The organism is Alteromonas sp. KUL49, from assembly GCF_006538345.1.
In the GTDB taxonomy this organism is placed as follows: domain Bacteria; phylum Pseudomonadota; class Gammaproteobacteria; order Enterobacterales; family Alteromonadaceae; genus Alteromonas.
The window spans coordinates 57,672-115,342 of the sequence record NZ_BJKL01000011.1 but is presented as its reverse complement, the minus strand read 5'-3'; the positions used below and the strand labels follow the sequence as shown (position 1 = coordinate 115,342).

Below are 57,671 nucleotides of genomic sequence, written 5' to 3'. Positions count from 1 at the left end.
GTGAAGAAGTGTGCCTGGGTGGTGGTATTATTGAGAGATATATTCGCTAATGTTAGACAAGCAGATTGAAGACTATTTGGCCTTAGCAGGCGTTTGTCAGTCAGCAGCATTGGTGCAACAAATTGCACGTCGCGGAAATGTTGAACAAGACGCTTTTGAAGCCAGCCTGTCGAGTATACTGGTGACTGATCCCGAGTCACCCCAGCACGTGTTTGGACAGTTGGCAAACGTTAAGGTGGGCTATAAAACCCTGTTATCACAGCTGTCTGACAAGCAAGGCAATAAAGATACAGAAATAACGCGCTACATTGCGAGCATTCTTGGCTTAGAGCGCAAACTTTCTCGCAAGCCTGATGCGCTTAATGAGTTGGCAGACCGCATATCTCACGTACAACGTCAGTTAGCTCACGTTGATTTTAATAATACTCAGATTGTTGGTGCGTTAGCCAGTATCTACAGTGATATCGTGAGTCCCCTTGCCCCCCGAATTCAAGTCGCTGGAAACCCTGACTATCTCAGTCAGCCTGCAAACCAGCAACGGGTGAGAGCACTACTACTCGCAGGAGTAAGAGCTGCGGTAATGTGGCGTCAAATGGGCGGCCAACGCCGTCAGATCCTATTTCGCAGAAAACAAATTTTAAATAGTGCTGTAAAGGCACTCAGGTTGATAAACTAGTTGAGGAGCAAAAGGTGGAACTGAGCCAGTTAACTGCAATTTCCCCTGTCGACGGTCGTTATGCTGGAAAGAGCGCAGAATTGCGTAGCATTTTTAGTGAATATGGCCTACTTAAATACCGTGTACAAGTGGAAGTACGCTGGTTACAGATGTTGTCTAACAACCCACAAATCGAAGAAGTACCTGCATTCTCTGCAGCTTCGAACGAGCTACTTGACGGTATCGTTGCGAACTTTAGCGTTGATGACGCCATGCGCATCAAAGAAATCGAGCGCACCACTAACCACGATGTAAAAGCGGTTGAATACTTCCTGAAAGAAAAAGTAGAAACAAACAGCGAACTTAGTGCTGTTAACGAATTCATTCACTTTGCTTGCACCTCAGAAGACATTAACAACCTTTCTCACGCGCTTATGCTTACCGAAGCCCGCGACAGTGTTTTGCTTCCTTATTGCAATAAGCTAATCGACGCTATCATTGACCTTGCTCACGCATACAAAACAGTACCAATGATGGCACGTACTCACGGTCAGCCAGCGTCGCCAACGACTATGGGTAAAGAGATGGCTAACGTTGCCATTCGCCTACGTCGTCAGCGCGATCAAATTGCGAAAGTTGAGCTACTAGGAAAGATTAATGGTGCCGTAGGTAACTACAACGCTCACCTGTCAGCTTACCCTAACGTTGATTGGCATGACGTATCTGAGAAGTTTGTGACTTCTTTAGGTATCACGTGGAATTCATTCACTACACAAATCGAACCACACGATTACATCGCAGAGTTGTTCGACGCTGTTGCTCGATTCAACACTATCATTCTTGATTTTGACAGAGACGTATGGGGTTACATTGCCCTTGGTCACTTCAAACAAAAGACAGTTGCCGGTGAAATTGGTTCTTCTACCATGCCACATAAAGTAAACCCGATTGACTTCGAAAACTCTGAAGGCAACATCGGTCTTGCTAACGCTATTTTCGACCACTTAGCGGCAAAGCTACCAGTATCTCGCTGGCAACGTGATTTAACTGACTCAACGGTACTAAGAAATCTAGGTGTCGGTGTTGGTTACGCGGTTATAGCTTATCAAGCTACGCTGAAAGGCATTAGCAAACTACAAGTGAACGAGCAAAGTCTACTTGATGAACTCGACAGCAATTGGGAATTGTTGGCTGAGCCAATCCAAACTGTCATGCGCCGTTACGGTATTGAAAAACCGTACGAAAAGCTTAAAGAGCTTACTCGCGGTAAGAAAGTTAACGCGGAAGTCATTGCTGAGTTCATCGATAACTTAGACATGCCACAAGCGGCTAAAGATGAGTTAAAACAGCTTTCACCATCAAGCTACATTGGCGATGCAATCAGGCTGGTAGAACAGTTATAAATTGACCGCGTCATCGGTATTCTAAAAAGCGTGGAATGTTCCACGCTTTTTTTTGGCCGAAACATGCACAAATCACCACCATCCCTCAACAATCTACTCAAGGTTATCTCTCAGCTATTCCTTATTGCTTTGCTAATTCAAATTCCGTTGGTGATTCAATACGCGGTATCTAAGTTAATATGGGTTCACTTATTTACCCATATTTGTATGACAGGATTAGCAATACACCTGCTCTCTCAAGGATATCTTAAAGACGCCAGACTGCTACTTATCATCGCTTTTTTAACTTATCTTGTTGGCGCTACGCTCTTGTGGAAAGCAGACCTATTTACTCAGCACTTTCTACTGATTGGATGTTTGGTGAGCGGATTTATCTTTAGGAAAACCGAGATAAAACAAAGTATTTGCTGGAGTGCGGCGTACGCAGTGACTTTTATACTATTAGATAGCGTACATTCTAGTTCGCTAGAAAAATGGGAAGCGGGATTGCGCCAAGGGAATAGTATTACGTTAGCCATCGGCTGCATTTGTATAATCACTTACTTACACAAATTCACCGCAAACCGATGGTCAATAATATCCTCCCATTACAAAAATACTCGACAAGTACTGCAAAAAACCGAACCGCTCACTCAGTTAATTCAAGCCCCTAACACTCAACATAGGCAAGATGTACCTTACGCCTGTGTGATGTTTGCAGACATCAAAGGCTATCAAACACTGACATCCTCACTCGACAAAAATACCCTATTTACATTGCTCGATACCTTTTACCAAAGCTTTGATAAGCACACAGAATTATTCAATATACTCCCCGTTAAAACCAACGGCGATGAATACATGGCTGCTAGTGGAATTACAGCAAAACTGACAACGAGAAAAGCCTGTAGCAACGCCATCCTTGAGTTTGCCCTCGCTTCATTTAGACAATTTCAACAAGTCACCAAACTTCATGGGATAGAGTGTGAATTGCGAATAGGAATGTCGGCGGGGCCAGTGAGTGCTGGGCTACCACAACGAGCATTGGCACACTTTGACTTGTGGGGAAGCACAGTGAATCACGCCGCTTCTTTGGAGCAATGCGGCAGAGCAAACCACCTGTGTATATGTGAAGCACTCTACGCGCAGATCGCGCCATCTCATAAACAACAATTTCGTCAGATAGTAGTACAAACTAAAACAGCAAAGGCCATCGCCTACGAATGCTCGCTTGCAGAACATGGGGAATTAACGGCAAAGGATTGATATAATTTGCTCAAATACAGTAATTCAAAGTGCTTAATGACCTCACTCGATCTTCACAGCTTTGCTGGTGTATCTCAATTTCTCAAACACTTTTGGCAACAAAAGCCAGTGGTACTGCGACAACTATTTCCGGCGTTTGAAGACCCCATCGATGAGCATGATCTTGCGGGATTGGCGCAAGAGGACGACATTGACAGTCGTATTATCAAAAACCAAGATGGTATATGGGATGTTGCTCACGGTCCGTTTGATGAATTTGAGCATGTGTGCAAGGGCCAGTGGACCCTTCTAGTCCAAGGTGTTGATAAGTACATCGATGACGTTGGCGCGCTGATTGAGCCCTTTAGGTTTATACCTAATTGGCGTATGGACGACGTGATGGTCAGTTTTGCTACCGCAGGCGCAGGAGTGGGTGCACATCTTGATCAATATGACGTCTTCTTAGTGCAAGGAAAAGGCAGTCGTCGTTGGAGAGTAGGAGAAAAAGGCCTCTATGACGACGTATTTCCCCATCCAGAGCTTCGCCAGATAAGCGGTTTTACACCCATTATCGATGAAGTTCTGCTGCCCGGAGATGTCTTGTACATTCCACCCGGTTGGCCTCATGACGGCGTTGCGCTAGAAGACTGTATTACCTATTCCGTGGGATTTAGAGCACCGGATACCAGCACTCTCGCGAACATTCTGAGCCAAACACTAGCGCAAGAATGTGAACTACCTAGATTTTCTGACCCAGCGCGCCCCTCAGCACCTCAACCTGCCGAGATGTCTCAAGAAGAAATCGACACTTTAAAAACAATGCTCAAAAGTGCTATTGATTCCGATTTATTTACTTCGTCGTTGATAGAAATGCTCAGTGAGCAGGGACTACCAGACTTTATACCAGAGGACGAAATTTCAGTTGACGACATTGAAGCAGCTCTTGTGAATGGTGCTTGTTTTTATCCCTCCCCCGGAAACAGGCCCATCTTACCCACGGGCTCAGTAGAGGGCGTATTTTTCGTCAATGGAGAGACATACTCATACCAACATCAAGACGCAGAAGCAGTGACGGTGTTGCTCAATATGAATAATTTTTCATTATCTCAATTGAACAAAAAACCATCGTTGGCGTTCTTAAAAACCTTAACTACACTTGTTAACAAAGGGTATTGGGACATTCAACACGGGTAGTGAGTAATCATGACGTTTACAACAGAAAGCGTCGATTGGGAACGGAGTCAGAATCGACTTAAAGCACTGAGAGAAAAGGTATTTGTACTGGAATGGCGTTTACCGAGAGAGGCTGAATTTGACGAACACGATCCCAAAGCGTATCACGTGCTCGTTTATGACCCAGACAAAGAGCCAATTGCAACGGCTAGACTTACTCTCCAAGGTGAAATTGGTCGAGTTGCCGTTAAACGTCAACATCGCCACTTAGGTGTGTATAAAGTGTTGTTCAAAGCGCTTATCAAACTGGCGAAAACCAAACAACTGCCCATTGTCAAAGTCAATCTTTCGCTGGACAGCGTGCCCTATCATACCAAACTCGGCTTCGAGCCGGTTGGGCAAGTATTCATGGATGCAGGTATTCCACGCCAGCGCATGGGGTGTTCTACTGAACGCTTCTCACTGCCAGATGTGTCAAAGATGCATTGACAAAAAAGCGCGGGTTTTAGGTGATGACCCGCGCAATGTGAGCTAATCAGCTACTGTTGAACCCATAGGTCGTCAGCGTTTTGTAGCGTATACATACTCTCAGCGCGGTTTTGCAACAGTGCAGCGTATTTGAGCTGCTCTTCGTCAACGGCGTTTGCAGCACGAATGTTTTCGGCTTTCATTTGCCAAGACATTGAGAAGTACTTCATTGCTCCACGAGCGTCTTCTGCATTGCCAATCACGGTAAAGTCGACAGGTAAATCTCCCGAAAGTACCCAATAATAATTGCTCTCATTATCTCGAATTTTCCACAACGCGATGTAGGGTGCCAAATAACGGCTCTCTTCCATCACCACTGCGTCGAATAACACTCCATTTTCTGCAAGGTGCTTGTTCGAGCGCTGTAATTGGAGCTTGATCCATTCAGCGGTTTGTTCTTCAGTTAATCGGTTCTGTTCTGCCATGATATTTCTCTAAGTTTTCTTGTTATTTATTGTTTATACACGCCAGTAAACTTTGTACTGGGTGCTTTGGTTTAAAGCGCTCTATTCTTGCCACTTGGCTTCGACAGGAATATCCGGTGGCCATTACTGCTTCCGCTGGATAACGCTTTAATGCTTGTTCCCAACTCAGGTTATAAATATCGAGCGACTTTTGCTTTTGTTCTGCTTCGTGCCCATAGGTACCCGCCATACCACAACAGCCAACGGCAACAACGTCAACTGATTGGTCTACTTTTGCAAAAATTTGCTGCCATTGCTTTTCAGAGGTAGGCAATGCGGTTTTTTCGGTACAGTGACTCAGTAACGCAAGCGGTGCAGTGTCGCTAGACGGAGCAACATTCTGCCATACGGTATCGCCTAATTCAGAAAGCCATTCATGTACGGCCAATACTTGGAAGTCGCCTCGCTTCTCACCCAGCGCCTTTTTATATTCGTCTCGGTAACAAAGCACCAAAGATGCATCTACGCCCACCATGGGAATATCTAGTGCGGCCACTTCATTCAGAAAGCTCGCTGTGTTTTTCGCCGTGCGAGCAAAGCGCTCTAAAAAACCTTTTACGTGCTCCGGTTTACCGTTAGGTTTAAACGGAAGCAATACTGGCGATATGCCGAGCTTTCGAATCAAGGCAATAAAATCTTCAACGACGCCAGCGTCATAAAAACTTGTGAATGGGTCTTGAACAACGATGACGGTAGACTGCTTTTCTTCTTCAGACAGAGCAGACAATACGTTGTAATCATAGCGTGCTACCTTGCCGGCAACGCGCTTTTCAAGTGACGGAGAAGAAAGTACTGGCGCATCAACATAACCAATAGTCGATTCAATGGCCTTCTGTGCAATTGCAGGTTTTAAAAAGGCATTAAATAACCACGGTGCTTTCGCCATTACCGGTGCCATTCTCTCAATGTTGGCAACAAGTAAATCTTTTGCTGGGCGAAGATAGCGCTGGTAATAAATAGATAAAAAGGTCGCTCTAAATTCAGGAACGTCGACTTTCACTGGGCATTGGCTAGAGCAAGACTTACATGCTAAACAGCCATTCATGGCCTCTAGCACCTCATGAGAAAAATCTTCTTCTTTTTTACGTGAGTTAACAAAACGTTCCCACCACGACGAACTGAACTGCTCTGCACTCAGTGATTTGGTGTCAACACCTTGCTGGCCGAGCAAACGGATCCACTCTCGAATCAATCCCGCTCTGCCCTTTGGGCTGTGACGGCGGTCACGAGTGACCTTGCTCGACGGGCACATAGGCGATGTAGCGTCATAGTTAAAACACAAACCATTGCCGTTACAGTCCATAGCAGGTGCGAATGCTGTTTTAAATGCCACTGGAATAGTACGGTCATAGGTTGCACGCTTGGTGTCAGACACTTTCACCAATTCGTCATTACTTTCTATAGGCGTACAAATCTTGCCCGGATTCATTTTGTTCGAGGGGTCGAAAGCCGCTTTTATCCGTCGAAGCTCGTTAAATAAATCCTCACCAAAAAACGCAGGACCATATTCGCTTCGATAGCCTTTACCGTGCTCGCCCCACATTAGGCCGCCGTACTTGGCAACTAGGGCCACTACTCTGTCAGACAAGCTGTGCATTAATTTTTCTTGTTCGACGTCACATAGGTCTAATGCAGGGCGTACGTGAAGTACACCAGCATCAACATGGCCAAACATGCCATATCGCAATCCTTCACCGTCGAGTAACTCACGAAACTCCATGATAAAGTCGGCAAGATTTTCGGGAGGAACGGCGGTATCTTCGGCAAAGGCAATCGGCTTTTGCGTACCTTCCGTTTTGCCCAACAAACCGACCGCTTTTTTACGCATGGCGTAAATACGACTAATATCCGACTTATCGAAGGTTACCTGATAACCGATAACACCAAACTCTCCATTTTCACTGGCAGCAGTGAGTTCTGCTTCGAGCGCAGCTATTCGTTCCTTGATTTCACTTTCGTCGTTACTGTTGTACTCCACCATGTTTAATCCCAACAAGGTTTTGTTGGGTACATCAGTAATCAAATCAGCAATGGAGTGCCAAATAATGTCGGTTTTCGCTAAGTTCAATACCGTAGAGTCTACGGTTTCTACCGAGGTAGCTTTGGCTGCAACCATGCGTGGTGCATGTCGTAGCGCTGATTCGAAGCTGTCGTACTTAATATTGACTAGCGCTTTGTAGGTGGCGATTGGCGTCAGGGAAAGTTTTGCCTCGGCGACCATGGCTAAGGATCCCTCGGAACCAGTGATCAAACGACTCACATCAATAGTTTCAGACTCGCTATCGTAAGCGTGTTCTAAATCGTAACCGGTGAGGAATCTATTGAGTCTAGGGAACTTCGCCAATATCGCATCACGCTGTTCTACGCACGATGCAAATACTTGCTTTAATATGTTGCCGTAACTGTCATCGGTCTCAGACCGCTGTTTTGCTTCCTCTACACTTAATGGCGTGGTTGAGAGAATATCACCATTAGATAATACCGACGTTAGTCCCAACACATGGTCACTAGTTTTGCCATACACCAAAGAGCCCTGCCCCGACGCATCGGTATTGATCATACCGCCCAAAGTAGCTCGGTTGCTGGTTGATAAATCTGGCGAAAAGAAAAAGCCATGAGGACGAAGTGCATCATTTAATGCATCTTTAACTACACCGGTTTGAACGCGTACCCATTGTTCCTCGACGTTGATTTCGAGGATCTTGTTCATGTGTCGTGAAAGGTCGACCACAATTCCAGCAGTAAGACTTTGTCCATTAGTACCCGTACCACCACCCCTTGCAGAGAACACAACTTGAGGGTGCTTATTTGCCAACGAACCAATACATTGGAGGTCTTCTACACTTTTGGGAAACACAACGGCTTGTGGAAGCTTTTGATACACAGAGTTGTCGGTGGCTACAGCAAGCCTACTGCCGTAACTGTATTCAACATCTCCGGTAAAAGATGACGACGATAATTCGTCTAAGTACGCAATATAATCCCTTGAAAGACCTTGTTCTGGGGCAACACGTGGCAAACTCAATGTAGTAATACCTCTGAGAGTACGAAGGCTCGACAGTATACCTACTCAACTAGCTTGGCTCTATAGCCTATTGTGCTTTCATATGAATTTTTAACCTGTGTTAATCTAAACGGAATTCAATGCACGTCACAAATGTTTACAAACTCTTTGTTGGCTTTTGACCTATTCTCGACCACTATTAAACTTCGGATATTATTAATGCTTAACGGAGGTAGCAAATGAAATATATTCGTCTTACCTTGGGTGGGCTACTTTTTGCGACTGGGATCATTTTTACCATACTTCCCGGGTCAATTTTGTTGGTAGTGGGCGGCCTTATGTTGTTAAGTTACGACTGGCCTCGTGCTCGCCAATGGCTCAAGTTTAATCAAAACCTCATGTCTAAAGGCGCTCGTAAACTCGACCGCTTCTTACTACTTCGCAAAATGCGCTAAACCATACACATGCGATGATAAATAACATACTATGTTTATCATCGTGTAAATTGGTTACTTTGTCTTACTCTCTGTGTTAAAGATTTGTTAGCATGCTAGTGTATTTTTTGCACCTAGTGCACTATAAAAGAGTAACCCCTACCTCGATATAAGTACGCTTAACGTACAGCATGTTCAAACAACAACATTCTACAGGCACCGCCAAACGTAATGCGTTTTACTATGGCGTAAACGGAGAACATTAGATGTTAACTTTGACCGTTAATGGAAAGAATTACGAATTTTCAGGGGACCCAACCACTCCTGTCTTATGGTTTTTGCGCGACGAACTAGATCTGACCGGTCCAAAATTTGGCTGCGGTATGGCGCAGTGCGGCGCATGTACCGTTCACATTGATGGTGTCGCGCAGCGATCTTGCGTGCTTCCAGTCTCTGCAGCTGTGGGCAGAAAAATAACAACGATTGAAGGGCTAAGTGAAGACGGCGATCATCCAGTGCAAAAAGCATGGCTAGACAACAAAGTACCACAGTGTGGTTTTTGCCAATGCGGTCAAATCATGCAGGCAGCCAGTTTACTAGCGTCGAATCCAACACCGACAGATGAAGAAATCGTCGCCACTATGTCGGGCAATATTTGTCGATGCGGAACCTATCCCCGCATTCATAAGGCAATTAAAGCAGCCTCAAAATCAATCGCTGGCGTTGAGTATTACACTCCTGAAAAAGAGGGAGAAAACGCATGAGCCAATATTTCGATATGCAACGCCGAAAATTCTTAAAATCGTCAGCTGCCCTTGGTTCTTTAGTGGTCGGTACATGTTTCTTGGGCGCGGCGCCGCGAGCCCTCGCGGGCGTGCTCACTCCACCATCAGATACCGCCAAAACAGCCAATCTATTCGTCGCCCTTCGCCCTGACGGTATAGTAGAAATTACTTGCCATCGTTCAGAAATGGGGCAACAAATTCGTACAGCCGTAGCGCAAATAGTTGCCGATGAAATGGAAGCGGCATGGGACAAGATCGTTGTTATTCAAGCCAAGGGCGACCCCAAATATGGCGACCAAAATACCGATGGCTCGCGCAGTATTCGATTCAATCTACAGCGACTACGAGAAATGGGCGCTAGCGTGCGCTACATGATGCAACATGCTGCCGCTAAACGCTGGGGCGTAGAGCCTTCATCGTGTAGTGCGGTGCAACACCTTGTTACCCATACCTCGGGTAAAACATTCACCTATGCTGAATTAGTGTCAGATGCCCTAAGTATTACGCCACCTGAAGCAGACGCTTTAACACTGAAAACACGGGAAGAGTGGCGTTACATAAATACTGGAATGGCGCACATTGACCTTCAGGATATCGTGACTGGTAAAGCAACTTTTGCCGCTGATGTAAGAGCGCCGAAAGCCCTTGTCGCCATTATTGAACGCCCGCCTGTGGTTGGTGGAAAAGTTAAATCGGTGGATGATACCGCGACAAGAGCAGTAAAAGGCGTTATTGACGTGGTCAGCATACCTGCACCCACCGGAGCGCCGCAGTTTCAACCTAAGGGCGGTGTTGCTGTAGTGGCCGAGAACACATGGGCTGCAATGCAAGGTCGTCGCGCATTAAAAATTGAATGGGATGATGGCCCAAACGGTGACTACAACTCGGAAAGCTTCAAAGCGCAGTTGCTTGAAACGGTGAATGCACCGCAGGAAATGGTGCGAGAGAAAGGTGATGCGGCCAGTGTGCTTGCCAATGACACGGACAAGTTAGTAGCTGACTATTACATGCCCCATTTAACCCAAGCGCCTATGGAGCCGCCTTGTGCGACTGCTATGTACTACGAGGACCGAGTAGATGTTTGGGCTTCTACTCAGAACCCACAAGCAGACATGGAAACCGTGGGTAAAATGGTGGGTATGGAGAAGGAAAAGATCAATGTTCACGTGACTATGCTTGGTGGTGCATTTGGACGTAAATCAAAGCCCGACTTTTCTGCTGAAGCCGCTTATGTGTCGATGAAAACCGGAAAACCCATTCGTGTTCAATGGACGCGAGAGGACGACATTCAACACGGTTACTATCATGCCGTGTCGGCACAACACATAGAAGCGTCGTTGAATGATCAAGGCGGTATTGAAGCCTATTTGCATCGCACAGCGTTTGCCCCAATTGCATCAACATTTGCTGAAGGTGCCAATGCTCCTTTCAGCTTTGAACTTGATCTTGGATTTACCGACAATCCCATCCTTACGCCTAACTTAAAACTTGAGCGAGGCGAAGCCCCCGCTAAAGCTCGAATTGGCTGGATGCGCTCAGTAACCAATATATTCCATGCCTTTGCGGTGCAGTCTTTTATTGCCGAAGCCGCTCATAAAGCAGGAAAGGACCAAAAAGACTACTTACTCGAAGTCATTGGCCCAGACAGAGTACTCGACGTAACCACCCAGAACGCCAAGTACAACAACTACTGGGGTAATAAGTCGGTTTATCCGTTGGATATTGCCAGATTACGAGGTGCAATCGAGAAAGTTGCCGATATGAGTGGTTGGGGCCGTGAACTTCCTAAAGGCCGAGGATTAGGTATTGCGGCTCACCGTAGCTTCTTGACGTACATTGCTACTGTTGTTGAAGTGGAAGTGAGCGATTCTGGTGAGCTCGATATCATTAAGTCTTGGGTATCTGTAGATGCGGGTACTGTGGTAAACACCGATAGTGTGATCAACCAAACACAAGGTGGTTCAATTTACGGTATTACTACCGCAATCAGTGGTGGCATTACCTTCGACGAGGGCCGTGTTCAACAGAGCAACTTCCACGACTTCCGTGTGCCCAGAATGAGTGATTCACCGCTGGACGTAGAAGTGGAGATCATTCAAAACGGAGAAGCACCAGCGGGTGTGGGTGAACCAGCAACACCTGTTTATGCTCCAGCATTGTGTAATGCTATTTTTGCAGCTTGTGGGAAGCGAATTCGAACGCTCCCCATAGGTGACCAGCTAAAAGCATAAGGTCACAAACGAGAACCAACAGGAAGTGATGGACTTTTTACTAAACGCGGTAAAAAACTCATCACTTCCTTTTTATTGGTTTGTATCGTTACACGATTATTGATTAGTGCACAGGGCCGACATTCTGCTCGATCTTTTGCTGTAGCTCACCGCGTAAACCTAATTCAAATCCCAATTCGGTCACTACAAATAGTGGACCGATGACCAAGCCCATTAAATCGTCAACAAACGCAGGCTTTTTGCCTTCGTAGTAATGCCCGATAAACTGTAACACCCACCCGCCAACAAAAATACCAACGGATACGGCAAGCCATACGAGTGTGCTCTGAATGGCGACTGGTTGTGCCAGCCATAGCATAGCGCCAGTTAAAATCACCATCACGGCGCCAAGACGCAAATCTAGTTTCAAATAAAATAGATTACCGATGAGCCATACAAAAAGTGCGGGAGAAAGCACGGCTTCACCCACTACAGGTAAAGTCACATCAAACATTGGGCGGCTGAGTAAGCATAACACTGCGAACACAATCAATGGGATCCCAAAGTAATGGGTCAGAATGTTCCTGTGGTCTCTGTGGTAACCGGCATATTCACTTAAGTGCTGTTCAAGATTTTTCATTTATTTGCAACCTTAGATTAACAATTAAACACAGAATACTGGCAATAATAGTCACAAACTGTCGTATATACGACATTTGATAAAAAATCGAAAAAAAAGCCCCGCTTGTAAAAGCAGGGCTCTAGTTACCGTAAAAAGTAGGTTAACCGTGCTGTTCAGCTAGGTACAACCAGGTCTCTACTACCGTATCTGGGTTGAGTGACACAGAGTCTATGCCCTCTGCCACTAGCCATGCGGCAAAGTCTTCATGGTCTGAAGGGCCTTGACCACAAATACCTACATACTTACCACGCTTCTTGGCCGCTTGAATAGCCATAGACAGCAGCGCTTTAACGGCTGGGTCACGCTCATCAAACAAGTGCGCAATAAGACCACTGTCGCGGTCAAGACCAAGAGTCAGCTGAGTAAGGTCGTTTGAACCAATTGAGAACCCGTCAAAGATATCGAGGAACTGATCAGCCAACAATGCATTAGAAGGAAGCTCACACATCATGATAACGCGCAGGCCATTTTCGCCTTTTTTGAGTCCCTGCTCTTCAAGCAGCTCAAGCACTTTGCGTCCTTCCTCAAGGGTACGAACAAATGGGATCATGATCTCAACATTGGTGAGCCCCATCTTGTTACGAACACGCTTGATAGCTTCACACTCAAGGGCAAAACAGTCTCTGAAATCTTCAGAGATGTAACGGCTTGCACCGCGGAAGCCCAACATTGGATTTTCTTCGTCTGGCTCGTATTGATAACCACCCACCAAGTTAAAGTACTCGTTTGACTTAAAGTCAGACATACGCACAATCACCTTTTCTGGAGAAAAAGCAGCGCCAATCGTCGAAATACCCTCAACTAATTTCTCGATATAGAACTCGGTAGGAGAGGCATAGCCGGCAATCATGTCGTTGATTTCTTCTTTCAACTCTTCCGGTTGGTCATCAAAATTGAGAAGCGCTTTAGGGTGAACACCAATCATCCGGTTAATGATGAACTCTAAACGCGCAAGCCCGACACCTTTATTAGGTAAGCGAGCAAAATCAAACGCGCGATCTGGGTTACCCACATTCATCATCACTTTCAATGGTAGGTCTGGCATTGAGTCAATGCGAGAGGTCACTACGTCGAACTCTAACTCAGCGCCGTATATATACCCTGTGTCACCTTCTGCGCAAGACACGGTAATCTTGTCGCCAGTTTGAATACTATCAGTGGCGTTACCACAACCCACTACCGCAGGAATACCCAACTCACGGGCAATAATCGCCGCGTGACATGTACGGCCACCACGGTTGGTAACAATCGCAGATGCCTTTTTCATGATAGGTTCCCAGTCTGGGTCTGTCATGTCGGTAACAAGTACATCACCCGCTTGGATTTTGTCCATCTCTTCAATGGAAGCAAGCACTTTGGCCTCACCCGCACCGATTTTGTGACCAATTGCGCGGCCTTCACACACCACGTTGCTCTGGCCCTTGAGTTGGAAGCGCTCGATACTTTGTGAATCTTCCCGACTGCGCACAGTCTCTGGACGCGCTTGAACAATATACAGCTTACCGTCGGCACCGTCTTTCGCCCACTCGATATCCATAGGACGCTGGTAGTGCTTTTCGATAATTTGCGCTTGTTTGGCTAGCTCCATGACTTCGTCATCGGTCAAAGAGAAAACTTTACTCTGTTCAGGTGCAATATCGACGATAGAGACCTGCTTGCCGTGAGATTCGTCTTGCGAATAAATCATTTGAGTAAGTTTACTACCCAAGTTACGACGAACAATAGCCGGTAACCCTTTGTCTAGCGTTGGCTTGTGCACATAAAATTCATCAGGGTTTACTGCCCCCTGAACAACCATTTCACCTAAGCCGTATGAGCTAGTAATAAATACTACGTCTTCAAAGCCAGACTCGGTGTCTATAGTGAACATTACGCCTGAAGACGCAATGTCACTGCGGACCATACGCTGAATGCCCGCAGAAAGCGCTACACCCTTGTGGTCATAACCTTGGTGAACACGATAAGAAATTGCTCTGTCGTTAAACAAAGACGCGAAAACGTGTTTGATGGCGATCAAAACCGCGTCGTAACCTTTCACATTAAGAAACGTTTCTTGCTGACCAGCAAAAGAAGCGTCCGGCATGTCTTCAGCTGTTGCAGAAGAACGGACCGCAAAAGAGGCTTCTTCGCCAGCATCGCCCTGAAGTTGAACGAACGCTGTTTTTATAGCGTCTTCTAGCGCTGGCTGAAACGGCGTGTCGATGATCCATTCGCGGATGTTTTTACCCGCCTCTGCCAATGCATTGACGTCATCAACGTCCAGCGTATCTAGTACATCGTGAATTCTAGCTTCCAAACCGCTTTGGTCTAGAAACTCGTTAAATGCTTCTGCGGTAGTCGCAAAACCACCCGGCACTTGCACACCTGCATTCGCTAAGTTTGAAATCATCTCACCTAACGATGCGTTTTTGCCGCCCACGCGACCCACATCGTGCATGCCCAGTTCTTGATACCAAAGTACGTATTCTTGCACTGCCCTAGCCTCCGGCTTATGTTTAGTAGGGTATAAATAATCACTTTGACGCAGTCCGTCATCCGTGTTCTTTGCTGAAAGTCGTATCACTTTGCAGCGAAATCATCTTAGAATGGGCGAATTCTCAAAGTAAAATATTTATTAAAACTGTAATAAATTTACAACAATGTTAAGGATATGTTGTGCGTACAGCTTTTTACATTTCTGATGGTACTGCCATTACTTCCGAGGTCTTCGGCCACGCCCTGCTTTCTCTGTTTCCTGTTGAGTTTAATCACATCACCATTCCATTTGTCGAAACTGAGGACCAAGCACGGAAAGTTCTTGATCAAATATCTGAAAGTTTTCAAGATACCGGAGAAAGACCGCTCGTTTTTTATACAATTGTGAATGTAGATATTCGCAAGATCGTCGCTAAGTCCGTAGGAATTAACTATAATTTTCTCGACCAGTTTGTTGCTCCGCTCGAAAAAGTACTTGGCATTCCTTCTAAACCAGAGAAACATCGTACCCACAGTATCCATGAAACTACCTACGACATCAGAATAGAGGCGGTTAACTACGCGTTAGCCAACGACGATGGCTCTAATTTAAAAGACTACGAAGAGGCCGACATAATACTAGTAGGGGTTTCTCGATCTGGCAAAACACCTACAAGCCTTTATCTAGCCTTACAATATGGGATTAAAGCGGCTAACTACCCCTTTACCGAGGAAGACATGGGCGACATGCTCAAATTGCCTCCCATACTCCGTAGATTCAAAAACAAGTTATTCGGATTAACGATCCAAGCAGACCGTCTACATCAGATCCGTTCAGAACGCCGAGCGAATAGCCGTTATGCGTCAATACAACAATGTCGAATGGAGCTAAGAGAAGTAGAAAACCTGTACCGCAAAGAAAAAATCCCTTTCTTGAACAGTACGAAATACTCTATTGAAGAAATCTCCGCCAAAATTCTTGCAGAGACAGGCTTGAAGCGTCGCAAGTATTAAGTGTCACAAGACCTTCTAACCTTGAAGAAAAAACCGATGTTCGACACATCGGTTTTTTTCATCTTTAGACAATTGGGCAAAGTAATAATTGTCTATTTCAGGTAAAGCTTACCGCTTTGATAGCCTGCGCATTCCGAATAAAGCGAAAGCAACAACGCCCAACATAGATGGCTCGGGAACAGCAATATTAAGCTGGGGTGCGTTAAATCTATAAAGTACCGCCTCTTCTACTCCCCAAATATAAGCCTCTTTACTGATTCTAGTGTCGAGATTAAGAATATCTTGAACAACTGCCGTTGAACTTGATGAAACCGAGTTACTGAGGCTTGAGCGCGTGGGTGATGTGTTCCATACAAGGCTCGTAAAGGCCGATTGTACGTCGACCAATCGAGCGTCGAAGCTCGCATTAGCTACATCGCTGGCGTTGTAGCCCAACAAGAAGCTACTTATGTCATCACTTACGGCAACATCTAAATTGGTGTCCATGACATTTTCACCGTTGATGGAGCCACCGAAACCAGTGATACCACCACCATCCATAGCCAAAACATAAATCGTGTCTTCACCAGGATCTAGACTAAAATCCAACGTACTGAGTACATCCACTTGGTTATACCAATCAGCATCATTTTGATATAAGAGCTCGCTAACACCCGAGCTACTGCCGGCAAATATGGCGAAATCATTATCTATGGCAATTTGGATTTGAAAATTTCGGATAACCGACGCGTGCGAATACGAGACGGAAAGGATCAGAAAGGTTAGTAAGGTAATAGATTTAACGAATGTTTTGATCATTTGCTTTTTCCTTTAGCAAGGTAAAGTTTCAGTGCTACTTTGCGTAAACTGAGGAGACGACTTAGTCCCCTGCTATAAGAATATTAGTCGACAATGTGGGCTTCGGTGTATTTTTTGTACGCAGCCCACGCCGACAACCCCGCCCATGTGACTTCTAGGCAAAACACCGAGTAATTCTGTTGCAGCCAAAGTGATGGCAAGGTCATAAGTGCAGCAATCATATTGGCGAGCTGGTGTGCCTTGGGCGCATCTTATCGGTACAAAACATAAGGTAAGCTAACGCAAAAATTACCGCAGCAATCCAATTTAGCGCATTCCATAACTGGTCTGGCGATTTGATTACGGCAACAACGGCTATAGCAACAACACCACTCATTAAAACTTGTGCTCGCCGACTCCCAAAAGCCAACGCCCTGAGGGATACACTGGCAAGCATGAGTAGACTGATAATGGCCCAAAAACCATTGATTGCTACCGCTTGCCAAGACTGTATTGCGGACGAACTTACGACTAGCGCCGACGCTGCAAGCAAATTCCCCAAATAGTAAACATCTCTACGCCATTGAGAATACAAACTCAAATAGGCGTGGTTAACTATGTATAAGATGGTGCCGACCCAACCGAGTATTACCATCATTCCACTTCAATATGCATGTTTTTCACACATACCTCTTTACCCACGTGCGGCCCATTTAGCACAAGAACATGGCTCTCTTCGGTCATGTTGCCGTAAAGCCTGTCGGTATTGGAGGGATTTAGAATTTTATCGCTCCAAGTCAGCACCATCACTCGGGTGCCCATTGGAATGGTGTAGAAGACATCATCCTCATACGTAAGAGTACAGGCTTGTGTATTCTTTTGATTGAACCGCCCTAATATAGCTGGGTAACCTTCCGCAGTTTTCACCAAGGCAATATCAACATCAGCAACTTGCGGACTTTGTGAATATCGATACTCACCAGCAAGGGCCAAGCGACGAGATAATGCTTTATTCACTCTGTCTATCAACGCTTTTCCTGTGTCAGTTTTTGACGCGATCACATGCATTCCCAAACGACTGCTGTACTGTTCAGCACCCACGGTAAGAATTAACTCAGAACGATCTGGGAAGTGAGCTTCCAACAATGACTGCATGACCCCCTCAGCCATGGGAAGTACGTCGATGTCGTTACTGAGGAGCGCACCGAGGGCTGCAACATCACTCGGGTAAACAGAACCATTGCTCACCAGGCTATCTATCGCTTCGCCATAGCTATTACCGACTACTTTACCGAATCTTAGTTCGGTATCGTCTAAATCTGGCGTGTTGCCTTCGCTTCCTTGGCGATTATAAAAAAGCGTTAAGGTAGCGAAATATAACGGCTCAGAATAATAAAATTTTGCGGCGCGAGCCTCTGTGTAGAAATACGGATATGCCAACGTAGTGGTATGCAGCGGGAGTAAGGCTTGTGCGTCGGCAAAGGGAATGTATTCCCAGTTAACGCTGAAATCACCATAGTAGGCCAATACTTCAAGGTTTTTCGCTGCTCTACCCGAGGCTTGACCTTCCTCATTAATATACGGCGACCACTTATCAGTGAGTACACTAACCTCTTCACTATGAACTGCTAACGACAGACATATGCACACAAGCATTAAGTACTGCTTCATAGCTTTTCCCTCGCTACATAAACATACGTAATACCCAGCGCCAGCATAGCGAAGAAGCCTAAACCGAATATAAAGTCTGCATCTAAACTGGCGATAAAAGCTAAGATCCAAGATTTATCGGTATCTGTGTAGTCTAATGCAGGTCGAGACATCACTTCTCGACTGTACTGAGACAAAAACACCAGCAACTCAAATACCGCAAACAAACTGATTGAAAATAAGATACGGTCGCTTTTTTGGCTATTAATGGTGCGCTGTTTTGCGTCTGCCTCTGCAATTTTGGTATCACAGATTTCCATCATAGCTTCGCCATTTTCAACCAGTCGGTCATACTCCCATGACTCAAAAATCGCATTCAAGAGTGCGCGCTTTGGACGGGTTAAATACTTGGTTTGCTCGTTCACCGCTATCTGGTGGAGCTTGGTTTGCGTGCGAGTTTCTTGCAAACAATCTCTTGCGTCACCAATTTTTGAACCTGCATATACGCTGTCGATAGCGGCACGAAGCGCTAAATTGCACTTTTCATGGGCAATATAGCAATACTGCGCCAGTGTCATGGTCGAAATGCGAAAATCGTCGTCTTCGCTATCAACTACCACGTAGTTCAGCCATGTCATTGACTCATTACGGGACTTACCTATTTCGTCGGCGTGTTCTGGCACTTCAGTCTCTTTTAACCAATCTTTGATCATGGCTTTAACTTCTTGGATTTTAAGCTGTTCAGTCGTTACCGAAATACAGCGGGACGTCCAATACAAATGCTGCTTTTTGTCTTTTTCAACGGGCACAAAGCTAATGTCGGAGGATTGGGATGACGCAACAAAGGTTTTAATTTGCTCAACCAATTGACCGCGAGTGGCGCGAATAGCCGCCGCAACAATGTGATTCACCTTATCTTCAAATTGCTCAGAGCTAACATAGTCGCTTTGATTAAACGCTAAATAGACTTCTGCGACTGCCACCTGATTGGGAAATACAACGTACTTCACCGTGTAATTTTCGTGCGAAAAGTAAATGTACACAAATGCATTGCTTGCACATCCACATCCAAGCGCTTGTACTGACGTTGTATGTTTTCCTCTTGCTCTAGTGCCTCTTGTTGGAGGTCTGAGTGTGCAACTTGAACATTGCTGAGTTCAGACAATGCGTTTTGAAGGGCCTTGTATTGGCGCGAATGCGGGTCAAGGCCAGTTCGCAGGCGCAAAGGAATATCGAGTGGCGAGAAAGCCACTACTTTGAAGGTACTGTTCATCGTTAAGTCTCCACTACCCTGTGTAGTTAAAGCGTAATTATTCTTTGTTTTCTGCTTTTAATGGATTTGGTCTGCCACCAGTCACTTTATCAGCGCGACCTTCTTCCTTGGCTTTTTCTGCACGGCGTTTTCTAATTTCTTTGGGGTCTGCAATCAGCGGGCGATAAATTTCAATACGATCGCCATCGCGCAAGGTATCGCGCATTTTCACCACTCTTCCCCAAATACCTGCTTTGTTCTTCTTTATGTCAATTTCCGGGTACTCAGCAAGAATGCCTGACGACTCAATAGCTTCTTGTACCGTGGTATTTTCAGCAACGGCAACTTCAATAATGGTTTGCTTTTTAGGCAGTGCGAAGGCAACTTCAATAGTGATCATCGTGCTCATGCGTATACCTCTTTGGCACGCTCAGTAAATGCGGCAACCATACTCGATGCTAAACTGTTGAATACTTTTCCAAACGCCACTTCAACGAGTTTACTACTAAACTCAAACTCTAAACTCAGCTCGATTTTGCAAGCATCCTCGCTCAATGCCGAAAACGTCCAGCCACCTGATAACGAACGAAACGGGCCATTCACCAATTGCATCTCAATTTTATGGCCAGGTAGTAGCTGATTATGGGTAGTAAACCACTGCTGTATTCCTGCCTTTGCCACTAGCAGAGAAGCGCGCATACTCTCACTGCTTTGCTCCAGTATTTTACTGTCGGTACAACCAGGCAGAAACTGGGGATAAGACGCCACGTCATTCACTAAATCAAACATGGCTTGTGCGCTGTGTGCAACCAATGCACTACGTTGAATACTTGGCATTTACTACAATAAGTTAGTGACTAAAGGCGCGTACTATATCATAAGTACTCTCTAATAATTAACAGCTATACATGTAGACGAATAACTTGCCGTATAATAATTGGTAGTCACTAAAGACATTCGCCAATCAATACGTATAATAGCGCCCATGAAAAAGAATAAAGCAAAAAAGAATCCGTCGAATACCATCGCGCTTAACAAAAAAGCGCGTCACGACTACTTCCTTGAAGACAAATTCGAGGCAGGCATGGAACTGCAAGGGTGGGAAATCAAAGCGATCCGCTCAGGCAAGGTGAATATTTCTGATACGTACGTCATTATTCAAAATGGCGAAGCCTTTTTGGTCGGCAGCCGAATCAGTCCGCTTAATCAAGCGTCAACACATGTTATTTGTGCACCTGAACGTGCCAGAAAGCTACTCCTCAACAAGCGTGAATTAGACAGGCTCATTGGCGCACGTGATCGCCAAGGCTACTCGATTGTTGCAACGGCCATGTATTGGAAAAAGTGCTGGGTGAAACTTGAGATTTATCTAGCAAAAGGTAAGCACTCTCACGATAAGCGCGATACGGTGAAAGATCGTGATTGGCAACGCCAAAAAGAACGCGTAATGAAACACAGCGCTTAATTGCGCTGTGCTCTTTTTCGATCAATAAGTTACGCGCCTACATCACGCTTCGTCATTTTTTTGCGGTGTACCATATCGAGTATCAGGCTCCACAATGGCGCGGGTCGGCGTATAGTGGTTAAATCATTACCTAGCCGTCTTAACTGACGTCTCACCATACTCATATTGGCTAAACTCGACAGTGTTTTGTCCTTCCAACCACAATTGGGGATAACCCCAGAATAGGTCCAGTCTTGTTGCCATTTTTTGGCTAAGTCGGGTGTAAACGCCAAAGCACTCGCCATACCCACAAATGCACAGCCTTGTTCCACAACTTCTTGAGCGACAGACGCGCGCTTAATCCCGCCCGTTGTCATTAAAGGAATGTTCGTTTTGGATTCAAGGGTTTTGGCAAACTCTAAAAAGTAGGCTTCGCGAGCCAGTGTGCGATCGTCTCGTGTTTGTCCTTGCATGGCAGGGGCTTCATAGCTACCACCTGATAGCTCAACAATGTCTACACCTAATGCCTCAAGGCGACTGACTACCTCACACGCATCGTTAAAATCAAAACCACCCCGCTGAAAATCAGCAGAGTTAAGCTTAACCATTACAATGAATTTTTTGTCGCACACAGCACGTATTTGACTAACGATGTTGATCAACAAGCGTGCACGATTAATGATGGAGCCGCCCCACTCGTCTTGTCGTTCATTGGTCAATGGTGATAAGAATTGAGTCAGCAAATAACCATGTGCCGCGTGAATTTCGACGCCATCAAAACCAGCTCGTTCAGCTTGTTTCGCCGTTTCCACAAATCGGTTGCACACGTCATGAATGTCTTCGCACGTCATTTCCGTAGGCTCAGCAAACAACTTGGAATGTTTACCCATGTTCAATGGAATGGCAGACGGCGCCAACGCTTTGCCCTTCATGGCCTTGAAGACTTGTCGGCCAGGGTGATTAATTTGCATAACGGCTAAAGCGCCATTGGACTTGATGATTTTTGCCCAGCGCTCAAAGGATTCGATGGGTGTGTGCTTTTCAAGTGCAACACCGCCAGGCCCAGTCATGGCTGCGCTGTCGACCATTACGTTTCCGGTAATGACCATGCCCAGATTACCATGAGCCCAATAGCGATAGAGGGAATAAAGTGCGCTACCGGGAAGTTTCCCCGCACTCGACATACTTTCTTCCATGGCTGACTTTACGAGTCGGTTACGAACGGTAACACCACAGGGTAAGTCGTAAGAAGAATATAAAATTGAATCAGAACACATAATACTTCGCGCGTCGATTTAAGCGGCGACACTTTAATACGTATTGGTAATAAATGCATCAGTTGAAAGCAATTTTTTCATTAAGGGCATTTAACCCGAAAGGGTTTGTGTTATACTCCGCCGAACACCGGGGCTGATTAGGATTCGACAGGATCTAGGACGCTGGAGGTGCATGCAGAGGAGCGGTTGGCCTCTTAAAAAAGCCGCATTTAAATAGTCGCAAACGACGAAACTTACGCACTAGCCGCTTAATAACCGGTATAGGCCCTTCCACCCTAGTCTCTTCCTGCTAGCGGGGATTCGGAAGGTCATCCAAGTAGGATAGCGAGGGAACCTTGTCTAAGGGTGAACCGCGAAACAGTATTAGGCCAGCCTCAAGGAAATCCTGTTTGTCGGAGTTCCAAGAGGTTAAATAAATGACAAACTAAGCATGTAGTACCAAAAGTAGACATTTTCTGGACGCGGGTTCAAATCCCGCCAGCTCCACCACTTCACTGTTATTGCCCATATATTGCCCGCAAAGCCTTACAGGCTGGGCAATTGGGCGGTTCAAAAAGCTCTCATTTTTATCATAGAGTAAATTGTCTGTTAGAAGTATTTTTAGCAAGAGTTTTCTATCTGCTAAACACCCTGTATCCCACAGCTGTACTGGGTTTGCTAACCAGACGAGAGCGGTTCTAAAAGCGCGTTCAAAGTTCGGTTGAGTTTGTTTGCTTTTTTTGGCTTTTTCGCCTGATGATATTGCGCGGATAAAGGTACTGCTGGCCGATCAGCCTCGCAATTTATGTTTATTTACGCTGGGTATTAATTCGGCTTACCGCGCAAATGAGCTTTTATCTTTGACGGTTGGGCAAGTGCGCGCTCTGCGCGCTGGTGATGTGCTGGACATCAAGCAATCAAAGACAAATCAGTATCGCATCGCCGTTCTTAATTCTGTATCTATTACGAGTATCGATAATTGGCTGGTGCATCATCCATCAGGGCATTTAGACCATGCGCCTTTGTTTTTATCTCTGCGCCGCAGAGATACAGCACTTAGCGTTTCTGCGGTGAATAATTTAGTGAAATCGTGGTGCGGTCAGATCAAAGCGGTTGGGAATTTTGGTTCGTACACGCTCCGCAAAACATGGGGCTATCATCAACGCATTCAAAATCGTGCTTCAATCGCACTGCTCATACGTGCTTTCGGCCACCGCAGTGAAGCACAAACATTAGACTATATGTGCATCAGCAGCGATGAAATTAAGCGACTGTATATGGAGGCGGAGTTGTAATAGCAGGTTATGGTCAATAACTAGCATTTTCATGAGTAACTTAAAAATCCATCTAGGATATTTTTATTGCGTTATCTGAAAAATATGAAAGGAAAAGATCTTCTTCTTCTTTATCATTGACAAGTCTAACACATCGCAAGTTTGTTTTTGCTCTAGTGCATGCTACATAAATCAAATTGGCATTCTTTTCTTTCTTGGATAATTCCGCATCTGGCGACAAAGCATTCTTAAAATCATATTCCTTTGTCCAAGAATACTCATCCAAAACAACGAGGACGTTCTCAATTTCTCCTCCCTTCGTTTTATGCATCGTCATGAATGGGAGGTACTCATTTAAATAACAATAATAGTTCAAAATTTCCTTGAAGCTTATTTCATCAGAAAGAAGCCTTTCAAAGAAATTTTCACTATCCAAATCTCGCTCTTTTTCTATAAAATCTTCTTCACTGAACTCTTTAAATAGATCATGTTCCGCAAGCTCTGAATGGGAGTTAAAACGGATAAACGTATTTCCTCCATCCCTATAAATACGCTTAAAACTCTCATGCAAATCATTTGTTCGGTAAAAATCAAGGTTCATCTTAGCTCGAACAAAGAAGCTTTCACTACTTTCTGATCTTTTTAAAAGGCCTAAAGAAATAGCCTTTTCGAGTGTTTTTAGCGCGCCTTCTTCAGAATCCAAAATGTCACGAATGTGCTGCTTAATAAGTTGTTTGTCCTGAATTGTCTTAAGTTGAAACCCGTTTCTTTTCAGACGACCAATAACCTCATTGTAATTCGGTTTTACATCCTCAAAAGCAGAGAAAGGTTGGTATGCATCACAAAGCTCAAAAAGATTTTGGAACTGCCACAATGACAACTTTTTCTCTATTTCGTCCTTTGCGTCAACATACCGGTTGTTAAAGATTTCAAATAAAGTCGGAAATCCTGCATCTCGAGCGATCGACTTATTTGTCAGTTTTAGGGCTGTGTACTCAATAACATCTTCTCTTTGTGCAACCTCGATCAAGTGATCTAACTTCTGCGCATAGTCCTTGTGGTACTGATCGATTTTATTTTCGTATTCGGAAAGTAAAAGCTCATAGTCATGCAACTTTCCTCTATATTCTTCTAGTTTTTCTGCTGAGGCATTTGATCTAGGCTTAGAAGGCTTATTAGGTTTGTGAGGTTTGATAGGGCTATCAGCAAAAAACAACTCAACCTTTCCTTGTCGATCATCGATTTTCTCTAGCTCTTCATTTATTTTCTTTTTAAAAGCAACTTCTTGTTCTAGCCCATCGTAGCGAATTTGATTGGCAAATCGTACTACCTGCTCAGAACATCTAAAGTTGTCCTCTTTTGTAATCTTCCTGACTAGTTTTCTATCTATATATTCATTTACATTCCCAACTCCATCAGAGTAAATCGCCTGCATACTGTCTCCAAATAATCCGAGGACAGTGCCATTCTCAGAAATGTCTTCAATAAACATTTTTATGATATCTGGATTTGTATCTTGATACTCATCAATAAAAATATAATCGTACTTATCAGCAAATATCTTCCTCAAAAGACTAAATTCTCTTACCAGTACGCATGCGATTTCTAGGAGCCCATCGTGACCATATGTTAATTCAGACAAGCTGTTGAATTGAGTTTCATTGTACTCGATAGAAGAATAATCTTTTTGCTTAATGTCTAGCCGTATTTCTTTATTCAACTTGCCAATAAGGTTATTGAGATCAATGTTAAACGTCTCGGGGTCATTGTCATATTCTCGTTTCCCCAGCACTCTAGGTACAGTTTCTTTTTTCAACTGGTATAAACGTTTAGCATATCTTTCATATACTTTTTTGTATTGCTCGTGCTCGAACTTTTTGAACGTTTTTTCGTCTTTATGATCTTCAGGCTTGGTTCTAACAATTGGTTTAACACAGAATAGCTGATCGATAACTTGCTGAATGTTCTTCTTATAATCTCTGATTTGTTGATTCAAAAATGAATGGATCGTCGAAATCGTGTACTGTTCCCCAACCCGATCAATAATTTGCTGGACAGCAAAATTTGTGTGAGTGATGCAGGCAACTTTGGCTTTAGGATATTCTTGAGAGATATATGCCAGAGTTCTTTTTAGCGTTTCAGTTTTACCGCTGCCAGCGCCCCCCTGAAGGACAAAGTTTTCGCCATTTCTTAAGCAATCATAAATAGCTTCAGTAGGAGTTAGTCCTGACATAACCACTCCAATCCATCTTTAATGTATTGTGGTGTTTCCCATGACTCACCCAAGACAAGAGCGTGATAAAGAATAGATGAAGCGAAATCTGATTTTTTTTACAATTATTTCATTGGTTAGAACATAACTATCAACATCACCGTCACCTAATTTATACTTGTTAACTAAACCAGATAACTCACCTTTCTTCTGATTAATTTTGTCTTTGTTTATATGAATAAATGCATCCTCAAAACTTCGAGCATGATACTCTTTCTCTCTAACTTGGTAGCAGCAATTTATTAGAGGGGCGGAAGTTTTTATGTCCCCATTTTTGAGTTTTTTAAACCATTCCTGAAAGCCTTTATTTTCAAGATTGGGAGCAGACAAAAAGTGCTTTAAAGATGCGTTGCTGGTATTTTCACCATCATCTACTTTACATGCTTTATATCGATGACCTTTCTGTCCTTCCGTTAGCTTCGTAGTATCAATGTCTGTAATAATTAACGTTTTTATGCCAATAAAACTTAAGAAATGTTCAAATGCTTTTGCATTGGCTCCTACTTCCAAGACACTAATATTTTGTGCTTTGATATTTGTACGATTCTGAATATCATAATTATCAATGAAATAGGGCAACAGCATTCTTTCAGTTGTCCCTTCAATGAAAATGGCTTTTGATGCGAAGAAAAGTTCTGCGGCATTCAAAGTTATGTACTGCTTCAAAAATTTGAAATCATCTGTATCAGAATATTTTGGCGATAACTCGACCATAAAGTTTTTGGCAAGAACTTGTTTATCCACCTCATCGAGCTGTAAAAAGCGAATACTTTCAAATTCACAACGGCTAACAATATGGGACGAATGAGTGGTAACAAGCGTTTGAAGTTTGCCCTTTTCACTTAACGCCTTGAGTGTCTTATCTGCAAAAACATATTGCATTTGCGGGTGCGTGTGGGCTTCTGGTTCTTCAATAAAAAGAAGATTTATGTCTTTGTTTTCTGATTTAAAATCTTGTTCTCTCAAGTCAATCTGTAATAAAAGATACAATATATTTAGTATCCCTAACCCGTTCATATTCTCGGGTAAATTGTTGTTATCTTCCCCATAGACTACTTGTGAGTTATTCTCCAAAAGAACTTTTGTTTCAATGTCTGACTTTACACTTAAGTCATTTAGATCCAAAACATCTTTTGCTTCTTTTAAGAATGGTTCAAAAATAGGTTGATACTCTGCTGTTAAACTTTCATCAATCAACGCGATTGACTTTTCGACATCTTGGAAGGCCAATCTATTGGCTTTATCAACGTGATGAAAATACTGTCCCGTTATTGTCGATATAGGCTTTCGATTACTGTCCGAACTCGCTACATTTCGTTTGGCGTGGATAATCTGTAAATTAATTAAACCCTTTATATCGGTAAGCTTTTTCTCTACCCGATGGCCTTGGTCATACGAAAAATATGACTTCTTCAAATAAGCAGATAGATTTTTTCGAATATACTTTGCTCGCAATTTCTCATCAACTTCGCTCAAGTCAGCTATCAGCTTTTTTACTATTGATAGAACACTCAAACAAAATAGAAACCTCTGTCTGATCAGGGTCTAAATCTTGTATGAAATCCGCGAGGTTCTCTAGATTATCAGCAACATTGTATTTAATTGTCAAAAGCAGTGATATTTTCAGTGTTTCAAAATCACTATCCTGCCTAATGCCGTCAATTTCTTTTCTAAGAGATGTGTTGAAATCGTTGTACGTGAACGGCTTTTCTTCAAAGAACTTCTCAAAGATCATCAAAAGTGATGTTTTACCTGTGTTGTTTTTTCCAACAAGCAAAGAGACCTTTTCCTCTAGGTCGATTTCAACGTTTTTCAAAAGTCGAAAATTTTTAACTGTTAACTTTGATATGTGCATAGTTAGTCCCTTAATCATCTAGGTGTTTGTATAACCGACTTGATCAACTGCCTCGCTAATACTTCTTTATTTTAAGACGAGCTGTTTAGTTACGTAGGAGTTTCTATTTTTATCAAAACATCGATGCGCGAATTCAACTCCGAAGTGCACCATTCTCCAAATTAAGCTGCCTTGCTTAGTGTCGTTAACAAACATTAGGATAACCATATACAAAAATTACCAGAAGTTGAAGGTGAAAATTTATTCAGCCAACAGTTGCGGTGGAGAGCTCAAATCGGAGAGCTGTTTAAGTCCCAATGATTAAAGTATCTTGTAAAATACCTTCAAATTGCATCAGAAGCTATGCGTGAAGTTAAACTGCTTTTATGGAGTTTTTTTCGGGAGATGTAAGGTTAAATCTTACAATATGGAGAGCAACAGTATTGTAACGAAAAAGATGGCTATCACCATCCATCCATTGTTTCTTGAACCTGAATAGCTCCTGCTAAGTTTTGCAATTTCTCTATTCATTTTCTTGCCCCAATTTCTGGGTAGTTCAAAGACTATAGTTTTTTGGATAACTACGGGATCATCAACTGTGCCACTATGTTCCTTTTGTAGTATAGAAACAATCTCATCAAGGTAGTCTGGGATTTGTTCCAATTTTTCAACTTGTGAACTCACGGTATCTTTTAGAAGCTCGAGAATGTTTTCGGCCTGATCGGGTACTTTTGAAAAATATAGTATTTCTTCATAGTTAGCGACCTTTGAAATATAGTCTCTCAGCAAAAGGCAGGCATGATGGATCTCCTCAACATCTCCTGCTATACCTTGCTCGCCAAAACTTTGAGTTAATTTGCTTAGTAATTTTTCAGCAGGTAAGCCGATATTAGAAGCATCATGTAGCCGATGCTCTACCCAGCCTATAATTTCATCATCATCGACATAATCAGTTTTTCCGATATAAAGGCCATCACGTAAGTCTCTTATTTTTCTAAAATGTGAGGCGTTTAAATGCCTCAAAAGCTCGGCGGCTAGATGAAACTCCCAAGCTGTAGGCTTATCAATTATGAGTCGCCTGACTATAGGAGGATAGTGGGCAAAAGCTGAAAGTAATAGTTCTTGTTGTTCCGATAGCAATTTATCTGACGAATTGCCCAGCTCAGATAACACAAATCTTTCATGCTTCTCTCTCCATGCAAACAAAAGTTCTGCACTATACCGCTTTTCATCTGTATCTATGAGCTTGTGACAATTTCTACAAAGCCAAATTCCGTTGGTAATTTCAGCTCTGTCGTGGTCTGTCATATCGACGCAATAGCGTTTAGATTTGGGTCTTGCACCGTGAATATGAGCCGCCTCTCCAATAACAGTGGCTTTGTCAGATTCTGAGTTAGGAGCAAACGTTAATGTTCTGCAATCGGGATTTGAGCATCTGAATGAAGCTCTTTTGGCTAATATGTCGATTGATTTTGAATTAAAATCAGGTGCTGGCATGAGTGAATATTCCTTTTCTAACAATTTTCAAAAGTTACACCCCTTGTGCCTATATTTTAAACTTACTCGATTGACGGTAGTTCAAATAAAAGCGCTATGAGCGCATCGTTCACGTAATAGCTCTCTCTACCTAACTTATGTTTGCTTAGCGTTCCTTCACAAAGTGCATCAAGGTAGCGCGTAGCAGTTGCCCTAGAAACGCCTAATGCCTCTTCGATAAAAGCAACCTTTGTGTAAGGGTGGATAAACAAGCTATTCATTAAGTCTTGGCTGTAGAACTTGTGTTGCGCTCGAATGCGCTGTTTTTGCTCAATGAGTAAATCACCGATGGCCTCGACTAAAACCGTTGTGTGTTTAGCCGTCATTGAAACGGCTTTTAAAATATACAAGACCCATTCTTCCCATTCGCCAGTGTCCCTAACCTTTTGCAGCAGGGTATAGTATTGGTCTTTGGTGTGATTGATATAGCGGCTAAGGTATAAAATAGGGGTGTCGAGCAATCCATTAAGCACCAAGTGCAAGATATTGAGAATTCGGCCAGTGCGGCCATTCCCATCATAAAATGGATGGATTGTTTCAAATTGATGATGAATTAAAGCCATGCATACGAGCGGATCTAGCTCTTGTTCGGTATTTATGAACTGCTCTAAATCGGCCATGTATTTGACAAGCTTATCTGGTGATGGTGGCTGAAAGACAATCTCTCTGGTTTGCTCATTTATTAATGCTGTGCCTGGTGTTTTGCGCAAGCCTGCACGATTGCCTTCCAGTATTTCTTGTATTTCAATGACGGTATTGAGTGTAAGCGCCTCAGTTTTAACAACAGCGTGATAGCCTAGATGCAATGCTTGTGCGTAAAAGGCTACTTCTTTAGCGGTAGGGTCTACCTTGTCGCTATGCAGTTGAAATTTATAAAGCTGATCTTGTGTCGTAATAATGTTTTCAATTGCTGAACTGCTCTGTGCTTCTTGCAAGGCGAGCGTTGAAATTAACATGCCTTCATTCGGAATTGTTTTGGCGACACCTTTTAGCTCTGCCAAGTGACGGTGCGCTGAAATAAGCGCCTTTAGCACAGCGGGCGTTTCTAAATCGACTTTTGGAGGCAGTGGTGCGAGTGTTTTTTCCATTGTTCAATATCTTTGATTTTTGAGCGCAATATAATTTAACTTCTCAAAAATCGCATTTATTGAGAACATTGTCACTCATTTTCTCAAAAAACATTGAATTTGAGCAAATGAAAGCATGCAACAGTGTAGCTATTGCATGTTGGTTGTGTTGCATCGGGTTCAGATCCTAATTAAGGAGCTGAACCCGCATCTGTAAAAACTGTCTTATTCGGGCATGTATCTACTATTTTTCCGCTTGATAGGGTGGGGATTACTGCCTATGGAGGTGTCTTGCAAGATGTCTTCAAAACGAGCTAATTCTGCGAATAAATGGTTCAACTGATTTTCGTAAGCTCCACCAAATCCAATTGGACGCCTCCAATCACTCAATAAGCCTCAATGGCTGGGCGATTGGGGCGATTCCAACACCACTAAAAAATCAACCATCCGCAGCAATCACTGCTCTCTCTTCCATGGGCACATATGTAGAAGGCTTATCAATTCTTTGTGCGAATAAGTCTTGAGGCAGATAGGGTTGTAACAGCGCATCAAAAACACTGACATCGGTAAGGCTACTATCTAACCACATTTGCATACTGTCATCGTGTTGATTGAGTATCATTGGCATCGATTTTTGGTGATAACGCTTGAGTTTGTGGTGTGGAGGCAGTGTTATCACTGAGCAAGACAACACCCGCTCACCTGTTTGGCTGTGGATCCATTCTCTGCACAATCCGCCCAACGCAATTGCGCTGTCTGTACCTTCAAAATCAGTATAAACAGCATTGCTGCCCTTACCTTCTGTTTCACCAAAACCTTTTACAGGAACAATACAGCGGGATTGCCTAAAGGCTCTAAAACCAGCACTTCTAGGCGTGTTAAGCTTGTCGTAGCGAGTATTGAAACTCGTATATTTTGAAGGTTTAAACCCTGTTTCGGTTTGTTCTAACAAGAGCCACCAAGTAGCCTGCTCAAAAATTCGTTTTCCATTTACTTCGCGTATTATGCCAACCGTATCCGTTGCACGAATAAACCTGCGAAAATTGAAAGCAGAAACGCCAACAGTTTCATCACCTAAATTTAGCTGTACGCCTAAATAACCGCACAAGTCGGTGACAAGGGGATCATCAATAACATTCAATCGGCCACACATACGAACTAAAGCTTTGTTAATTTTGATTATTTATAGCTTAACCAAGAATTTGATATTCCCGCCAACAAAATCAATAAAAAACTCACTCAGTAGTTCTTAACCCTGCGCACAAACACGGATAAAAGCGCCAGTGCCAATAGCGCTGTCATGTGTGGCGTATGTACATCTACGGTGGGAACAAAACGGGTAGAAATCGCGCCTACGGCATCGATATCAGCACCGACAAATGCGCCATCTCCACTTCTTTGCCCCTCGAGTGGATCGTCGATGAGTTTTACAAACTGAAATTCTGAAGACACACCAAAGCCATAAGCATCAATATCAATGCCCGATGTGGAACCACTCACTTTACCAACAGCTTCCCAAGTGGTGCCGTCTACACTAATTTCAACATAGGTATCTTCCACATCTGTTCCAACTTCGAATATCCACAAGTCAAAGTCGGTGTCACCACTGCCAGTCAAAACGTTATCGATGAAGGAAACAATCAGCGTGCCACCCTCACCGAGGGTCACGTAATCACATTCAAAAGCGTTGTTAGTATTACAGGTGCCTACACTTGAGTAATCGGGAATACCCAGTGCGTTGGCGGGGTCTTGTGTTGCTGCAAGTAAACCTGAGGTATCTCCACCAGGCGCGAATGAGATAATGGAGTCAGCAAAAGATATTTCTCCATCTGGAAATTCAACGCCCCCTATTAACACAGCGTGTGTATTACACGCAAACATCATTGCCGAGATTGTAATAAAAAGCTGAGCGAAGCGTTTTTTCAACATGGTCGTTCCTTAGTAATGGTGTCCCTTCCTTAGACTGTGCAAAATTTAAGCATCTTGCATACCAAAAACTAACCAACTGAAATTAGTAGATTTAATTTATTTCTGTTTTTTAACTGTAAAAGTTATCGACAATCAAAGCACGTATGCCCCCCAATTTGCCAAAGAGCTTGATTAAACCACTTAAACGCCATTGCGTTGTATCAATAAGCTCACCATAGTAAATGCGGACAGTGCTATCACCACAGCAAACACACCAGCGAGTAGTTTTCCCGCAATAGACAGCTCATTTAGCTCAACCCCCCAAAAGCCCTTTCGCATGATGCTGATGTTCTTCGCAGTAGCCATTTTTTAGGGGCTCATTTGCACACTTTTTTGCATGAGTATGGTAGTTAACTAAACACTTGCCTTCTTGATGCTGGTGTCGCGCACAAAACTGACCTCTGTCTATCAATCGATTACATTTTTCGCCTCGCCGTGTAATCCCTATACACCTGGCCATTAGATATTCCTTCTACTAAACGGTCTTTATTGATAATGAAAATATACCGCTGCGACTACTCGTCAGAAGTACAGAAAAAAGCATGACTCAGCCCATAAATGCCGACCAATAAAGGGCAAATTTATGAAGCATTTTTAAAACAATGTAGTTATTGGAATATGAGGGCACTGAAAGGCAATGCGTGCCTTCCCACTACTCTCTCGTTTTTGCCGACATTATTCAACCCCTAACCGCCGTTTGTGTGAGTAATCTTTTTCGAATTCGTAGCGTAAAAATCTATAATTACATCACTATCCGCTGGAATTAAGGATGAGATATGGCGTTTTCACAACACGGCGCTTACAAATTATGGGTGGTCGATAGAACGGTTTTTGCCGAGCTTACTGGCGCTTGGAACCTGGAAGCAGCAAAGAACTTTAAAAAGGACTTTATAAGCTCTGCTGATTCACTGGGAGATCAGTGGGCACATCTTGTTTATCTGAAAGACTGGGAGTTTTGCGGGAAAGAAGTCTTTCCAGAAATTGAAAGTTTAGTGGCTTGGTGTATCGAGAACGGGTTAAAGCGAACGGCTAACGTGTATCCCAAATCTTCATTAAAGAATCAGTTTTTGGGTGAAATGGTGGTTGAAGAACAAGGTGAGTTTATAAGGCGCATATTTGATGATCCTGAACAAGCGTCAGAATGGCTCAGTCAGGAGGGCTACCCTACGCGAATAGAGTAGCCTCTTTCTTCTGTTTAAGTGTGCTTAAACTCTAAATTGGGCAATTACGTTGTTCAAGCTCACTGCGTTTTCTTTCAACTGTGTTGCTGCATTTTGCGTACTAGCGGCACCATCGAAGGTTTCAATTGAAGCCGCTTTAATCCCTTCAATGTTCTGATTTATTTCTTCAGTAACACTGACTTGCTGTTCAACCGCTGTTGCAACTTGTGCGTTCATGTCACTCAGCGCTGTGACTGCTTTTTGAATATCGTCTAATGCATCGGTTGTCATAGACGCTTGCTTCATGGTTAACGAGGCGTCTCCCTGACATTTACTCATAGCATCAACAGCATCGTTAGCTCCACTTTGCAGAAGCACAATAATATCTTGAATTTCTCGCGTTGAATCCCCTGTACGTTGTGCCAATGCTCTGACTTCGTCGGCAACCACAGCAAAACCTCTCCCTTGCTCTCCCGCCCGCGCAGCCTCAATAGCTGCATTTAATGCGAGTAGATTTGTTTGCTCTGAAATGCCATTGATAACTTCGATAACCTTGCCAATTTCGGTAGAGTTGTCAGCCAGCTTTTCAATGACTTCCACCGCACCAGAGACACGATTAGAGAGCTTTTCTAGTGCAGTAATCGTTTGTTCTACCGTAGCTTGGCCAGATGAGGACTTGTGCTGTACGTCATTCACTGATTCAGAAGACGCATTGGCTAAACGGGATATCTCTTGAATACTGTAAGACATCTGATTAACCGCCGTAGCCACTGACTCGGTTTTCGCTTTTTGACTTTCACTAGCCTCTGAAGTCTGCGTTGATGCTGCGGCAACTGACTGTGAAGTCGTGGTTATCGACGCACTGTTATCACTTATGTCGCCAACCAATATTCGAAGTTTGGCGACCATATCGTAAATTGAGTGGTAGATGCCTGAGGCATATCGGCCGCTTGACACATCTACCGCCAAATTACCCTCTGACACGTATCGGACAATGTCTTCGATATCTCTTGGCTCACCGCCGATAGGCTTTATGATAAGGCGGGAGAGTACCGCAGATAACACTACTCCAATGATCACACTAAATAGGGAAATGCCAGCTACAAGGAACACCCGTCGTTCTGCATCAGCCTGTACTACAGGTCCTAGCGTATCTTGAGCAGCCTTTACTTGAAGTTTCACATCTTCGAGATTTTTAGCCACTATGGGTCCAATACGGTTTAATGTGTTGTCAATTAGGTTGTTTCGCTCGGTTATCACATCATAAACGTCGCTAAACGCGGCGAGGTAATTCCTTTTGCTTGATGCAAAAGTCTGTAGATATTGGGTTGCTGAGTCATTGCCCGCGTACAACGTAGAAGCCCTATCAATAAATCCCGGCAAATTAGTACCCAGTTCTAACAGGGCTCGCTCATAATCACTCTGATCGTTAGTCACCAAAAACTTAGTTACATACAGACGACCGAGAAGCAGGGTTTCCTGAGCCTTACTTAATAAATATAGGCCCTCACTATCACCGCGCTGATTGGCCTGTTCCATAAATGATGTCATGGTTTGCCGCATGGACAAACCTGAGGGATCTAAGCGCGTATTCACAATTTCATGTCGTTGTGCTACTAGTTGCTGCACCTGACCAAAACCCGTTTGATAGTCTTGCAGTAGCGTTTGTGACTCTCTGATTTTACTGATTCTTTGAGGATCTTCCATCATCGATAGAGCTTCATTGATGAACTGAGATGTGGCACGCATCCGCTTATTGTATTCCTCGACAGAAACATCGCCATTTTCCTGAATAAACTTCAACACGTTAATGCGAGCCATGAGCAAATTAGCTTGTATTCGACCAGAAAGATTAGTCTCAAGTGCTAGGCCACGGTATTCAGTGAAGCTTGCAAAGCCTGCCCGTAGACCTGCAAAAGCAATAAGCGCAATAAAAAGGAGAAGGAAAAGAATTGAACCATACCCAAGATTGACCTGAGTGGAGAGCTTCATGCGTGCGAACATAGAAATACCTTAATAACAGTGCATTACCGTATTTCTGTTACTAATACTCATCCCTGTGATTTACACGCGTCCTTTCGTCTGCATTGTGCAATTGCAGTTGATTAGCCAAAAGAAACATGGCAGCTTCGATGCATCTTAAACATAGACAAAAGTCGTAGTTATTACGCCTAAACATTAATTAAGGAACATTAAAAAATATTTATATACAGGTTTGGTAATGCGTAATTATCGCCTGAAAGGCATGGTAAGTAATTTGATTACATGACTATTTTCTTGCGTATGTGGGGTGTCTTGCTGTCCCAGATTTATACGCTCATCGGGTAAACTTGCTGTAGATTTGAACGATCCAAATATTCTGTCCCAAATCGATATGCTAAACCCAAAGTTTGCATTACTTTCAGCCATCACTTGGCTATGGTGAATGCGATGAAGATGTTGAGTGATCCACACTTTAGACACCATAGACTCCCAGCGTGGTGCTAAGCGAATATTGGCATGATTAAATAAAGCGAATCCATTCAACAGCATTTCAAAAAGCACAACGGCAACTGCTGGAGCCCCGAATAGTAGAATCAATATTCCTTTGTAAACAAGGCTAAGAGCTATCTCTATGGGGTGAAATCGTAATCCTGTAGTAGTATCCACGTGGCTGTCTGCGTGATGCATGTGGTGTATGCGCCACAAAAGAGGGACCTGATGAAACAAACGATGTTGCCAATAAATAGCGAGGTCGAGCGCTAAAATACATAGCACAATGCCTATCCAACTTGGCAGTTCAATAACATGCAACAGACCTATCTGATTGGCTTCGGCCCACATCGACACACCGACCAATCCAAACGGCAGCAACACTCTTGCGACTAATGCGCCGCTAACCATAATGAGCCAATTGCCCGTCCAACGATATCGTTTATTCACTGGGGCGTTACGAGCGGGTAACCAAAGCTCAAGTAACCCCATCACGGCAAAAATGCCAAGAAATACCAGAAGGCGGTACGACTCAATACTAGCCATTTTGCTCTACCGCTTTTAACGTTGTATAGCCGCCAACAATTCGTGTAATAACCGTTATCAAGCAGGCAGCCGCAAATACATAGGCAATAATTGGAAAGTATGTTGGCCACACACAGAAGGCAACAAATACCAGAATGGTCTCGGTACCCTCGGTTAAGCCCTGCATGTAGTAAAAGCTTTTGTTCTTGAACTGAGGTCTGTCGATGTTGAATTTTTCAGCCGCAATGGCAAAAGCAAGAAAGCTGCTTCCAGTACCTATGAAGGTTGCCAACAAGACTAGCGCAGGGGTGCCCCACTCTAACGGGCTTGCAATACCAAAGGCCAGTGGGATTGATGCATAAAATAGAAAGTCTAAACTGATATCCAAAAAGCCACCCGACGACGTACTGGTGTTTTGAAACCTAGCCAACTCGCCATCAATGCCATCAAAAATTCGATTGAGCGCAATAAATAGCAAGGCGCCATACCATAGACCGCCAATAATCATCGGAACCGCCAACAGTCCAACAAAAAAGCCTGCCACGGTCACTTGGTTGGGCGTAATACCACACTTATTCAGCGCCAATATAAGCGGGCGAAGTAGTGGTTTAATTAAGGGAGTTATTTTAGCGTCGAGCATATGTATTTACCTAAAATGACAACTTAGTCATTACAGTTGAATAATGTCGCCATTGGCGGCGTCAACATCTTCAGCGTCGTGGGTCACCATGATTGTTGGGATGTTCTGTACTTTCACTGTACTGAATACCCACTCTCTGACTTTTGCTCGCAGCTGTGTGTCCAGTTTACTGAAAGGTTCATCAAGTAACATAGCCTTAGGCTCGGAAGCCATGGTTCTAAGTAACGCCACTCGCGCTTGCTGCCCACCCGACAATGAACTCACGCTGCGATGTTGCATATCTTGCATTTCAACTTCGCCAAGCAATTGGGCAACGCTTTGCTGGGTATTTTTACGGTTTCGAAAACCAAATTCGATGTTTTCACCCACGGTTAAATGTTCAAACAACAACGCATCTTGAAACAACACTCCTACTCTACGCTGGTACGTCGGAACCTCTATTATCGATTCGCCGTTTAATACAATATCGCCCTTAACAGTAAAAACACTCTCCAGCTGACCTGTAACTGCGTTCAACAAGGTAGACTTACCCGAACCTGATGCGCCAAGCACACTCAAGACTTTGCCAGGCTCAACACGAGCATTCACATTAAACAGAGCATGTTTATCTTTGGTAACCGATAAGTCGATAAGTTCCAGCGCCAACAGTTGACTCCTCTTTTGTAATCTCGCGTTAGTTATTTGGTTTTACGGGCGTAAAAAGATTGGGCGATAGCCCACGCTGCCATAAATATCACTAAGGGCAACAATCCTTGCACAATAACATACACGGCGTTAAGCCGTTTACTGCTACCCGCTGCTAAAGCGATTGCTTCTGTTGTTACGGTAGCAATTTGACCACCACTACTCAGCAATGTAGGCAAATATTGGCTCAAACTAATGGCACACCCCATAGCAAAAGCGAAAGCAATGGATGGAAACACCAAAGGCAGTTTTACATGAATAAACACACGGAAAGGCGAATACCCTAAGCTTTGTGCCATTTGCCCATAACGAGGGTCGATTTGCCGATAAGAATGAGCAAGCGAAAAGAACACATAGGGCAAAACATAAATTAAGTGACTCAGGCCAACAGACAACCAAAGACGCTCTGGAAAAACAAGTTGCTGCAACCACACCAATCCAAACAAAAAAGCCACGCCGGGGACGAGTAGCGGAATAAACAAAATTAACGTAAAGCGTTTTTCGTATCCACTTGAGCCACCGCGTTTCATCAATCGCGACACAACTTTGCTTGTTACTTCATTCTTTACCTCGCTTTCCAGCGCTAACAAACTCACCACTACAGCCACGCAACTCGTGCACAGTGCGAGAATAAGTGAGTTTAATAATGGCGTTTGCATCGCAGCCAACCCCACCGACCAGTTAAGCCCTGTTATTCCCTGAGGCAACACCGAACCGGAAGTCCAATAGGTGGCAAATGAAAGCACTCCAGTGAATGAAACCAAAGCGAGTATGAGTATGGTGAATCCAATTAGACTCACTGTACCAAGAATTAATAGGGGCAGTTGCCCACCTGCTCGATTCAGATTAAGCACAAACCGTTGGTAATAATGCCCAATGATTTGCTCTGAGCCGCGCCACAACAATAGAGCAACTATGCAAAGGAGCATGAGTACGATTGCTCCAACAGACGCGGGTAATCGCAACGCTAAATCTACATTATTGAACCAATGAACAATGGCGACAGACAAGGTGGGAATGTTATTTGACCCAAGCACTAAAGGGATTTCAACACATGATATTGCATAGGCCAACACCGCAAAAACGGGTAACCTGATCCGCTGGTAAAGGCTTGGCAAAACGAGTTTCAAAAATGCAGTGATGGGCGTGTATCCAAGCGAAAGCCCGGTGCGATAATATCCCGATAACTGTTTATTCAGCGCACTTTGCGCGAGCACGCTTTGACTCATGAAAAACAAAAATGGGACTTCTTTAATCACCAAGGCAAAAATAATCGATACGCCGTAGTTGTCATACGGAAACCACTCGCCTATCCAAGGTGTTGGCGACAACAGAAATATTAACGCTAAAGCAACCGCCCCGTGGGGCAATACCAATAAGGGCGCAAGTAGGCGTTTTGTTGATGAAAAGGGGCGATAGCAATAGACGACCGCCACTAAAGCAATGCTTATGACCAGCGAAAATAGCGTTGCTCCAACCCCAGTCAATAGGGTCAACCCAATAATACTCACTAACTCTGGTGTGGCGAAAAAAGCGTGGATGGCTTGTGTATCGACAGTGTTAAATCCCAAGGCTGGAAAGAATCCAGCCGCAGGAAGTATTACACCAAAAGTGCCAGCCAGAACGGGGAACACCAAGAGTATTATCATGGCTTGCTTTACAGCGTGGGAAAAGCGCTCAAAAGGAGACATTAATAACGGGCTCCGTAACGCTCAAACCATGCGTTGCGCAGTGCATCAGTCCAGCTAGCATGAGGCTCAGCAAACATGATGATTCGCTCTGACGGGGGCAATGCCGACGGGTGGGCTCCCTCAACTTGAAACAGTTGTGCATCTTCATTTGGCAACAAGGCTACATCTAATACGGTGTCATCGCCCCATACATCAAGGCGTTTTTTATAGGCTTGTGCAACGGGCGACAATAAAAAGTTGACTACTTTTTTAGCATTGTCTGCATTCGGTGAATTATAAGCGATGGCTACAAAATGAATGTTAGACAAACTGCCGTCTGCCATCGCATAGGTGCGAATAGTAGGCGGTAAATCGAAACGGTTGACCGCACTGGGGATCTCTGCGGCGGTAAATGAGAATCCAAGGTGCAGTACTTCGTCATCGATCAACCTTTGCATGTGCGATGCTTGACGCAACATATGTGTTCCCTGTCTCCACATGTGTGGATGCAAGGTATCTAAAAAAGCCCAAAGCGGTGTGGTGAGTTCTGCAAACATCTCTGGCATAGCAGGACGATAAAGCCCGTCTGTATTGCCACGGTTTAACGCAATCAGTAAATATTTTAAAAAACTGATGCCTAAATAGTCATTGGGTGTTGGGTAAGCAAATGAGCCTGGATTCTCTACAACAAAACTCATTAACTCATGCGCAGTTTTTGGCGGCGTTTTTACGTGAGCACTGTTGTAATAGAAGACCATTGCTGCCCTGCCCCAAGGCGCTTCTTGCCCATTCGTAGGCAACCCAAAATCGGTAAGTACCGCAGGGTTTTCAGTAGGATTAGTCAGTGAAAAATTAGCCAGCTCATTCACCCAACTCGGCGCAAGAAGCCCATTGGATTGCATAGCAGCAAAGTTTTCTCCGTTGATCCAAATGAGATCGACACTGCCATTGTGATGATTGCCCGCAGACTTTTCAGCAAGAACACGAGACACCGCATCACTGGTGTCGGCTAATTTTACGTGGTTAATGGTGATACCGTGCTGCTGATTAACTTGTTGTGATACCCACTGAATGTATTGATTCACTTGTGCGCTGCCACCCCACGCGTGAAATCTAACTTCGTTCGTAGCACCAATAGTTCCACAGGCAAACACAACCAAACACAAGAGCGCGTTTAACTTTAAAAAACCGATGGTTATCTGCCAATTAAACAAAAGCTAGCTAATCCGAAAAATCATTCAACGCCCAATCATAGGGGATATGATTGATAGCAATGGTGCCATTCGCGAGTTGTTGCTTCTGCGTCTGATTCAACGACAAGGCGTCGGCATATAGAAGCACAAAAGAAGGCAAAGAACTCGCACCGTGCCATTGCTGTTCGAAATCACCTTTGTACCATTCAAAGATTTGCGACAAATACAAGGTATCCCCTTCGATGCGGTTTCTAGAGGTGTCGCCCAAAAACTGACGTGTTTGTTCATCTAGCTGTTGCGATAGCGCTTCGCCAATATAGGCTTCTTGGCGAAGTGCTGGACACCCTATACTGGCACAATTCACTGCAAAATGAATACGCGGTTCCATAAGTTCAGGGTTGCCCCGAATCATGACGTGTTCTATGTCGTCTAAGGTACGTGTACTTCCCAATAAAGGGGCGAAAGGCTGTTTCCAAGGAATAACGCCATCACGTTCCAATTCCAGAATGGATGTTATATCTGGGTATGCAGTAATGATGAGCTTTACGGTATATGCGTTGTAAGCGTTAATTAAAAACGCTAGTCGTGCTTCTTTTGACCACGTCTTAAAGATTGATTGAGGCACAGACGCCAACGTATTTAGATACGCATCCAATTTGCTACTGTCACGAGAAAAACTCGCATAATCAACAGCGGTGCTATTGCCATTATCAATGCTGTGCACATGAAGCGAGAGCAACTCATCCCACTGGGCATGTAAGGATGACAAGTGGCTTGTGTCTTCATAAGTAGCATTAGCAAAAGCGCTGGTTCCACTCAGCAAAAAGAGTAAAACCAGTACAATTAATCGCGGCCAAGCGATACGCATTCCATTAACCTCGGTTGAAATCGTGAAGCTTTTTCACCCACTGTAGCATTTTTTCTGGCGCATTCGCTCGTTTCCATGCGCCAGCAGTATATTTGGCTCCTTCTGCCCATGTTGGGTAGGCGTGAATAGTGCCAAGAATTTTGTTCAACCCTAATCCATGTTTCATGGCCAACACAAATTCAGACATGAGATCGCCCGCATGTTCAGAGATCATGGTCACTCCCAAAATCGTATCTTTACCCGGAGGTGTGAGTACTTTGATGTAGCCTCTACGAGAGCTTTCAGTAATCGCTCGGTCAAGTTCAGCAAAATCAAAACGGGTTACTTCGTACTCGATACCCTTTGCTTTTGCATCGGTTTCGCTAAGACCAACTCGCGCGACTTCAGGATCAACAAACGTTGTCCAAGGGATCACCCGATAGTCCACCTTGAACTTTTTAAATTTACCGAATAGTGCATTTACCGAGGCATACCACGCTTGATGCGCTGCCACATGAGTAAATTGATACGGGCCTATGACGTCACCGGCAGCATAAATATTAGGGAACAAGGTCTCCAAATATTCGTTGGTTTCTAGCGGTCGGTCTGTGGCTATTCCTAAGTTTTCTAGCCCAAAACCGGTCAAACGCGGTCGTCTACCTACGGCTATGATAACGTCATCATACTCAATAGCTTCTTCGCTTCCATCAACGGACACTACAAGCTGCTTAACGCCGTTGTGCTGCTCGAAACGTAGCGCTTCGTGATTGGTACGCACATCAATGCCACCTTCACTCAGCACGCCGGTCACATAGTCAGCTACGTCAGTATCTTCTCTACCCATTAACCGAGGCGTTTTTTCCACCAAGGTAACTGCACTACCCAAGCGGGAAAATGCTTGTGCAAGCTCACAGCCTATTGGGCCACCGCCCAACACCACAAGGCGTTTAGGAACGTCTTCTCTGGTCGATAATGTCGACCACAAAGTATCAGATGTTAAATAACCGCTGTTGTCTAGCCCCGGCAGCGGCGGCACAAAGGGACTCGCGCCCGTCGCTATAACAATACTGCGTGTGGTTAGGGTTTCTACTTGTCCGGTATTGTGTTTGATCTCCACCGTCCAAGGATCAATGATTTTAGCGTACCCTTTAATAACATTTACGCCCATGGACGTGTAACGCTCCACACTGTCGTTTGGCGCTATGGCAGCGATAACTTCGTTTACTCGCTCCATTACTCGGCTAAAACGCATAGTGGGTTGAACGCTGTCTAAACCGTATTGTTCGGCGTTACGCATTTGATGCGCTACTTTTGCGGTTTTGATAATGGCTTTACTTGGAACACAGCCATAGTTTAAGCAGTCGCCCCCCATTTCTCCTGCTTCCACCAAAGTCACTTTGGCTTTAACGGCTGCAGCGATATAACTCGTTACCAAGCCACCAGCGCCCGCGCCAATAACAATCAAGTTTTGATCGAATTTAGCGGGCTTTTTATAACCTTTGTAAACGCGCTTGCTGTTTACCACCGCCACGATAGCTTTAGCGATCCACGGGAATATCCCCAGTAAAACAAACGAAAGTAACAGTGTAGGAGACAAAATGCCCGACAAGCTATCAAGCTGAGCAAGCTGTGTACCGGCATTCACGTATACCACGGTGCCAGCCAACATTCCTACTTGGCTAACCCAGTAGAAAGTGAAAGTGCGAAGCGCGGTTAATCCCATTAACAGGTTTATCAAAAAGAACGGAAATACCGGCACAAGACGCAGGGTGAACAAGTAAAACGCACCTTGCTTAGCAACGCCCTCGTCAAAGCTCTTAATCTTATCGCCAAATTTAGCTCTAACCGCATCTCGTAAAATAAATCGCGCGACCAAAAATGCCAGCGTAGCGCCAATGCTTGAAGCAAACGAAACTAAAATCAATCCATTCACTAGACCGAATAAAGCCCCCGCTGCCAGTGTCATGATAGCGGCACCGGGCAATGACAAGGCTGTCACTGCCACGTATAGAGCAAAGAACACCGCCATGCTCACCACTGGGTTTTCAGCAATGCTGGTTTGAAAGGTGTCCATTGAGCCTTTCAGCCCTTCTAGGGTCAGATAGGTTTGTAAGTCAAAATGGAAAAAACCTACTACCGCTGCCACTATCACTAAAAGTAACGCGATTTTTTTCATATTTTTTATCTCCTATCAGTACCCGTTAAAACGAGTACTGTGCCGACACTTGAACATGACGTGGTAAGTTGGGCATAACTAGCGTAGCGCCAAAATAGCCCCCTTCAAATACTGGCTGCCAATTTTCTTCATCGGTGGCGTTAATCACATCTAAGCGCACACGCACACTGTCTGTGGCTGCATAATCTGCCCACAAGTCTAGGTTAAACTGGTCGCGAATATTCACGGTGGCTAAAAAGTCTAGCGGGAAGGATTGAGTAAACAACGCAGACGCGCCTAGCTCAATTAGCTCAGTCACCTGCCAGCCTGTATTTACCGTTACCATATGATCAGGAATACCTTGAACACGTTGATTCGATGCGGCAAATGCAGTGAACGATGGCGACCCGACACCAGTCCCCTGGATGATGTCGGGACGACTGTTATCGAATGCGTCAGCCACTTGAGATGTGCCTTGGAATGCAACGGAATCATCAAATCTTGCATCAAGATAGCTGTACGCAGCGTTTACCCATACAGCATCTCCCTGATAAAACACCTGAAGTTCTGCACCTTGAGTTTCCACACCACTGTTACTGCCATCGCGATTTCTCAAACTTCTGGTTTGGTCAAAGACAGACGCTTCTGCATACCAAGTATCACTTGGCGCATACTTCACGCCGACTTCATATAGGGTGTTTTGAGTTTTAAAGTTTTGCGAGTCGATTTGGTTACCGCCGCCAAGCACTGTACCGCCAGCCATACTATTTGACGTAGCGTCATTTTCAGACCATGCCGCATATAATGTAACGTCTGGATTTAGGGTGTAATTCGCACTTAATTGGTAGCTTGTTAAGGTGTCTGAATGGGTATCGCTTGCAGCGACTTGTCCTTGAGGGGCTAGTGGATCTCTAGCTTCAACATCGTAATAATCAACACGCATACCGGCAATAGTCGAGAAATTCTCGCTCCACTTAGAACGTTGCTGAACAAATAGCCCTGTTTGCCATGAAGTTGAATCCGTAGTGTCAGACAAATTAAAGTCACCACTGCCATCACCATCGATATCATATTGCGCTCCTGGCGAAACAAACACGCCCGGACGAAGCTCTATTAATCGCGCTTTCTGTGCGTCAGTCAGTGGGATCACTCGATTAGTCAGTGGCCCGGTTAGGTCCACAGGGTTGTCAGCTTCGGTGGTGAACTGACTGTACCCTAATACGTCATTGTATCGAAGGGCTAGGCCCACGGTAGTCAACTGAGAGTCCGACACTTCCCAGTCAAGTTCAGTACGGTTTTCGAAGGTTTTAGCACTATCAATAATTTCAACAAAACTGTTTTGTGCTAATTCCTCTCTACTGAGAGTTTGAAAATAAGTGACGTTGCGCAAAGTCATAGTGTCAGACAACACGTAGTTTACCTTACTGCGCAAAATTGTTGTGTCTGCACCATTGATATCGTCTGGGTGCACAAACACATTACTGCGAGCAATGCGCACTTCTCCGGTAGGAGAAATAATGGCACCTGCACCGGGTACGGTTGAGCCATTTGCCTGAACACCCTGCCCTGTAATATATAAGCCATTATCGATAAGGTTTTGAGTAGGTCGATTGATACCAGCAATATCTGGGTAATCAGCATCGTAGTATTCGGCACTTACGTCCCATGTGAGCTGCTCAGACGGCGCATAACGATAGGCAATGAATAGATTCTGACTGTCTTGTTCTACATAATTAAAAAAGCTGTCGCTGTCACGCCACTCAGCGCTCACCCTGATACCTGATTTACCTTCATCAATAGCGGTTCCGTAATCAAAGGTAGCCGTGTAGTCATCCCATCGCCCAGCACGGAGCATCACACGGCCAGACTGACCTTCAGTAGGCGCGACTTTGGTTTGTAAATTGACAAAACCGCCATTGCGTTGTGTGCTGCCGAACAGTACAGGTGACGGACCTTTTACTACATCAATTTGTTCAACACTGTTAAAAGACAAAGGTAGACCGAATCCGTTGTTGCCTGCTTGACGGCGCACGCCATCTTGGAATAACTCTCCTAACTGACCGCGAATACTCGGCAAACTCGGTGTGCCAAAGCCACTAGATGCGTACGTATTAGGTGCTGCTTTCACAATATCGTGCAGTGTGGTGATGTTAAGTGTCGCCATTGCCTCTGATGACAACGAGGTCACAGAGCGCGGCACTTCGCTGGCACTCATACCGCTGCCAAACAAGCCGTTAAGTGTGTTTTGACCAGGATTTAGGCTACTAACCTGCTTTGCGCCTTTCACCTCGACAACTTCAACGTCGCTTTCGTCAATGGTCTGTGCGTGCAAGGCATGGCTAATCGCCAGAGAAACTAAACTTAAGCCCAGTGCAGCGCTCATTCCCAATGTTTTTTTCATTCTTTGTATTCCAAGTAGATGTAGACCGCGAATGGCCAAGTAGACCGATACGCAACCAATTAAATTTCAGAGCAATTATTTTTCTTGGTTGTGAAAGTAATTCTGTTTTAGCCCGTTCTTTATCGACACACTAACAACAGAATAGTTTGCATGCAAATGAATTTATTTAATCAATCAACTCCCGATGTTTCAGATACCATAAAGAATAGACTTCCGATGGCTTTACTTGCACTTAGGATCGGCATTTTTATTGTAATGTTTGTTTGGACACTGGATAAATTTGTCAATCCAGCACACGGAATGAAAGTATTCGAATACTTTTACGGCGTAGGCGGTTTGTCTGAAATCATCATTTATGGCGTGGGGATCGCACAGCTACTACTCGTCATTGCTTTTGTCGCAGGATTGGCGAAACGTTTAACTTACGGACTCATATTTTTGATGCACGGCGGTTCAACACTCGCGTCTTTCCCCGTGTATATCGATGCCTTTAATAACTTACTGTTTTTTGCCGCATGGCCAATGTGGGCTGCGTGTTTCGCACTTTACTTGCTGCGTGACGCAGATACCTTATTGAGTGTGGGAAAACCCTAACACATTCAGTGTTGTGAAAAGAGACAGCGCAGTTTGCCATCGCAAACTGCGCTGTCTTCCTTATTTAAACCAGTACCCCGGGAATAGTGCTTCCATAAGGTAACGATACACCACACGCCTGTGCGGCCGTATGTAAAACGTCAAGCTGGTTGTAGCTAGAACCCGCGGGAGTGGTCACCCCACGATTGACATTACTGCCTCCACCAGCAATCAAGAAAGGCACGTCAGCAGAGCTGTGTTTGTCTGCATGCCCCATGTCAGTGGTTTCAACCACCATGGTTGAATCTAATATCCCTTCGTCTCTTAATTTACCGATAAGATAAGCCGTTAAACTTCCCAAGTGATTACGCATTTCAGTGTAGTAAGGGTAATTAGGTAAGCCGCCGCTGCCTCCATGTATGGACTGATGGTAACTCCCTTGGTACGACAATTCAGGAATACGGAATTGAGACTGATGATTACCAAAGGCTAATGACGCTGAGCTGGTAATATTACATTTTAGCGCTGCCACAATAATATCTGCCTGCATTCGCGCCTGCTGGCTAAAGGTATCGTGAGTCAGTGGAAAGCTTGTATCGTCGGGAGCCGCAGAACAAGTGACACCACCAGCTAAGTCATCTAAACGCCGCTGGGTGTCAGAAATCGCATCAAGGTGAGACTCCATACGCTCAACCTCATAGCCTGCCAGTTTGGATTTAATGGCATTAAGAGCAGCCGCATGGGCGTCCAAAATAGGCGTTTTCTCGCTACCCCCGCTGTTAGTACCAAAAAACAACTTAAATGCTGTGAATGGGTTGTCTTCAAATGGGATCTGCGTATTACCGTCACGGGTCAAGTAGCCATTGCCATTACTGTGCACACCTAAGTTCATATAGGTAAATGGCATATCCGGTCCAAGCTGTTTACCCATGTATACATCGTAGGTGTCAGCTCCACTTCCACCCCAACTGTTGGATAAGATCCGTGGTTGACGACCATGGCCCGCACTTTCATGGGACATGTTCAGCAAGAAATTACACTCTTGCTTAACGCCGTCATATCCCATCGACATTGGCCCCATTGTCAATTCACCACCCGACTGAGTAGGTGCCCAAAAATCGTGAATACCACCGCCCGGCACATATACAGCGACAGACTTGTTCGGCCCACCTTCTTGCGCATCGGCATGTCGAGCAAACAACATCCCCGCCACCAGAGGGGAATGCATTACCATGGCTTTAGAAATACCCGATGCTAAAAAGGTTTTTAACACGCTGCGTCGGGACATCTTCATCTGATAATCTTTAGAATCTTTCATCATAATCTCCTGTGATGTCCTAACTTAATTTTCTCTAACCCAAGCTTTGCGATAACGCACCGCTTCCAAAGAACCAAACTTCTCGAACATGGCTCGCGGACTCTCGTTGAGCATAGTGTCAGTCAGTGCATCCACTTCGCAGGTGTAACCTGATTTTTCCTCATCACTCATCTCAACCCCTTCAGGGTTTGCAGGGTCTATGTCTTGATGACCCACTCCCATCACATATCTAAAGAGCTGTTTAGGCAGACAGGATTGGGCCGAATCTAACCCGGCAAGCACGCTCCCTAGTTCCATAGAGCCATCGAAGTAACGCACTTCATCCACATTGCTATAACTTTCGGGTGCGTAAAGTTCTCCAGCGGCATTAATGGTGTTTCCATTCAAATCTTGACTCCTTACTCTACCCACGGTGTCGAAGTCTTCCATACCAAAGCCAAGGGGATTGATATATTGGGTGTGACAGTTAGTACAAGGGGCATCTTCTGTAAGCCTATGGTACTTCAACCGGTTTGTGGTCGTAGGTTGCTGCAAGAGCTCCGCGAGTTCAGCGAGCTTTTCTTCTCTAGCGGCAAATGTGCCAGCAGGAGGATCCGGTTGGTCTTGGCACATCATTCTGCGACGCACACGCACCGAACGAAGTATCGGTGACGTTTCAACGGCCTCGCCCCAACGGGCCATAAATGCACCGCTAGCCAAAATACCTCCGCGGTCTACCGTATCGACTTTTTGCATTGTCTCGCCGGTAACACCGTCAATACCATAATGGGTAGCGAGAACTTCGTTCAAGAAGGTGAAATTACTGTTGTACAGAGCGCCAAACGACTGGTCTGGGTCTAACATAATGTGAGCAAACGTTGTGTTAATCTCATTTTGCATATGAGGCACTAGCTCATCAAAACCCGGCCAAACGTCAGGATCTTTTGCAGCTTGGTCAAGGCTATTGGTGCCTAACCACCCACCGATGAATTGTCCCATGATACCGTTGGCGTTACCTGCCAAACGCTCTGCTTGAGCAACAATATTAGCAGTAGTTCGAAGTTCATCGTTGGCCGCAGCAGCAAGCAGAATGTCGTCTGGCGTACTGCCAGTGAAGGTATAAGCAAGGAACGTTGCCATCTCATACGATGTTAACTCAAAGGCATCACTATCGATTTGAGTATTGGCAGGATTGCTCTCACCTAGCTCGTGGCGGTATAGGAATTGAGGCGAAGACAACAAGCCTTCCAGTGCAAGAGTAATCCCCGCTTTAACATCACCTCCGGTCTCGCTGCCATCAGCAATAGCTGAATAGGCACTGGACTCATCCTCAGTAAGTGGTCTTCGGAAAAATTTAGGCGCAACATCGTCTACAAAACTATCAGCACAGTTCTGGTCATAGGCTGTGCAAGACAGCATAGGTGCAAAATCTCGCTGTGCAGACCAATCGGCCACTTCCTCAGCCACTAACAAATAATTACTGTAAGCAGTTGGTACCATTGCGGCCTGTGTATTGTTGAGGAAGAACCCAACTTGTGAGTCAGCTGATAGCCCAGTCGATACCTCGTAATCAATACCAACGAGATCTTCTACCGTATTTTGATATTCAAAGCGGGTGAGTATTTTAAGCTGCCTTGCACCATAACTCACTGGCGTTAATGACACATCACACACCACATCTCTCACCCACAGGGTTTCGATATAAGTGGCGAGGTCTTCAGCGCAGGCTTGGTCACAACTCGTGGGATCACCTAAAGGCATAAAGTCACGGATGTAATCAATCATGTCCGGTAAGCTTCTCTCGGTATTCAGTGGTGGATTCCCACCGATACCCTCACCACTTACGCCATGACAGCCCGCACAATTGTTCTGGAACAACTGCATGCCGCGCACTACTTGATTACCCTGTGTGACTGTCACCAATACCTCATTTGACGGTAACGATGGCATGCCTTGGTTAACAGCGATAACTTTGTAATCAAACTCCCCAGCATCAGGTAGCGCTTCAATAAGAGCATTAGCCTGTTCGCCAAGCTCAGCAATAGTTTGCCATTGGCCACCTACTTCTCTTCGTCGTACTAAGTAGAGCGACTCATTGTTACTGTTGTCTTGCCAGCTCAAGTTAGCTTGTAAATTAACCTCGTCAAAGGTACCTGCCAATCCTGTTGGCGCATTTGGTACGCTAGGCACTGCAATAGCTTGACCTGCTTCATTGCTGTTAAATTGCAAATGGAAATACACAGGAACGGTCTCGCCGATAGATGACAATCCAGCAACTAAACGCAGAGCTTCTATACCTGCGTCCATATCAAACATATCACTGTCCACCACCACAGGTTGCACTGAAGAGACTGAAAGTGTGTCGTCACTGAGCTTTGCGACCATCACCTCTGCACTAATTTCCTGACGGGCACCGTGAATAACTAAATCACCAGTGATAATTTGCTGGCTAAACTCACCCGCCACCAGACTGTTAACTTCAGTCATATCCAACTGAGCGGTAAACCACGCGGTAGGCAAGAATTCGGTCTCAAACAGCAAGGCGAGTAAACGAGTGTTGCGAATATCCACGCCTGTATTTACCGTATTTAAATCAATGGCAAAACGCACTTCTCCCGATGCCGAAACGCTCCCTTGTAGCGCGACGTCATCGTCTGATGAAAAGGTGTTATTTTCCGGCGTATGGTCTTTCTTCACAGAGACATAATGAATAGAAGAGAGGCTGTCGTCGAGTATCCAAGTTGCTGTAGAAACACCGGTTCCCGGTGCGCAAACATCGCTCATTAACTCAGGAACTGCAGTCGCTCCCGAGGGCTTATTACCGATAAAGCCGAAGGTAAAAACACTATTGGTATTGATTTGGTTGAACCAGGATGGCGGTGTTACGGTACATGCACTGCCGTTACAATCGTAACTTGCGTTCCAACCATTGTTGAAGGTTTCCCCATTTGACCACTGCCAATCTATTTGCCAGTCGGTAATGGGTGCACCACCATTGCTTATGGTGATTTCGGCTTTAAATCCCTGATTCCATTCATCAACAATTTCATACTCACACTGATTGGCTAACGCCCCGTGGCTGACAGTAACCAGCGAGACAGCGGCTAGGGTGAAGATTCGATTCATTATAGTTTTCATCGTCTGTCCTCCCTACAGTTGCGTTGAAAATACAAGAGTAAAATTAGTTGGCACGGCGTAACTGATTACACTCAAACCCGCTAAATTACGGAGTTGCTCAATGCCATCAACCAACGCAAAATCAGCAGCGTTGATGTTAATGGGCATAGTATTTTGAACCAGTACTGTGGTGTCTGATAGCTTGGTTACTCTTACCGTTAAATCAAGAGGAACAACTACGCCGTGTAAATCCACATCTGCTGATAATAATTGAGTAACCACCTCTCCAGCTTGCATGGCAGCCAGTTGCCCGGCGTCGACTTGTGCGGTAATTACTGCCTCACCAAAAGAAGCCGTTTCAAACAAATAGTCACGCATTCGTTGATTGCGAACGTCAATACCTGTCTCCACCGAATCTAAGTCGATAGCAACCCGTGCTTCTCCTTGCTCGTTAATGCTGCCCGTAAGCGACGTAAATGTGTGAGTTTCAACAACGTGGGTTTTCTTAGTAGACACAAAGTACAGTGATGAGCTATCACCGTCTAATGCGTAGGTTCCTGTGGGAATAGGCTCGGTTACACTGATGCTAACACTGACTGCTTCGGAGTCATCAGCACCGTCGTTAACCACCAAGTTAACGAGATAATCACCCGCAGTTTCGAAACTATAGGAAAACTCACTAGTGCTTTGCGTGGTGCCATCTTCAAATGACCAGAGGTAGGTCAATGCATCGCCTTCCTCGTCAGTGGAGCCTGTGCCGTCGAAAGTCACCGTCAATGGGGCGGTACCTTGAGTAGGCGTAGCCGTAGCTACAGCAGTTGGTGGATTGTTAACCTCAACGATTTCTCCGCAGATCCCGCCAAGCTGAGGAATTTGTACCTCACCGCCCGATGTCCCCTTTTGTGCGTTAAAACCAAAGCTTTGGCTTCCATTGGGTGGAACATTGGCATTGTAATTAGCGTTATTAAAGGTATAAGGATTACCGCCTGAAAAACTAGAGTTCCAAGCGCCACTCACCGATGTTGCATCGGGGAATAGCATAGTCACTTGCCAACCATTTATTGTCGCAGCGTCGTCGTTGTATACCGTAACTTTGCCTGTAAAACCTGATTGCCACTCGTTGGCTACGGTGAATTCGCATCTGGCAAGTTCAGTTACCGGAGGTTCAGGCTCCTCAGTCACATTGCTACACACGCCACTTAGACTTGGTATGACTGCCGGACTACCACTGACACCTTTTTGTCCGTTGAACCCAAAACTGATAGAGCTACCGGCACGCAGATTGCCATTATAGCCCTTGTTGGAGGCAGTGAACGGATTCGAACCGCTCAAATCAGCATTCCACATGTTGGTGATAGTTGAACTGTCTGGATAGTCTAAGTTGACCACCCAACCACTGATATCTTGTGCAGAATCATTGGTAATCGTGACTGATGCTGTAAAACCGGTATTCCATTCATTACTGATCACATAATCGCACTGTGCAGCAAACAGCGAATGAGAAAACAGTAAAGAGAGTAATAACAATAACCGCTGAACGCGAGTACTAGCCATAGTAAACCCCAAAACCACTAATCGTTATCGAATAAGTTAAGTGAAGGGAGTTGCCTTCACTCATGGAGTGAAAATCCACAGCGACCAGAAACGTCCACTGTTGTTTTTTCAATTGTTACCTTTGAGCAGATTGGCTTTTTGACAGATGTTTTTGAAAAGCCATGAGCTTGTCTTTCAGTCAATCAGAAAAGTATGGGGTTTACAATTTTCACTTTTATGTCGATTTATGAAATTTAATACCTATTGCCGGTTAAATCCTATAAACCACTGACAAATATACATTTAACAACTGGTCTAACGACCTATTTATCTGCAAGCGAACGACTTAACATCAACCCTTAGCGGCTTTATAGAGCAAATCCCACTCGCTGTCAGTCACTGGCATGATAGATAGCCTATGCCCCTTTTTAACTAAACCTAGTTCGGTAATACCTGGCAATGATTTAATCGTAGACAGTGGCAGTACTTGTGAGAACTTTTCGACAAATTTTACATCAACACGATACCAACGAGGGTTATCAGGTGATGATTTTGGGTCGTAATATTTGGCTTCAGGGTCAAATTGAGTAGTATCTGGATATCCGCCCACCACAACCTCTGCAACGCCAGCTATACCTACATGCTTACAACTAGAATGGTAAATAAAGACTTTGTCGCCTTTGGTAATCAGGTCTCGTAAAAAGTTTCTTGCTTGATAGTTTCGTACGCCATCCCACGGCTCGGTTTGCTCTGGGCGAGACATTAAATCATCAATACCAAACGCGTCAGGTTCAGTTTTAAATAGCCAATACGCCATGTGTCATCCTTTTTGAGTCTTTTGCTCAGCCTAATTAACACGAGAGGTTACTCGTTATCTGCACTTATCAAGATTGCCCGTGTTTTTAATGACAATTCAATGTTTGTTATGCGCTAAGCTGATACAATACGTCGGTTTTGTGATGCGGGACTTTTACTAAGGTCACGTGCAACATTTGTTTTGTCTATTTTGAGTGTTATGTAAAGCCTATGCAAGCCACCATTAAAGCGGATCGCGGTCTGTTCTCATACCCCAAGTACTGGCCACATTGTTACGGTACTGCCCCCTTTTTACCTATGTCAAAAGAGGAAATGGATGCTCTTGGATGGGATAGCTGTGACGTTATTTTGGTAACCGGCGATGCCTATGTTGACCACCCAAGCTTCGGCATGGCGGTTATCGGACGAGTATTGGAAGCTCACGGCTTTCGCGTAGGTATCATTGCTCAACCCGATTGGAAGAGCAAAGACGACTTTATGAAGTTGGGTAAACCCAATCTTTATTTCGGGGTAACTGCGGGCAACATGGACTCCATGATTAACCGTTACACGTCAGACAAAAAGCTACGTCACGACGACGCTTACACACCGGGGAACGTTGGCGGTAAACGTCCAGATAGGGCTGTCACTGTATATTCACAACGCTGTCGCGAAGCCTTCAAAGGCGTACCTGTTATCATTGGCGGCATAGAAGCTAGCTTGCGTCGTATCGCCCACTATGATTACTGGAGCGAAAAAGTACGTCGCTCGGTATTGTTCGATTCCAAAGCAGACATGTTGTTTTTCGGTAACGCTGAGCGCCCACTTGTTGAAGTGACTCACCGCTTAGCTGCTGGTGAATCTATTCAAGAGCTTCGCGATGTACGCGGTACGGCAATCATCGTGAAAGAAGCTTTACCAGAATGGCAAGGCGTTGATTCAACGTCACTCGACCGACCAGGTAAGATCGACCCAATTCCCAGCCCCTATCAAATGGAGCCGGAATGTGACTCACAAGACAAAGACAAGCCTAACGAAAATGCGCCAGAAGCAGCTCCCATTGTTATTCAACCGGCGACCCGCCGTAAGCCTTGGGAAAATGTTTATGTAAAGCTGCCAGCGTTTGAGACGGTGAAAGATAACAAAGTGCTTTACGCGCATACCTCGCGTATATTGCACCAAGAGACCAATCCAGGTTGTGCACGCGCGCTCATGCAACGTCATGGCGACCGTCATATTTGGATTAATCCACCTGCTATGCCGCTAGAAACCGACGAAATGGATGCGGTATTCGACCTTTCTTACCAGCGGGTCCCCCACCCGGTTTACGGCGATGCCAAAATACCTGCGTATGACATGATTCGTTTCAGCATCAATATTATGCGCGGTTGCTATGGTGGATGTACTTTCTGTTCAATTACAGAACACGAAGGGCGAATTATTCAGAGCCGTTCTGAAGATTCGATTATTCGTGAAATCGAACAAATTCGTGACACGGTTCCAGGCTTTACTGGGGTAATCTCTGACCTTGGCGGACCAACTGCTAATATGTATCGCTTGCGATGCAAGAGCCCCAAAGCAGAGGCAACATGCCGACGACCGTCATGTGTGTACCCGAGTATTTGTGCACACATGGACACAGATCACAAACCTACTATCGATTTGTATCGCCGCGCCCGAAATCTACCGGGAATAAAGAAAATATTGATTGCTTCTGGCGTTCGCTATGACCTAGCCATCGAAGATCCTGATTACGTAAAAGAACTCGCGCTTCATCACGTGGGCGGTTACTTAAAGATAGCGCCAGAACATACCGAAGATGGCCCGCTGTCGAAAATGATGAAGCCAGGCATGGGCACCTACCATCGCTTTAAAGAGTTGTTTGATAAGTACTCTCGTGAAGCGGGTAAAAAACAGTACCTTATCCCCTACTTTATAGCGTCGCACCCAGGCACAACGGATGAGGATATGTTGAGCTTGGCCATATGGCTGAAAGAAAACAAGTTTAAACTCGATCAGGTACAAAACTTCTACCCGTCGCCAATGGCAACGGCGACTACCATGTACCACACAGAAGTTAACTCTCTGCGTAAAGTTACCAAAGACAGCGAAGAAGTTACGTCTGCCAAAGGTGAAATTCATCGCCGTTTGCACAAAGCCATGTTGCGCTATCACGATCCTAAGAACTTTGCTCAGATTCGTGATGCTTTGGTTAAGATGGGACGCGAAGATCTTATCGGTCGGGGCCCTCAACACTTAGTTCCGCCAGAGAGCGCGGACGAAAAACGCAAAAAAGCGGCAAAAGCACGCAGAGGCGAACGTGCATTGACCAAACACACTGGACTACCCCCTCAATTTCAGCGCGCCGATGGTGAAGGCCGGAATAATAAGGGCAAGGGTAAACCTGATCAGCGTAAAAACCATGCAAACGCAGGTGGTCGAAACCCCTCCAATCAGAATAACAAGAGCAAGAACACCTCCCAAGGCGAGACTACTCACTCAGGTGGTAGATCTGGAAATAGGCCGGGCGGCAAACAGCGCGGACGTGTGAGCGCTAAGCGTTAACTGCCCCTTGTATTAATTAGCGCTTACAAATTAATCGACAAGAATAGAAGACAAACCCATAACCAATAGCATACGATGGTCATTCTAGATAAAGGATGACTGTCTTATGTGGGCGCTAGTGTGGGAAATTTTTTACATGGGTTGTACTGTCTTTATGGCAAGTTACGGCCTTCATTTACTTGCCTACAAGCGGGGCGTCTTAGACCCCAATGATCCCACAGAGCCCGATGAATATGGTCTGAATATGGATATGGGTTCAGACTCAAACAGTTCAAAGTCTGGCAACCTCGGACTAGACACTTCAGATTGGAACGATTTCGGTTTAGACGATGACGATGACGATTACGACGACAAAGACGCTCCTAAAACCGATAACCCTATACTCAAAAAATGGCTCGACTTTGGCGGCGGCTTTTACGGCATTGTCGCCTTCGTTAAACTGATATTTATTGAACTCAAACAAATCCGCGACTTTATAGTAAATTGGCAAGGTATAGATGCTTTTACCAACGGTCAGTCTTTCGATATGGCATTTATCATTGGATTAGTTGTTAGCTTCTTCGTTGAGCAAATTCAGAACTTTGTAGCAGCAATTATTTGGCCGACTGACTATCTACCCCACTACACCATTGTTGAATGTGCCGTTTTCGTAGTGATAATGTACGGCCTTTACGCATTGGCGAGAAAATTTGCGATAGACTCGTTCGCCACTGCAGAAGTGAATGCGCCCTAACTCACATCCATATAACGCTGTGTTTGACAGCTGTTCTATGTATAGTGTCGCTGGCATCTCGTTCTATATCTTTATATTCAAGCATGGCTAACGCAACTGTTTCATCATCACCGGTATCCAAAATATTAAGAATTGTAGTTACTTTTGATTGAAACTTATTAATCTGACGTTCTCTTGATAGCCTTAGTGAGGGCTCATCAAGATTTAGAGCTCTAATTGTTTCCTCAGCTTTTTTTTGAGAAATATATTCTAATCCATCTACTTTTCAAAACTTTACCACTGGGTAAAAACTGCAAGTAGTCTTCAGGATCTTCAATATCAGGTTTAATCAGTAAATCTGAATCATAAGTTCGTCTCTCGCCGCCAGGAAGGTATTGATCTTTGTAATGTCCACAATGAAGTGTTGACGCACAACAACCGAAAAGATTTCCCCAATCAAAAGTTAGATGAGGATGTGCACTTTTATCAAAAAAATGTTCGATATGTCCCGTATCGCTTCCTTTAATTGCTTTTGATTCACAATATGCACAAAGGCCGTCTTGAAACTTTCCCAACTGATCCCAAATACTGGATTTTCCTGAGCTACTAACATCACCCCATGTATGTGTAACATAGGATAAACCGCTAAGAAAAGAAGGTTTTTGCGCTAGACTACGGTTTAATTTTTTCAAGTAGCTATACCTTATTTCTCTTAAGGTTTATTCTTTCTTTCATCTCAAATACATCTAATTTATTCTGACAATCAGTAAGTACGGGATGATCTGAACCAAAATGTCGTTCAAGATCTTTTAGCAATGTAATCGCTCGATCTTTTTGACGATTCAACAACAACCGTGCGAACTCATCAACTTTACGAGCTTCTTCTATATCAGGTATTGGACTCGTCCCCATTATTTCAGCTAGGATATCAGCACTTCTGACTCCCTTAGTTTGAAATCTAGGTGATGGGCA

General features: G+C 44.6%; 52 protein-coding genes and 1 other RNA gene (2 of these 53 cut by a window edge). 17 read left to right on the top strand and 36 right to left on the bottom strand.

The annotated features are described in order from the left end of the window. The 6 genes from mnmA to EYS00_RS17320 form a co-directional block, all read left to right on the top strand. Positions 1–50, top strand: partial view of a tRNA 2-thiouridine(34) synthase MnmA gene (gene mnmA, locus EYS00_RS17345; protein WP_130638947.1) — the final stretch only. Its footprint begins 1,015 nt before the window's first position; the window shows 50 of its 1,065 coding nt (coding positions 1,016–1,065); the start codon falls outside the window, past its left edge; its stop codon occupies positions 48–50. After that, the gene (gene hflD, locus EYS00_RS17340; protein ID WP_130638880.1) at positions 50–676 is read left to right on the top strand and encodes a high frequency lysogenization protein HflD; all 627 of its coding nucleotides are present in this window, start codon (positions 50–52) and stop codon (positions 674–676) included. The genes mnmA and hflD overlap by 1 nt, the downstream gene beginning before the upstream one ends. 14 nt (positions 677–690) lie before the next feature. Continuing rightward, positions 691–2,058 (top strand): adenylosuccinate lyase, encoded by a 1,368-nt coding sequence (gene purB / locus EYS00_RS17335; RefSeq protein ID WP_130638878.1) that lies wholly within the window; start codon positions 691–693, stop codon positions 2,056–2,058. A 63-nt stretch (positions 2,059–2,121) separates the two neighbouring features. Continuing rightward, the gene (locus tag EYS00_RS17330) at positions 2,122–3,303 is read left to right on the top strand and encodes an adenylate/guanylate cyclase domain-containing protein (RefSeq protein ID WP_130638876.1); all 1,182 of its coding nucleotides are present in this window, start codon (positions 2,122–2,124) and stop codon (positions 3,301–3,303) included. A gap of 36 nt (positions 3,304–3,339) precedes the next feature. Next, positions 3,340–4,476: a cupin domain-containing protein gene (locus tag EYS00_RS17325; RefSeq protein WP_130638874.1), complete on the top strand. Its 1,137-nt coding sequence runs from the start codon at positions 3,340–3,342 to the stop codon at positions 4,474–4,476. Between the two features lie 9 nt (positions 4,477–4,485). Continuing rightward, complete coding sequence (locus tag EYS00_RS17320) at positions 4,486–4,944, top strand: GNAT family N-acetyltransferase (RefSeq protein WP_130638872.1); 459 nt, start codon at positions 4,486–4,488, stop codon at positions 4,942–4,944. Positions 4,945–4,994: 50 nt separating this feature from the next. Here the strand turns inward: EYS00_RS17320 and EYS00_RS17315 are convergent, their stop codons facing one another. Both EYS00_RS17315 and EYS00_RS17310 read right to left on the bottom strand, forming a co-directional pair. Then, complete coding sequence (locus tag EYS00_RS17315) at positions 4,995–5,408, bottom strand: DUF4826 family protein (protein ID WP_130638870.1); 414 nt, start codon at positions 5,406–5,408, stop codon at positions 4,995–4,997. A 22-nt stretch (positions 5,409–5,430) separates the two neighbouring features. Continuing rightward, a complete protein-coding gene (locus tag EYS00_RS17310; protein WP_130638868.1) occupies positions 5,431–8,472 on the bottom strand; it encodes an FAD-binding and (Fe-S)-binding domain-containing protein in 3,042 nt (1,013 codons plus the stop codon). Between the two features lie 218 nt (positions 8,473–8,690). Between EYS00_RS17310 and EYS00_RS17305 the strand changes: the two genes are divergently transcribed. From EYS00_RS17305 to EYS00_RS17295, 3 genes are all read left to right on the top strand, one after another. Further along, entirely contained in the window at positions 8,691–8,906 is a 216-nt protein-coding gene (locus EYS00_RS17305) for a PGPGW domain-containing protein (protein ID WP_130638866.1), read from the top strand. Positions 8,907–9,151: 245 nt separating this feature from the next. Then, positions 9,152–9,649 (top strand): (2Fe-2S)-binding protein, encoded by a 498-nt coding sequence (locus tag EYS00_RS17300; protein ID WP_130638864.1) that lies wholly within the window; start codon positions 9,152–9,154, stop codon positions 9,647–9,649. Continuing rightward, entirely contained in the window at positions 9,646–11,901 is a 2,256-nt protein-coding gene (locus tag EYS00_RS17295) for a xanthine dehydrogenase family protein molybdopterin-binding subunit (protein WP_130638862.1), read from the top strand. Before EYS00_RS17300 ends, EYS00_RS17295 begins: the two co-directional genes overlap by 4 nt. 103 nt (positions 11,902–12,004) lie before the next feature. On the opposite strand, the gene EYS00_RS17290 is transcribed toward EYS00_RS17295, so the two are convergent. Beyond that, complete coding sequence (locus EYS00_RS17290) at positions 12,005–12,520, bottom strand: DUF962 domain-containing protein (RefSeq protein ID WP_130638860.1); 516 nt, start codon at positions 12,518–12,520, stop codon at positions 12,005–12,007. A 142-nt stretch (positions 12,521–12,662) separates the two neighbouring features. Further along, positions 12,663–15,035 carry a phosphoenolpyruvate synthase gene (gene ppsA, locus EYS00_RS17285; RefSeq protein ID WP_130638858.1) on the bottom strand — a complete coding sequence of 791 codons (2,373 nt, stop codon included), beginning with the start codon at positions 15,033–15,035 and terminating at the stop codon, positions 12,663–12,665. A gap of 182 nt (positions 15,036–15,217) precedes the next feature. On the opposite strand from ppsA, the gene EYS00_RS17280 reads away from it, so the two are divergent. After that, positions 15,218–16,030 carry a pyruvate, water dikinase regulatory protein gene (locus tag EYS00_RS17280; RefSeq protein ID WP_130638856.1) on the top strand — a complete coding sequence of 271 codons (813 nt, stop codon included), beginning with the start codon at positions 15,218–15,220 and terminating at the stop codon, positions 16,028–16,030. A gap of 108 nt (positions 16,031–16,138) precedes the next feature. On the opposite strand, the gene EYS00_RS17275 is transcribed toward EYS00_RS17280, so the two are convergent. The 8 genes from EYS00_RS17275 to EYS00_RS17245 all read right to left on the bottom strand — a co-directional run bounded on the left by EYS00_RS17275 (position 16,139) and on the right by EYS00_RS17245 (position 20,546). Further along, on the bottom strand, positions 16,139–16,828 hold the full coding sequence (locus tag EYS00_RS17275) for a hypothetical protein (RefSeq protein WP_130638854.1): 690 nt from the start codon (positions 16,826–16,828) through the stop codon (positions 16,139–16,141). 83 nt (positions 16,829–16,911) lie between these two features. Further along, positions 16,912–17,049 (bottom strand): hypothetical protein, encoded by a 138-nt coding sequence (locus EYS00_RS20610; RefSeq protein WP_165399418.1) that lies wholly within the window; start codon positions 17,047–17,049, stop codon positions 16,912–16,914. Continuing rightward, positions 17,046–17,465: a hypothetical protein gene (locus tag EYS00_RS17270; RefSeq protein ID WP_130638852.1), complete on the bottom strand. Its 420-nt coding sequence runs from the start codon at positions 17,463–17,465 to the stop codon at positions 17,046–17,048. The genes EYS00_RS20610 and EYS00_RS17270 overlap by 4 nt, the downstream gene beginning before the upstream one ends. Beyond that, positions 17,462–18,478: an ABC transporter substrate-binding protein gene (locus EYS00_RS17265; protein WP_130638850.1), complete on the bottom strand. Its 1,017-nt coding sequence runs from the start codon at positions 18,476–18,478 to the stop codon at positions 17,462–17,464. The genes EYS00_RS17270 and EYS00_RS17265 overlap by 4 nt, the downstream gene beginning before the upstream one ends. Continuing rightward, positions 18,475–19,467: a hypothetical protein gene (locus EYS00_RS17260; protein ID WP_130638848.1), complete on the bottom strand. Its 993-nt coding sequence runs from the start codon at positions 19,465–19,467 to the stop codon at positions 18,475–18,477. The genes EYS00_RS17265 and EYS00_RS17260 overlap by 4 nt, the downstream gene beginning before the upstream one ends. Beyond that, complete coding sequence (locus tag EYS00_RS17255) at positions 19,464–19,730, bottom strand: hypothetical protein (RefSeq protein WP_130638846.1); 267 nt, start codon at positions 19,728–19,730, stop codon at positions 19,464–19,466. Before EYS00_RS17255 ends, EYS00_RS17260 begins: the two co-directional genes overlap by 4 nt. Positions 19,731–19,767: 37 nt before the next feature. Next, positions 19,768–20,118, bottom strand: a complete 351-nt coding sequence (locus EYS00_RS17250; protein ID WP_130638844.1) for an RnfH family protein — start codon at positions 20,116–20,118, stop codon at positions 19,768–19,770. Further along, positions 20,115–20,546: a type II toxin-antitoxin system RatA family toxin gene (locus EYS00_RS17245; protein WP_130638842.1), complete on the bottom strand. Its 432-nt coding sequence runs from the start codon at positions 20,544–20,546 to the stop codon at positions 20,115–20,117. The genes EYS00_RS17250 and EYS00_RS17245 overlap by 4 nt, the downstream gene beginning before the upstream one ends. A gap of 148 nt (positions 20,547–20,694) precedes the next feature. On the opposite strand from EYS00_RS17245, the gene smpB reads away from it, so the two are divergent. Further along, positions 20,695–21,174, top strand: a complete 480-nt coding sequence (gene smpB / locus EYS00_RS17240; RefSeq protein ID WP_130638840.1) for an SsrA-binding protein SmpB — start codon at positions 20,695–20,697, stop codon at positions 21,172–21,174. A gap of 29 nt (positions 21,175–21,203) precedes the next feature. On the opposite strand, the gene EYS00_RS17235 is transcribed toward smpB, so the two are convergent. After that, positions 21,204–22,430, bottom strand: a complete 1,227-nt coding sequence (locus EYS00_RS17235; RefSeq protein WP_130638838.1) for an NADH:flavin oxidoreductase/NADH oxidase family protein — start codon at positions 22,428–22,430, stop codon at positions 21,204–21,206. Positions 22,431–22,559: 129 nt separating this feature from the next. Between EYS00_RS17235 and ssrA the strand changes: the two genes are divergently transcribed. Both ssrA and EYS00_RS17225 read left to right on the top strand, forming a co-directional pair. Further along, positions 22,560–22,919, top strand: a transfer-messenger RNA (tmRNA) gene (gene ssrA, locus EYS00_RS17230). A 221-nt stretch (positions 22,920–23,140) separates the two neighbouring features. Further along, positions 23,141–23,704, top strand: a complete 564-nt coding sequence (locus EYS00_RS17225) for a tyrosine-type recombinase/integrase (protein WP_207301729.1) — start codon at positions 23,141–23,143, stop codon at positions 23,702–23,704. 52 nt (positions 23,705–23,756) lie between these two features. Here the strand turns inward: EYS00_RS17225 and EYS00_RS17220 are convergent, their stop codons facing one another. The 8 genes from EYS00_RS17220 to EYS00_RS20605 form a co-directional block, all read right to left on the bottom strand. Then, a complete protein-coding gene (locus EYS00_RS17220; protein WP_130638836.1) occupies positions 23,757–25,916 on the bottom strand; it encodes an ATP-dependent helicase in 2,160 nt (719 codons plus the stop codon). 45 nt (positions 25,917–25,961) lie between these two features. Continuing rightward, the gene (locus EYS00_RS17215) at positions 25,962–27,431 is read right to left on the bottom strand and encodes an ATP-dependent endonuclease (RefSeq protein WP_165399417.1); all 1,470 of its coding nucleotides are present in this window, start codon (positions 27,429–27,431) and stop codon (positions 25,962–25,964) included. A gap of 1 nt (position 27,432) precedes the next feature. Next, positions 27,433–27,810, bottom strand: coding sequence for an AAA family ATPase (locus EYS00_RS17210; protein ID WP_165399416.1), 378 nt, complete (start codon positions 27,808–27,810; stop codon positions 27,433–27,435). 399 nt (positions 27,811–28,209) lie between these two features. Beyond that, positions 28,210–29,286: a hypothetical protein gene (locus EYS00_RS17205; protein ID WP_130638830.1), complete on the bottom strand. Its 1,077-nt coding sequence runs from the start codon at positions 29,284–29,286 to the stop codon at positions 28,210–28,212. A gap of 62 nt (positions 29,287–29,348) precedes the next feature. After that, complete coding sequence (locus EYS00_RS17200; protein WP_130638828.1) at positions 29,349–30,413, bottom strand: Fic family protein; 1,065 nt, start codon at positions 30,411–30,413, stop codon at positions 29,349–29,351. 418 nt (positions 30,414–30,831) lie between these two features. Beyond that, positions 30,832–31,545 carry an SOS response-associated peptidase family protein gene (locus EYS00_RS17195; RefSeq protein ID WP_130638826.1) on the bottom strand — a complete coding sequence of 238 codons (714 nt, stop codon included), beginning with the start codon at positions 31,543–31,545 and terminating at the stop codon, positions 30,832–30,834. An 86-nt stretch (positions 31,546–31,631) separates the two neighbouring features. Continuing rightward, on the bottom strand, positions 31,632–32,321 hold the full coding sequence (locus EYS00_RS17190; protein ID WP_130638824.1) for a PEP-CTERM sorting domain-containing protein: 690 nt from the start codon (positions 32,319–32,321) through the stop codon (positions 31,632–31,634). 180 nt (positions 32,322–32,501) lie between these two features. Continuing rightward, the gene (locus tag EYS00_RS20605; protein WP_165399415.1) at positions 32,502–32,666 is read right to left on the bottom strand and encodes a hypothetical protein; all 165 of its coding nucleotides are present in this window, start codon (positions 32,664–32,666) and stop codon (positions 32,502–32,504) included. Between the two features lie 470 nt (positions 32,667–33,136). Here EYS00_RS20605 and EYS00_RS17185 point away from each other — a divergent pair, with 470 nt between their 5' ends. Next, positions 33,137–33,541: a hypothetical protein gene (locus EYS00_RS17185; RefSeq protein WP_130638822.1), complete on the top strand. Its 405-nt coding sequence runs from the start codon at positions 33,137–33,139 to the stop codon at positions 33,539–33,541. Positions 33,542–33,565: 24 nt separating this feature from the next. Here the strand turns inward: EYS00_RS17185 and EYS00_RS17180 are convergent, their stop codons facing one another. From EYS00_RS17180 to EYS00_RS17140, 9 genes are all read right to left on the bottom strand, one after another. Continuing rightward, entirely contained in the window at positions 33,566–35,524 is a 1,959-nt protein-coding gene (locus EYS00_RS17180; protein WP_130638820.1) for a methyl-accepting chemotaxis protein, read from the bottom strand. A gap of 225 nt (positions 35,525–35,749) precedes the next feature. Continuing rightward, positions 35,750–36,538 (bottom strand): sterol desaturase family protein, encoded by a 789-nt coding sequence (locus tag EYS00_RS17175; protein ID WP_130638818.1) that lies wholly within the window; start codon positions 36,536–36,538, stop codon positions 35,750–35,752. Continuing rightward, entirely contained in the window at positions 36,531–37,157 is a 627-nt protein-coding gene (locus EYS00_RS17170) for a CDP-alcohol phosphatidyltransferase family protein (RefSeq protein WP_130638816.1), read from the bottom strand. The genes EYS00_RS17175 and EYS00_RS17170 overlap by 8 nt, the downstream gene beginning before the upstream one ends. A 30-nt stretch (positions 37,158–37,187) precedes the next feature. Continuing rightward, positions 37,188–37,802 carry an ATP-binding cassette domain-containing protein gene (locus EYS00_RS17165; protein WP_130638814.1) on the bottom strand — a complete coding sequence of 205 codons (615 nt, stop codon included), beginning with the start codon at positions 37,800–37,802 and terminating at the stop codon, positions 37,188–37,190. A 32-nt stretch (positions 37,803–37,834) separates the two neighbouring features. Next, positions 37,835–39,532: an ABC transporter permease gene (locus EYS00_RS17160; protein ID WP_130638812.1), complete on the bottom strand. Its 1,698-nt coding sequence runs from the start codon at positions 39,530–39,532 to the stop codon at positions 37,835–37,837. Beyond that, on the bottom strand, positions 39,532–40,671 hold the full coding sequence (locus tag EYS00_RS17155) for an ABC transporter substrate-binding protein (protein ID WP_373995579.1): 1,140 nt from the start codon (positions 40,669–40,671) through the stop codon (positions 39,532–39,534). The genes EYS00_RS17160 and EYS00_RS17155 overlap by 1 nt, the downstream gene beginning before the upstream one ends. Before the next feature lie 61 nt (positions 40,672–40,732). Next, entirely contained in the window at positions 40,733–41,572 is an 840-nt protein-coding gene (locus EYS00_RS17150) for a DUF547 domain-containing protein (RefSeq protein ID WP_130638808.1), read from the bottom strand. Positions 41,573–41,576: 4 nt separating this feature from the next. Further along, the gene (locus EYS00_RS17145) at positions 41,577–43,727 is read right to left on the bottom strand and encodes an FAD-dependent oxidoreductase (RefSeq protein ID WP_130638806.1); all 2,151 of its coding nucleotides are present in this window, start codon (positions 43,725–43,727) and stop codon (positions 41,577–41,579) included. 25 nt (positions 43,728–43,752) lie between these two features. Beyond that, a complete protein-coding gene (locus EYS00_RS17140; RefSeq protein WP_130638804.1) occupies positions 43,753–46,107 on the bottom strand; it encodes a TonB-dependent siderophore receptor in 2,355 nt (784 codons plus the stop codon). Positions 46,108–46,257: 150 nt separating this feature from the next. Between EYS00_RS17140 and EYS00_RS17135 the strand changes: the two genes are divergently transcribed. Then, a complete protein-coding gene (locus tag EYS00_RS17135) occupies positions 46,258–46,701 on the top strand; it encodes a hypothetical protein (protein WP_130638802.1) in 444 nt (147 codons plus the stop codon). A 64-nt stretch (positions 46,702–46,765) separates the two neighbouring features. Here EYS00_RS17135 and EYS00_RS17130 read toward each other — a convergent pair whose 3' ends face one another. From EYS00_RS17130 to EYS00_RS17115, 4 genes are all read right to left on the bottom strand, one after another. After that, positions 46,766–48,001, bottom strand: a complete 1,236-nt coding sequence (locus EYS00_RS17130) for a DUF1552 domain-containing protein (RefSeq protein WP_242618811.1) — start codon at positions 47,999–48,001, stop codon at positions 46,766–46,768. Between the two features lie 21 nt (positions 48,002–48,022). Then, complete coding sequence (locus EYS00_RS17125) at positions 48,023–51,115, bottom strand: DUF1592 domain-containing protein (RefSeq protein ID WP_130638800.1); 3,093 nt, start codon at positions 51,113–51,115, stop codon at positions 48,023–48,025. Between the two features lie 12 nt (positions 51,116–51,127). Further along, positions 51,128–52,648: a cellulose binding domain-containing protein gene (locus tag EYS00_RS17120; RefSeq protein WP_130638798.1), complete on the bottom strand. Its 1,521-nt coding sequence runs from the start codon at positions 52,646–52,648 to the stop codon at positions 51,128–51,130. A 331-nt stretch (positions 52,649–52,979) separates the two neighbouring features. After that, positions 52,980–53,444: an EVE domain-containing protein gene (locus tag EYS00_RS17115; RefSeq protein ID WP_130638796.1), complete on the bottom strand. Its 465-nt coding sequence runs from the start codon at positions 53,442–53,444 to the stop codon at positions 52,980–52,982. A 209-nt stretch (positions 53,445–53,653) separates the two neighbouring features. On the opposite strand from EYS00_RS17115, the gene EYS00_RS17110 reads away from it, so the two are divergent. Together EYS00_RS17110 and EYS00_RS17105 are read left to right on the top strand one after the other, a co-directional pair. Continuing rightward, complete coding sequence (locus tag EYS00_RS17110; protein ID WP_130638794.1) at positions 53,654–55,987, top strand: YgiQ family radical SAM protein; 2,334 nt, start codon at positions 53,654–53,656, stop codon at positions 55,985–55,987. A gap of 136 nt (positions 55,988–56,123) precedes the next feature. Further along, the gene (locus EYS00_RS17105) at positions 56,124–56,720 is read left to right on the top strand and encodes a hypothetical protein (protein ID WP_130638792.1); all 597 of its coding nucleotides are present in this window, start codon (positions 56,124–56,126) and stop codon (positions 56,718–56,720) included. A gap of 224 nt (positions 56,721–56,944) precedes the next feature. On the opposite strand, the gene EYS00_RS17100 is transcribed toward EYS00_RS17105, so the two are convergent. Beyond that, positions 56,945–57,391 (bottom strand): retron system putative HNH endonuclease, encoded by a 447-nt coding sequence (locus EYS00_RS17100; RefSeq protein ID WP_165399414.1) that lies wholly within the window; start codon positions 57,389–57,391, stop codon positions 56,945–56,947. A 4-nt stretch (positions 57,392–57,395) separates the two neighbouring features. Then, on the bottom strand, positions 57,396–57,671 hold the 3' portion of the coding sequence (locus tag EYS00_RS17095) for an AAA family ATPase (protein ID WP_258313038.1). Its footprint extends 363 nt past the window's final position; the window shows 276 of its 639 coding nt (coding positions 364–639); the start codon falls outside the window, past its right edge; its stop codon occupies positions 57,396–57,398.

What these genes read in the sequence shown, in the direction of transcription:
- hflD (WP_130638880.1), top strand. Translation starts at nt 50, where the DNA reads ATGTTAGACAAGCAGATTGAAGACTATTTGGCCTTAGCAGGCGTTTGT.
- EYS00_RS17330 (WP_130638876.1), top strand. Translation starts at nt 2,122, where the DNA reads ATGCACAAATCACCACCATCCCTCAACAATCTACTCAAGGTTATCTCT.
- EYS00_RS17325 (WP_130638874.1), top strand. Translation starts at nt 3,340, where the DNA reads ATGACCTCACTCGATCTTCACAGCTTTGCTGGTGTATCTCAATTTCTC.
- EYS00_RS17320 (WP_130638872.1), top strand. Translation starts at nt 4,486, where the DNA reads ATGACGTTTACAACAGAAAGCGTCGATTGGGAACGGAGTCAGAATCGA.
- EYS00_RS17315 (WP_130638870.1), bottom strand. Translation starts at nt 5,408, where the DNA reads ATGGCAGAACAGAACCGATTAACTGAAGAACAAACCGCTGAATGGATC.
- EYS00_RS17305 (WP_130638866.1), top strand. Translation starts at nt 8,691, where the DNA reads ATGAAATATATTCGTCTTACCTTGGGTGGGCTACTTTTTGCGACTGGG.
- EYS00_RS17300 (WP_130638864.1), top strand. Translation starts at nt 9,152, where the DNA reads ATGTTAACTTTGACCGTTAATGGAAAGAATTACGAATTTTCAGGGGAC.
- EYS00_RS17295 (WP_130638862.1), top strand. Translation starts at nt 9,646, where the DNA reads ATGAGCCAATATTTCGATATGCAACGCCGAAAATTCTTAAAATCGTCA.
- EYS00_RS17290 (WP_130638860.1), bottom strand. Translation starts at nt 12,520, where the DNA reads ATGAAAAATCTTGAACAGCACTTAAGTGAATATGCCGGTTACCACAGA.
- EYS00_RS17275 (WP_130638854.1), bottom strand. Translation starts at nt 16,828, where the DNA reads ATGATCAAAACATTCGTTAAATCTATTACCTTACTAACCTTTCTGATC.
- EYS00_RS20610 (WP_165399418.1), bottom strand. Translation starts at nt 17,049, where the DNA reads ATGATTGCTGCACTTATGACCTTGCCATCACTTTGGCTGCAACAGAAT.
- EYS00_RS17270 (WP_130638852.1), bottom strand. Translation starts at nt 17,465, where the DNA reads ATGATGGTAATACTCGGTTGGGTCGGCACCATCTTATACATAGTTAAC.
- EYS00_RS17265 (WP_130638850.1), bottom strand. Translation starts at nt 18,478, where the DNA reads ATGAAGCAGTACTTAATGCTTGTGTGCATATGTCTGTCGTTAGCAGTT.
- EYS00_RS17255 (WP_130638846.1), bottom strand. Translation starts at nt 19,730, where the DNA reads ATGAACAGTACCTTCAAAGTAGTGGCTTTCTCGCCACTCGATATTCCT.
- EYS00_RS17250 (WP_130638844.1), bottom strand. Translation starts at nt 20,118, where the DNA reads ATGAGCACGATGATCACTATTGAAGTTGCCTTCGCACTGCCTAAAAAG.
- EYS00_RS17245 (WP_130638842.1), bottom strand. Translation starts at nt 20,546, where the DNA reads ATGCCAAGTATTCAACGTAGTGCATTGGTTGCACACAGCGCACAAGCC.
- smpB (WP_130638840.1), top strand. Translation starts at nt 20,695, where the DNA reads ATGAAAAAGAATAAAGCAAAAAAGAATCCGTCGAATACCATCGCGCTT.
- EYS00_RS17235 (WP_130638838.1), bottom strand. Translation starts at nt 22,430, where the DNA reads ATGTGTTCTGATTCAATTTTATATTCTTCTTACGACTTACCCTGTGGT.
- EYS00_RS17220 (WP_130638836.1), bottom strand. Translation starts at nt 25,916, where the DNA reads ATGTCAGGACTAACTCCTACTGAAGCTATTTATGATTGCTTAAGAAAT.
- EYS00_RS17210 (WP_165399416.1), bottom strand. Translation starts at nt 27,810, where the DNA reads ATGCACATATCAAAGTTAACAGTTAAAAATTTTCGACTTTTGAAAAAC.
- EYS00_RS17205 (WP_130638830.1), bottom strand. Translation starts at nt 29,286, where the DNA reads ATGCCAGCACCTGATTTTAATTCAAAATCAATCGACATATTAGCCAAA.
- EYS00_RS17200 (WP_130638828.1), bottom strand. Translation starts at nt 30,413, where the DNA reads ATGGAAAAAACACTCGCACCACTGCCTCCAAAAGTCGATTTAGAAACG.
- EYS00_RS17195 (WP_130638826.1), bottom strand. Translation starts at nt 31,545, where the DNA reads ATGTGTGGCCGATTGAATGTTATTGATGATCCCCTTGTCACCGACTTG.
- EYS00_RS17190 (WP_130638824.1), bottom strand. Translation starts at nt 32,321, where the DNA reads ATGTTGAAAAAACGCTTCGCTCAGCTTTTTATTACAATCTCGGCAATG.
- EYS00_RS20605 (WP_165399415.1), bottom strand. Translation starts at nt 32,666, where the DNA reads ATGGCTACTGCGAAGAACATCAGCATCATGCGAAAGGGCTTTTGGGGG.
- EYS00_RS17185 (WP_130638822.1), top strand. Translation starts at nt 33,137, where the DNA reads ATGGCGTTTTCACAACACGGCGCTTACAAATTATGGGTGGTCGATAGA.
- EYS00_RS17180 (WP_130638820.1), bottom strand. Translation starts at nt 35,524, where the DNA reads ATGTTCGCACGCATGAAGCTCTCCACTCAGGTCAATCTTGGGTATGGT.
- EYS00_RS17175 (WP_130638818.1), bottom strand. Translation starts at nt 36,538, where the DNA reads ATGGCTAGTATTGAGTCGTACCGCCTTCTGGTATTTCTTGGCATTTTT.
- EYS00_RS17170 (WP_130638816.1), bottom strand. Translation starts at nt 37,157, where the DNA reads ATGCTCGACGCTAAAATAACTCCCTTAATTAAACCACTACTTCGCCCG.
- EYS00_RS17160 (WP_130638812.1), bottom strand. Translation starts at nt 39,532, where the DNA reads ATGTCTCCTTTTGAGCGCTTTTCCCACGCTGTAAAGCAAGCCATGATA.
- EYS00_RS17150 (WP_130638808.1), bottom strand. Translation starts at nt 41,572, where the DNA reads ATGCGTATCGCTTGGCCGCGATTAATTGTACTGGTTTTACTCTTTTTG.
- EYS00_RS17145 (WP_130638806.1), bottom strand. Translation starts at nt 43,727, where the DNA reads ATGAAAAAAATCGCGTTACTTTTAGTGATAGTGGCAGCGGTAGTAGGT.
- EYS00_RS17140 (WP_130638804.1), bottom strand. Translation starts at nt 46,107, where the DNA reads ATGAAAAAAACATTGGGAATGAGCGCTGCACTGGGCTTAAGTTTAGTT.
- EYS00_RS17135 (WP_130638802.1), top strand. Translation starts at nt 46,258, where the DNA reads ATGCAAATGAATTTATTTAATCAATCAACTCCCGATGTTTCAGATACC.
- EYS00_RS17130 (WP_242618811.1), bottom strand. Translation starts at nt 48,001, where the DNA reads ATGATGAAAGATTCTAAAGATTATCAGATGAAGATGTCCCGACGCAGC.
- EYS00_RS17125 (WP_130638800.1), bottom strand. Translation starts at nt 51,115, where the DNA reads ATGAAAACTATAATGAATCGAATCTTCACCCTAGCCGCTGTCTCGCTG.
- EYS00_RS17120 (WP_130638798.1), bottom strand. Translation starts at nt 52,648, where the DNA reads ATGGCTAGTACTCGCGTTCAGCGGTTATTGTTATTACTCTCTTTACTG.
- EYS00_RS17115 (WP_130638796.1), bottom strand. Translation starts at nt 53,444, where the DNA reads ATGGCGTATTGGCTATTTAAAACTGAACCTGACGCGTTTGGTATTGAT.
- EYS00_RS17110 (WP_130638794.1), top strand. Translation starts at nt 53,654, where the DNA reads ATGCAAGCCACCATTAAAGCGGATCGCGGTCTGTTCTCATACCCCAAG.
- EYS00_RS17105 (WP_130638792.1), top strand. Translation starts at nt 56,124, where the DNA reads ATGGGTTGTACTGTCTTTATGGCAAGTTACGGCCTTCATTTACTTGCC.